This window comes from Laribacter hongkongensis DSM 14985 (assembly GCF_000423285.1).
GTDB lineage: Bacteria > Pseudomonadota > Gammaproteobacteria > Burkholderiales > Aquaspirillaceae > Laribacter > Laribacter hongkongensis.
Map to the genome: position 1 here is coordinate 56,837 of NZ_AUHR01000002.1, position 55,593 is coordinate 112,429.

General features: G+C 64.0%; 57 protein-coding genes and 1 riboswitch (2 of these 58 only partly in view). Of the genes, 32 read left to right on the plus strand and 25 right to left on the minus strand.

Annotated features, from left to right (window positions below; genetic code table 11):
- Positions 1-658: the final stretch of an L-serine ammonia-lyase gene (locus G542_RS0101780; protein WP_012697735.1), read on the plus strand. The gene continues 710 nt to the left of window position 1, outside the view; the window shows 658 of its 1,368 coding nt (coding positions 711-1,368); its start codon lies off the left edge, out of view; its stop codon occupies positions 656-658.
- Positions 659-782: 124 nt separating this feature from the next.
- Here G542_RS0101780 and G542_RS0101785 read toward each other — a convergent pair whose 3' ends face one another.
- Positions 783-2,570 (minus strand): acyl-CoA dehydrogenase C-terminal domain-containing protein, encoded by a 1,788-nt coding sequence (locus G542_RS0101785; protein ID WP_027823222.1) that lies wholly within the window; start codon positions 2,568-2,570, stop codon positions 783-785.
- A 183-nt stretch (positions 2,571-2,753) separates the two neighbouring features.
- Here G542_RS0101785 and G542_RS0101790 point away from each other — a divergent pair, with 183 nt between their 5' ends.
- From G542_RS0101790 to G542_RS15625, 3 genes are read left to right on the plus strand one after another with little or no spacing between them, the layout of a single operon-like run.
- A complete protein-coding gene (locus G542_RS0101790; RefSeq protein WP_027823223.1) occupies positions 2,754-3,314 on the plus strand; it encodes a DUF2062 domain-containing protein in 561 nt (186 codons plus the stop codon).
- Positions 3,289-3,849: an NUDIX domain-containing protein gene (locus G542_RS0101795; RefSeq protein ID WP_027823224.1), complete on the plus strand. Its 561-nt coding sequence runs from the start codon at positions 3,289-3,291 to the stop codon at positions 3,847-3,849. Before G542_RS0101790 ends, G542_RS0101795 begins: the two co-directional genes overlap by 26 nt.
- 23 nt (positions 3,850-3,872) lie before the next feature.
- Positions 3,873-4,151: a hypothetical protein gene (locus G542_RS15625; protein ID WP_012697731.1), complete on the plus strand. Its 279-nt coding sequence runs from the start codon at positions 3,873-3,875 to the stop codon at positions 4,149-4,151.
- 6 nt (positions 4,152-4,157) lie between these two features.
- Here G542_RS15625 and G542_RS17305 read toward each other — a convergent pair whose 3' ends face one another.
- The 9 genes from G542_RS17305 to cydP form a co-directional block, all read right to left on the minus strand.
- Positions 4,158-4,472 (minus strand): hypothetical protein, encoded by a 315-nt coding sequence (locus G542_RS17305; RefSeq protein WP_051189853.1) that lies wholly within the window; start codon positions 4,470-4,472, stop codon positions 4,158-4,160.
- 131 nt (positions 4,473-4,603) lie between these two features.
- Complete coding sequence (gene nrdG, locus G542_RS0101810; protein WP_027823225.1) at positions 4,604-5,083, minus strand: anaerobic ribonucleoside-triphosphate reductase-activating protein; 480 nt, start codon at positions 5,081-5,083, stop codon at positions 4,604-4,606.
- A gap of 16 nt (positions 5,084-5,099) precedes the next feature.
- A complete protein-coding gene (nrdD, locus tag G542_RS0101815) occupies positions 5,100-7,217 on the minus strand; it encodes an anaerobic ribonucleoside-triphosphate reductase (protein WP_012697728.1) in 2,118 nt (705 codons plus the stop codon).
- A 231-nt stretch (positions 7,218-7,448) separates the two neighbouring features.
- Complete coding sequence (locus G542_RS0101820; protein WP_034984843.1) at positions 7,449-7,718, minus strand: cyd operon YbgE family protein; 270 nt, start codon at positions 7,716-7,718, stop codon at positions 7,449-7,451.
- Entirely contained in the window at positions 7,711-7,845 is a 135-nt protein-coding gene (gene cydX, locus G542_RS17780; RefSeq protein ID WP_012697725.1) for a cytochrome bd-I oxidase subunit CydX, read from the minus strand. The genes G542_RS0101820 and cydX overlap by 8 nt, the downstream gene beginning before the upstream one ends.
- Positions 7,846-7,863: 18 nt before the next feature.
- Entirely contained in the window at positions 7,864-8,223 is a 360-nt protein-coding gene (locus G542_RS0101830; protein ID WP_027823227.1) for a NifB/NifX family molybdenum-iron cluster-binding protein, read from the minus strand.
- Between the two features lie 23 nt (positions 8,224-8,246).
- The gene (gene cydB, locus G542_RS0101835) at positions 8,247-9,386 is read right to left on the minus strand and encodes a cytochrome d ubiquinol oxidase subunit II (protein ID WP_027823228.1); all 1,140 of its coding nucleotides are present in this window, start codon (positions 9,384-9,386) and stop codon (positions 8,247-8,249) included.
- 9 nt (positions 9,387-9,395) lie between these two features.
- Entirely contained in the window at positions 9,396-10,952 is a 1,557-nt protein-coding gene (locus G542_RS0101840; RefSeq protein WP_012697722.1) for a cytochrome ubiquinol oxidase subunit I, read from the minus strand.
- Complete coding sequence (gene cydP / locus G542_RS0101845; protein ID WP_012697721.1) at positions 10,942-11,136, minus strand: cytochrome oxidase putative small subunit CydP; 195 nt, start codon at positions 11,134-11,136, stop codon at positions 10,942-10,944. The genes G542_RS0101840 and cydP overlap by 11 nt, the downstream gene beginning before the upstream one ends.
- Positions 11,137-11,391: 255 nt before the next feature.
- On the opposite strand from cydP, the gene G542_RS0101850 reads away from it, so the two are divergent.
- Complete coding sequence (locus tag G542_RS0101850; RefSeq protein WP_012697719.1) at positions 11,392-12,687, plus strand: sigma-54 interaction domain-containing protein; 1,296 nt, start codon at positions 11,392-11,394, stop codon at positions 12,685-12,687.
- 12 nt (positions 12,688-12,699) lie between these two features.
- Entirely contained in the window at positions 12,700-13,188 is a 489-nt protein-coding gene (locus tag G542_RS0101855) for a CYTH domain-containing protein (RefSeq protein ID WP_027823229.1), read from the plus strand.
- A gap of 344 nt (positions 13,189-13,532) precedes the next feature.
- Here G542_RS0101855 and G542_RS0101860 read toward each other — a convergent pair whose 3' ends face one another.
- From G542_RS0101860 to lgt, 3 genes are all read right to left on the minus strand, one after another.
- Positions 13,533-15,131, minus strand: a complete 1,599-nt coding sequence (locus tag G542_RS0101860) for a Na+/H+ antiporter NhaC family protein (RefSeq protein WP_027823230.1) — start codon at positions 15,129-15,131, stop codon at positions 13,533-13,535.
- A 91-nt stretch (positions 15,132-15,222) separates the two neighbouring features.
- A riboswitch (Lysine riboswitch) is annotated at positions 15,223-15,398 on the minus strand.
- Between the two features lie 127 nt (positions 15,399-15,525).
- A complete protein-coding gene (gene ccoS, locus G542_RS0101870) occupies positions 15,526-15,723 on the minus strand; it encodes a cbb3-type cytochrome oxidase assembly protein CcoS (RefSeq protein WP_012697716.1) in 198 nt (65 codons plus the stop codon).
- A gap of 14 nt (positions 15,724-15,737) precedes the next feature.
- Positions 15,738-16,601, minus strand: coding sequence for a prolipoprotein diacylglyceryl transferase (gene lgt / locus G542_RS0101875; RefSeq protein ID WP_012697715.1), 864 nt, complete (start codon positions 16,599-16,601; stop codon positions 15,738-15,740).
- Between the two features lie 80 nt (positions 16,602-16,681).
- Between lgt and ilvD the strand changes: the two genes are divergently transcribed.
- The 6 genes from ilvD to G542_RS0101905 all read left to right on the plus strand — a co-directional run bounded on the left by ilvD (position 16,682) and on the right by G542_RS0101905 (position 26,171).
- Positions 16,682-18,538, plus strand: coding sequence for a dihydroxy-acid dehydratase (gene ilvD, locus G542_RS0101880; RefSeq protein WP_027823231.1), 1,857 nt, complete (start codon positions 16,682-16,684; stop codon positions 18,536-18,538).
- Between the two features lie 183 nt (positions 18,539-18,721).
- Positions 18,722-19,453 carry a peptidylprolyl isomerase gene (locus tag G542_RS0101885; RefSeq protein WP_012697713.1) on the plus strand — a complete coding sequence of 244 codons (732 nt, stop codon included), beginning with the start codon at positions 18,722-18,724 and terminating at the stop codon, positions 19,451-19,453.
- Positions 19,454-19,777: 324 nt separating this feature from the next.
- Positions 19,778-21,232, plus strand: coding sequence for an efflux transporter outer membrane subunit (locus G542_RS0101890; protein WP_034984851.1), 1,455 nt, complete (start codon positions 19,778-19,780; stop codon positions 21,230-21,232).
- The gene (locus G542_RS0101895) at positions 21,229-22,302 is read left to right on the plus strand and encodes an HlyD family secretion protein (RefSeq protein WP_081666709.1); all 1,074 of its coding nucleotides are present in this window, start codon (positions 21,229-21,231) and stop codon (positions 22,300-22,302) included. The genes G542_RS0101890 and G542_RS0101895 overlap by 4 nt, the downstream gene beginning before the upstream one ends.
- On the plus strand, positions 22,299-25,022 hold the full coding sequence (rbbA, locus tag G542_RS0101900) for a ribosome-associated ATPase/putative transporter RbbA (RefSeq protein ID WP_027823234.1): 2,724 nt from the start codon (positions 22,299-22,301) through the stop codon (positions 25,020-25,022). Before G542_RS0101895 ends, rbbA begins: the two co-directional genes overlap by 4 nt.
- A gap of 9 nt (positions 25,023-25,031) precedes the next feature.
- Positions 25,032-26,171 carry an ABC transporter permease gene (locus G542_RS0101905; protein WP_027823235.1) on the plus strand — a complete coding sequence of 380 codons (1,140 nt, stop codon included), beginning with the start codon at positions 25,032-25,034 and terminating at the stop codon, positions 26,169-26,171.
- Between the two features lie 361 nt (positions 26,172-26,532).
- On the opposite strand, the gene pepT is transcribed toward G542_RS0101905, so the two are convergent.
- On the minus strand, positions 26,533-27,747 hold the full coding sequence (pepT, locus tag G542_RS0101910) for a peptidase T (protein ID WP_012697706.1): 1,215 nt from the start codon (positions 27,745-27,747) through the stop codon (positions 26,533-26,535).
- An 86-nt stretch (positions 27,748-27,833) separates the two neighbouring features.
- On the minus strand, positions 27,834-29,405 hold the full coding sequence (locus tag G542_RS0101915) for an AbgT family transporter (protein ID WP_012697705.1): 1,572 nt from the start codon (positions 29,403-29,405) through the stop codon (positions 27,834-27,836).
- A 357-nt stretch (positions 29,406-29,762) separates the two neighbouring features.
- Between G542_RS0101915 and msrP the strand changes: the two genes are divergently transcribed.
- The 10 genes from msrP to G542_RS0101970 all read left to right on the plus strand — a co-directional run bounded on the left by msrP (position 29,763) and on the right by G542_RS0101970 (position 38,580).
- A complete protein-coding gene (gene msrP / locus G542_RS0101920) occupies positions 29,763-30,692 on the plus strand; it encodes a protein-methionine-sulfoxide reductase catalytic subunit MsrP (RefSeq protein ID WP_027823236.1) in 930 nt (309 codons plus the stop codon).
- A complete protein-coding gene (gene msrQ, locus G542_RS0101925) occupies positions 30,683-31,318 on the plus strand; it encodes a protein-methionine-sulfoxide reductase heme-binding subunit MsrQ (protein WP_012697703.1) in 636 nt (211 codons plus the stop codon). Before msrP ends, msrQ begins: the two co-directional genes overlap by 10 nt.
- Before the next feature lie 260 nt (positions 31,319-31,578).
- Entirely contained in the window at positions 31,579-32,478 is a 900-nt protein-coding gene (locus tag G542_RS0101930; protein ID WP_012697701.1) for a DMT family transporter, read from the plus strand.
- A 75-nt stretch (positions 32,479-32,553) separates the two neighbouring features.
- The gene (locus G542_RS0101935) at positions 32,554-32,904 is read left to right on the plus strand and encodes a SpoIIAA family protein (protein WP_012697700.1); all 351 of its coding nucleotides are present in this window, start codon (positions 32,554-32,556) and stop codon (positions 32,902-32,904) included.
- A 117-nt stretch (positions 32,905-33,021) separates the two neighbouring features.
- Positions 33,022-33,243: a hypothetical protein gene (locus G542_RS0101940; protein WP_027823237.1), complete on the plus strand. Its 222-nt coding sequence runs from the start codon at positions 33,022-33,024 to the stop codon at positions 33,241-33,243.
- A gap of 78 nt (positions 33,244-33,321) precedes the next feature.
- The gene (locus G542_RS0101945; RefSeq protein WP_027823238.1) at positions 33,322-33,534 is read left to right on the plus strand and encodes a hypothetical protein; all 213 of its coding nucleotides are present in this window, start codon (positions 33,322-33,324) and stop codon (positions 33,532-33,534) included.
- A gap of 311 nt (positions 33,535-33,845) precedes the next feature.
- Entirely contained in the window at positions 33,846-36,161 is a 2,316-nt protein-coding gene (locus G542_RS0101955; protein WP_012697697.1) for a Tex family protein, read from the plus strand.
- A 40-nt stretch (positions 36,162-36,201) separates the two neighbouring features.
- A complete protein-coding gene (locus G542_RS18370) occupies positions 36,202-36,675 on the plus strand; it encodes a hypothetical protein (RefSeq protein WP_143714488.1) in 474 nt (157 codons plus the stop codon).
- 273 nt (positions 36,676-36,948) lie between these two features.
- Entirely contained in the window at positions 36,949-37,764 is an 816-nt protein-coding gene (locus G542_RS0101965) for a basic amino acid ABC transporter substrate-binding protein (RefSeq protein ID WP_012697695.1), read from the plus strand.
- A gap of 72 nt (positions 37,765-37,836) precedes the next feature.
- On the plus strand, positions 37,837-38,580 hold the full coding sequence (locus tag G542_RS0101970) for an amino acid ABC transporter permease (RefSeq protein WP_012697694.1): 744 nt from the start codon (positions 37,837-37,839) through the stop codon (positions 38,578-38,580).
- A 332-nt stretch (positions 38,581-38,912) separates the two neighbouring features.
- On the opposite strand, the gene G542_RS0101975 is transcribed toward G542_RS0101970, so the two are convergent.
- The 4 genes from G542_RS0101975 to rluD form a co-directional block, all read right to left on the minus strand.
- Positions 38,913-39,122 carry a cold-shock protein gene (locus tag G542_RS0101975; RefSeq protein ID WP_012697693.1) on the minus strand — a complete coding sequence of 70 codons (210 nt, stop codon included), beginning with the start codon at positions 39,120-39,122 and terminating at the stop codon, positions 38,913-38,915.
- A gap of 246 nt (positions 39,123-39,368) precedes the next feature.
- Positions 39,369-39,914, minus strand: coding sequence for a DUF2946 family protein (locus G542_RS0101980; protein ID WP_012697692.1), 546 nt, complete (start codon positions 39,912-39,914; stop codon positions 39,369-39,371).
- Between the two features lies 1 nt (position 39,915).
- Positions 39,916-40,647, minus strand: a complete 732-nt coding sequence (pgeF, locus tag G542_RS0101985) for a peptidoglycan editing factor PgeF (RefSeq protein ID WP_027823240.1) — start codon at positions 40,645-40,647, stop codon at positions 39,916-39,918.
- Positions 40,648-40,651: 4 nt separating this feature from the next.
- Entirely contained in the window at positions 40,652-41,701 is a 1,050-nt protein-coding gene (gene rluD / locus G542_RS0101990) for a 23S rRNA pseudouridine(1911/1915/1917) synthase RluD (RefSeq protein ID WP_012697690.1), read from the minus strand.
- Here rluD and G542_RS0101995 point away from each other — a divergent pair.
- The gene (locus G542_RS0101995; protein WP_027823241.1) at positions 41,700-42,491 is read left to right on the plus strand and encodes an outer membrane protein assembly factor BamD; all 792 of its coding nucleotides are present in this window, start codon (positions 41,700-41,702) and stop codon (positions 42,489-42,491) included. The two genes, rluD and G542_RS0101995, sit on opposite strands and share 2 nt — an antisense overlap.
- Positions 42,492-42,557: 66 nt before the next feature.
- A complete protein-coding gene (locus G542_RS0102000) occupies positions 42,558-43,298 on the plus strand; it encodes a YdcF family protein (protein WP_027823242.1) in 741 nt (246 codons plus the stop codon).
- Positions 43,299-43,310: 12 nt separating this feature from the next.
- Here G542_RS0102000 and G542_RS0102005 read toward each other — a convergent pair whose 3' ends face one another.
- The 6 genes from G542_RS0102005 to G542_RS0102030 all read right to left on the minus strand — a co-directional run bounded on the left by G542_RS0102005 (position 43,311) and on the right by G542_RS0102030 (position 47,572).
- Positions 43,311-44,153, minus strand: a complete 843-nt coding sequence (locus G542_RS0102005) for a 23S rRNA (adenine(2030)-N(6))-methyltransferase RlmJ (protein WP_012697687.1) — start codon at positions 44,151-44,153, stop codon at positions 43,311-43,313.
- A gap of 106 nt (positions 44,154-44,259) precedes the next feature.
- A complete protein-coding gene (locus G542_RS0102010; RefSeq protein ID WP_012697686.1) occupies positions 44,260-44,604 on the minus strand; it encodes a carboxymuconolactone decarboxylase family protein in 345 nt (114 codons plus the stop codon).
- Positions 44,605-44,668: 64 nt separating this feature from the next.
- On the minus strand, positions 44,669-44,974 hold the full coding sequence (locus G542_RS0102015; RefSeq protein ID WP_012697685.1) for an ArsR/SmtB family transcription factor: 306 nt from the start codon (positions 44,972-44,974) through the stop codon (positions 44,669-44,671).
- Positions 44,975-45,006: 32 nt separating this feature from the next.
- The gene (locus G542_RS0102020) at positions 45,007-45,342 is read right to left on the minus strand and encodes a rhodanese-like domain-containing protein (RefSeq protein ID WP_027823243.1); all 336 of its coding nucleotides are present in this window, start codon (positions 45,340-45,342) and stop codon (positions 45,007-45,009) included.
- A gap of 65 nt (positions 45,343-45,407) precedes the next feature.
- Positions 45,408-46,889, minus strand: a complete 1,482-nt coding sequence (locus G542_RS0102025; RefSeq protein ID WP_027823244.1) for an aldehyde dehydrogenase — start codon at positions 46,887-46,889, stop codon at positions 45,408-45,410.
- Between the two features lie 137 nt (positions 46,890-47,026).
- Positions 47,027-47,572 carry a cupin domain-containing protein gene (locus G542_RS0102030; protein ID WP_027823245.1) on the minus strand — a complete coding sequence of 182 codons (546 nt, stop codon included), beginning with the start codon at positions 47,570-47,572 and terminating at the stop codon, positions 47,027-47,029.
- Positions 47,573-47,814: 242 nt separating this feature from the next.
- On the opposite strand from G542_RS0102030, the gene ald reads away from it, so the two are divergent.
- The 8 genes from ald to G542_RS0102070 all read left to right on the plus strand — a co-directional run.
- Positions 47,815-48,963: an alanine dehydrogenase gene (gene ald / locus G542_RS0102035; protein WP_027823246.1), complete on the plus strand. Its 1,149-nt coding sequence runs from the start codon at positions 47,815-47,817 to the stop codon at positions 48,961-48,963.
- A 38-nt stretch (positions 48,964-49,001) separates the two neighbouring features.
- Complete coding sequence (locus G542_RS0102040; RefSeq protein ID WP_027823247.1) at positions 49,002-49,754, plus strand: gamma-glutamyl-gamma-aminobutyrate hydrolase family protein; 753 nt, start codon at positions 49,002-49,004, stop codon at positions 49,752-49,754.
- Between the two features lie 76 nt (positions 49,755-49,830).
- Positions 49,831-51,165, plus strand: coding sequence for a glutamine synthetase family protein (locus tag G542_RS0102045; RefSeq protein WP_027823248.1), 1,335 nt, complete (start codon positions 49,831-49,833; stop codon positions 51,163-51,165).
- Between the two features lie 23 nt (positions 51,166-51,188).
- Complete coding sequence (locus G542_RS0102050; protein WP_034984857.1) at positions 51,189-52,577, plus strand: aspartate aminotransferase family protein; 1,389 nt, start codon at positions 51,189-51,191, stop codon at positions 52,575-52,577.
- Between the two features lie 242 nt (positions 52,578-52,819).
- A complete protein-coding gene (gene motA / locus G542_RS0102055; protein ID WP_012697677.1) occupies positions 52,820-53,680 on the plus strand; it encodes a flagellar motor stator protein MotA in 861 nt (286 codons plus the stop codon).
- Between the two features lie 63 nt (positions 53,681-53,743).
- On the plus strand, positions 53,744-54,625 hold the full coding sequence (gene motB, locus G542_RS0102060; protein ID WP_012697676.1) for a flagellar motor protein MotB: 882 nt from the start codon (positions 53,744-53,746) through the stop codon (positions 54,623-54,625).
- 55 nt (positions 54,626-54,680) lie between these two features.
- The gene (locus G542_RS15635) at positions 54,681-55,349 is read left to right on the plus strand and encodes a class I SAM-dependent methyltransferase (RefSeq protein WP_162142320.1); all 669 of its coding nucleotides are present in this window, start codon (positions 54,681-54,683) and stop codon (positions 55,347-55,349) included.
- Positions 55,346-55,593, plus strand: partial view of a hypothetical protein gene (locus G542_RS0102070; protein WP_012697674.1) — the beginning only. Its footprint extends 1,087 nt past the window's final position; only the first 248 of its 1,335 coding nucleotides appear in the window; the start codon lies at positions 55,346-55,348; the stop codon falls past the right edge of the window. The genes G542_RS15635 and G542_RS0102070 overlap by 4 nt, the downstream gene beginning before the upstream one ends.

The following is a 55,593-nucleotide window of genomic DNA, read 5'->3' on the forward strand; positions in this document are numbered from 1 at the left end:
CAAGCGCCGCGCGCCGTCGATTTTCCGCAAGCTGGTCAGCCAGCAGCTGGCCGGCCGCATGGACATCATGCTGTGGCCGATGCTCTACGCCATGGCCGTGAACGAGGAAAATGCCGCCGGGGGCCGGGTGGTGACGGCACCGACCAATGGCGCTGCCGGCATCGTGCCGTCGGTGTTGCAGTATTTCCGCAATTTCAATGCGCGGGCCAGTGATGCGGCCGTGGTCGATTTTCTGGCGACGGCAGGCGCCATCGGCATGCTCTACAAGATGGGGGCATCGATTTCCGGGGCCGAGGTGGGCTGTCAGGGCGAAGTGGGCGTAGCCTGCTCGATGGCTGCCGGAGCCTATTGCGCTGCCCTGGGCGGCTCGCCGGCGCAGGTGGAAAACGCCGCCGAAATGGCGATGGAACACCACCTGGGGCTGACCTGCGATCCGGTCGGCGGGCTGGTGCAGATTCCCTGCATCGAGCGTAACGGCATTGCTGCGGAAAAGGCCATCAAGATTGCCCAGCTGGCCTTGCTGGAGGACGGGCAGCACAAGGTGTCGCTCGACACGGTGATCGCCACCATGCTGGCAACCGGGCGCGACATGCTGGCGACGTACAAGGAAACCTCGCTGGCCGGTCTGGCGGTGACGGTGAACATGACCGAGTGTTGAGCTGCTCTGGCAGGTGATGAAAAAAAGCGGGCATGGCCCGCTTTTTTGCCGGTTTGGCCGGTGACAGGCAAAAAAAGACGGCACCCGGAGGTGCCGTACCCAAATGGAGCCTGCAGGAGAAAAATCAGAATGCGAAGTGGTCGGCTTCCAGTGCCATCAGCGGCTTGGCGCCGGCCTTGAGCGTGACGATCAGCGACTGGGTTTCCGGGAACAGCTTGGCAAAGTAGAAGCGTGCGGTGGTGATCTTGGCGTTGTAGAACGCGGCTTCCGGCGAGCCTTCCATCTTCTCGGCGGCCACCTTGGCCATCCAGGCCCAGAAGTAGCCGTAGGTCAGGTGACCGATCAGGCGCAGGTAGTCGGTGGCGGCGGCACCGGCTTCGTCCTTGTTCATCATGGCGGCCATGCCGATGCCCATGGTGATTTCAGCGATCTGCTTGTTCAGCGCGTTGAGCGGCTCGACCAGTTCCTTGATCTGGGTATTGCTGGCGTTGGCTTCGCAGAACTTGTGGATCTGCTTGGTGAACTTGCGCAGCTTGGCGCCCTGGTCCATCAGCACCTTGCGACCGAGGAGGTCGATGGCCTGGATGCCGTTGGTGCCTTCATAGAGCTGGGAGATGCGGCAGTCGCGCACCAGCTGTTCCATGCCCCATTCGCGGATGAAGCCGTGCCCGCCGAAAACCTGCACGCCCATGTTGGCAGCGAGGAAACCGTTGTCGGTCATGAAGGCCTTGGCAACCGGGGTCAGCAGGGCGACGGTGTCGGCGGCGTCCTGGCGGGCAGCGTCATCGGTAGATTTTTCCTCGATGTCGAGTTGCAGGGCCAGGAAAGCGGTAAGGGCGCGGCCGGCTTCGGTGTAGGCCTTTTGCGTCATCAGCATGCGGCGCACGTCCGGGTGCACGATGATCGGATCAGCCGGCTTGTCCGGGCAGGCCGGGCCGTTGAGTGCACGCATTTGCAGGCGCTCCTTGGCGTAGGCCAGTGCACCCTGGAACGAGGCTTCGCCAATGCCCAGACCCTGCATGCCGCAGCCCAGACGGGCAGCGTTCATCATGGTGAACATGCAGGCCAGGCCCTTGTTCTTTTCACCGATCAGCCAGCCCTTGGCACCATCAAGGTTGATGACGGCGGTGGCGTTGGCCTTGATGCCCATCTTGTGTTCGAGCGCGCCGCAGGAGACCGGGTTGCGGCTGCCGTCCTCGAGGAATTTAGGCACGATGAAGAGCGAGATGCCCTTCACGTCCTTGGGCGAGTCCGGCATGCGGGCCAGCACAAGGTGGATGATGTTGTCGGAGAGGTCGTGCTCGCCGGCGGAGATGAAGATCTTGGTGCCGGTGATGCTGTAGCTGCCGTCGGCATTCGGCTCGGCCTTGGTCTTGAGGAGGCCGAGGTCGGTACCGCAGTGCGGTTCGGTCAGGCACATGGTGCCGGTCCAGCTGCCGTCTACCAGCCTGGGCAGGTAGGTGGCTTTCTGTTCGTCGGTGCCGTGGGCGTGGATGGCGGAATAGGCACCGTGCGACAGGCCCGGGTACATCGACCAGGCGACGTTGGCCGAACACTGCATTTCCATGACCGGGAAGGCGAGCGATTTGGGCATGCCCTGGCCGCCGTAGGCCGGGTCGCAATCCAGGCCGGTAAAGCCCAGTTCGCAGTATTGCTGGTAGGCTTCCTTGAAGCCGGCCGGAGTCTTGACGCTCTTGGTGGCGGCGTCATAGTGGCAGCCTTCCTCGTCAGCCGCGCGGTTGATCGGGGCGAGTTCGTTTTCGCAGAACTTGGCCGCAGCGTCCAGATAGGAGGCGAAAACATCGGCCGAGGCGTCTTCGTAGCCCGGCAGGTTCGGCAGGATGTCCTGCACGCCGATCAGTTCATTGAGGACGAAATCAAAATCACGCAGCGGGGCTTGATAGGCAGGCATCTCTCTTGTCTCCGGTGGGTTAAGCTGGGAGTGATCGGCCGGTGACATGATTGTCCCGACCTCTTTTGCCATAGGTTAAACGACCGTTTGAAATGGCGCAAGCGGATTTCAAACGAATGTTTGGATTCTGTGGCGCAAAACCGGCCCGCAGGGTTTTCCTGTTGTTTGAATGATTCAGAACATATGTCGAGAAAATGGTTCAGGCGGGTTTTGCCTTCCCACGAGTCGATCGTGCACAACCGCTGGCTGGCGTGGATGGGGCCGGCGCTGCGGCAGCCGCAGCTCTGGCAGCTGCACCGGCGCAATGTCAGCCGGGCGGTGGCGATCGGCCTGTTTTGCGGGCTGATGCCCGGACCGACACAGATGCTGTCGGCCGGTATCCTGGCGTGGCTGTTCCGCGTCAACCTGCCGGTGGCGCTGTTTACCACCCTCTACACCAACCCGTTTACCATTGTGCCGCTGTATTTGCTGGCGCTTAAATATGGCGAGCTGATTACTGGCTATCATGGCGCCGGAATGACCGAGCCGCCCGAACCGGGAGAGGCCGGTCTGGTGGCGTGGGCCCATGCACTGGGTGACTGGGCGTGGTCGCTCGGGCCGTCATTGCTGGTCGGTCTGGTGGCGCTGGCCCTGACCCTGGCGCTGGCAGGCTATGTCGTGGTTGAAGGTGTATGGCGCATGCACGTCGTGCATGCCTGGAGAAAAAGAAAGTGGCGGCATGGATCTGACCGAAAACCGGATTGACGGCGACGTGGTGTATCAGGGCGGATTTTTCGAGGTCACGCGCGACCAGGTGCGCCTGCCCGGCGGCCGGACCAGCCAGCGGGAGTTCATCCGGCATCCGGGCGCCGTTGCGGTCTTTGCCGCTTTGCCTGATGGCCGGCTGGTGTTCGAGCGGCAGTTCCGCTATCCCGCCGGGCGCGAGTTCCTGGAGATTCCGGCCGGCAAGATCGACCCGCATGAATCACCGCTGGCCACTGCCCGGCGCGAGTTGCTGGAGGAAACCGGCTACGCTGCCGCACACTGGTGGCAACTGCCGACCGGGTATCCCTGCATCGGTTACTCCGACGAACGCATCGTCTATTTTGTGGCCGAAGGGCTGGTATCCGGCGAGCGCCGGCTGGACGAAGGGGAATTCCTCGAAGTGCTGACCCTGTCTCTGGACGAAGTCCGCCGTCTTGCTGCCAGCGGCGAGCTGTGTGACGGCAAGACGCTGGCCGGACTTTACTGGTACGAGCAGTTTCTTGCCGGCCGGATTGAACGCATCGTTGCTGTCTAACCCCTAGTCCAAGAGCCTTGGTCATGAAACTGCGCTGTCCGGCCCGTATCCGCACCCGTCGCGGGGAAACCTTCTATGGCGAATGCGTGGAGCTCACCGTTGAAGGGTTGTCCGTACACAGCGAATACGTGCCGCAGTTTCGCGAAATGCTCGAAATCATCGTCATGGCCCCCGATCTGGCCGGCAAGCCGGTCGCACCCCTGCGGTTGACCACCGAGGTGATGCATTGCTGTGCCGTCGAGCCCGGTTCCCGCTTTGAAATGGCGATGACCATCGTGGCCCGCAGCCACGAGGACAGCTGATCCGGTTCAGTCGAAGGACTGCACGCCTGCCTGCGGTGCCGGAAGATCGTGCCGGCGCCGGCGAGGCTGGACACGGACGGCACAGTAGCCGTTGACCTCGTCACGCGTCCGGATGAAAAACAGCGTTGAAGCGGCGCAGAACGCTGCAAACACCCATGCCAGCAGAAACACGGTGCCGTAAGCGGTCAGGGGCGAATCAAACAGCGGCTGGCCGGCGAGCGCCGGACTGGCAGGGTCGATGACCAGGAAAATGCCCGTAGTGGCCAGACCGGCCACCCAGAACGACGTCCACAGCACGATGGCAAAGCGCGGTGACAGCATGGAGGCCTCCTGTACACATAAGGTTGTGTTTCGCGGAACTGCACTCTGTCAACGTAGCGTGGCCTGCGGCACAGGACAAGCAGGATTGTCAGACAATCTGCATGGCGTGCAACCTTGGCTGTCCGGCCGACTCATTCCGTCCGGTCCGGCGTCAGCCGGTGGATCACCTGGTTGCGGCTGCCGCGCCACACCAGCGTGGCGTCGGCCTCGTCCTGTTCGAACCGGCCGTCCACCAGCACGTCGACCAGCGCAACCACCTCGTGTTGTGCCGCGCTCAGCGTGGCCAGCGTGTAGCCGGTCCAGCACCACACGTCCTTGCCCGGACACTCGGTCCGTACCCGCTCAAGCAGCTTCCTGACCGTAGCCAGATTGGCCGGGTGCAGTGGATCCCCCCCCGAGAGCGACAACCCGCGCCGGCGGATGCGGGTGTCGTTCAGGTCGGCAATGATGCGGTCGGCCAGCGCGTCGTCAAAAGGCCGGCCGCTGTCCACCGGCCAGGTGGTGGCGTTGTAGCAGCCGGGACAGCGGTGCTCGCAGCCCGACACGAACAGGGTGGCGCGCGTGCCGGGGCCGTTGACGACATCGACCGGATAGTACTTGTGGTAATGCATGAGGACTGTTCCGCGCTTACAGGTGCTTGACGCGGCGTTTCACTTCTTCCTGCTTGCCCGAATTGAACGGACGCGCATCAGGACTGCCCAGATAGCCGCAGACGCGCCGGGTGACCGATACCCGCGAGGGCTCGCGGTTGCCGCAGGCCGGGCAGACAAAGCCCTTGCTGGTGCAGCGGAATTCGCCGGTGAAACCGCAGTCGTAGCATTCGTCGATCGGTGTGTTGGTGCCGTAGTACGGCACCTTGCGGTAGCTGTAGTCCCACACGTCTTCCAGCGCCTCGACGTTGTGGCGGATGTTCGGGTATTCGCCGTAGCAGATGAAGCCACCGCTGGCGAGCGGCGGGTAGGGCGCCTCGAAGTCGATCTTGTCGTAGGGATTGACCTTCTTTTCCACGTCAAGGTGGAAGCTGTTGGTGTAATAGCCCTTGTCGGTCACTCCGTCGACGATGCCGAAGTCGCGGGCGTCGATCTTGCAGAAGCGCGAGCACAGGTTTTCCGACGGCGTGGAATACAGGCTGAAGCCGTAGCCGGTTTCGGCCTTCCAGCGGTCGGTGGCGGCCCGCAGGCGGCTGACAATGGCGATGGCCTTGTCGCGCAGTGCGTCGCTGTCAAAAACATGAACGGCATTGCCGTACAGCGCGTTGACGGTTTCGTGCAGGCCGATGTAGCCAAGGCTGATCGAGGCACGGCCGTGCTTGAAGATGTCGCTGATCTCGTCGTCAGCCTTCAGACGCACGCCGCAGGCGCCTTCCATGTAGAGGATCGGTGCCACGCGCGCCTTTACGCCCTTGAGCCGTTCGATGCGGTAGAGTAGGGCGTCATGGGCAACGGCGAGCTTGTCGTCCAGCAATTGCCAGAACCGCGCTTCGTCACCCTGCGCTTCCAGCGCAATGCGCGGCAGGTTGAGGCTGACCACGCCAAGGTTGTTGCGGCCTTCATGCTTTTCTGCGCCGTCCTGTTCCCACTTCGACAGGAACGAGCGGCAGCCCATCGGCGTCTTGAACGAGCCGGTGACGCGCACCACTTCGTCGTAGTTGAGGATGTCCGGGTACATGCGCTTGCTGGCGCACTCCAGCGCCAGTTGCTTGATGTCGTAGTTCGGATCGCCGGCCTTGTGGTTGAGGCCGTCCCGGATGGCAAACACCAGCTTGGGAAACACCGCCGTCTTGTGGTTCTTGCCCAGACCGGCAATGCGGTTCTTCAGGATCGCACGCTGGATCATGCGGGCCTGCCAGCTTTCGCCGAGGCCAAAGCCGAAGGTCACGAACGGCGTCTGGCCGTTGGAGGTGTGCAGCGTGTTGACTTCGTATTCCAGCGACTGGAAGGCGTCAAAGCAGTCTTTCTCGGTACGCGCCATGGCGTAGCCTTCGGCGTCGGCAATGCCCCATTCGGCCGCAACGGCCAGGTGTTTGGCGTGACTGAGGGTGACATACGGCGCCAGCACTTCGTCGATGCGGTTGATGGTGGTGCCGCCGTAAATGTGGCTGGCCACCTGGGCGATGATCTGGGCAGTGACGGCTGCGGCACTGGTGATCGATTTGGGCGTGTCGATCTCGGCGTTGCCCATCTTGAAACCGTGCGTGAGCATGCCTTCGACGTCGATCAGCATGCAGTTGAACATCGGGAAGAACGGCGAATAGTCCAGGTCGTGAAAGTGCAGCTCGCCCTTCTGGTGTGCCTCGGCCACATGGCGCGGCAGCAGGTGGGTCAGCGCGTAGTGGCGGGCGACAATGCCGGCCAGCAGGTCGCGCTGGGTCGGGATCACCTTGGCGTCCTTGTTGGCGTTTTCGTTCAGCAGTGCCGTGTTACTCTGTTCCACCAGCCCGGCAATGTCCTGCGCCAGCCGTCCACGCGCCTCGCGTGCGAGGTCGCGGTCGTGGCGGTATTCGATATAGGCCCGTGCCACTTCCGGCGCCTGTGCCATCAGCAGGTCTTCCACCCGGGTCTGGATTTCGTGGATGTCGACTTCTTCGCGTCCGGCCAGTTCATCTCCGATGGTCCGCGCCAGTGCGTTTCCCAGTCCGGCATCGGCATGGGCGCAGGCCCGGCGGGCAGCATCGACAGCCTCGGCGATGCGGGTGGCGTTAAAGGGGGCGCGGCAGCCGTCGCGCTTGATGATTACGGGTTTCATGAACAGCCTCGGGAAGGGATAGAAGTCATGCTCTATCAATATGTATGATTTTCACGACTGCAAAACACAAGATGTTGTGTAATTTACCTGAGGCCACCACGGTCAGGTTTTGACCTGAGACAGGTTTGCCGTATTTGTCCTTGTCATTGGCTGGACAAAAAATCCGGGCGGCAGATACCGGGGCAAACAAAACGCCCCGCTGGGCGGGGCGTTGGTTAGGGTCGTCGGCTGTCAGGGCCAGAGCCGGATGGCGGCAACCAGCAGGGCCAGCAGCGCTGCCGGTCCGCCCAGCAGCAGGCGGATGAGGCGGTTGTGCGGCACGAAGCCCACCCCGCGGACAAAGCTGGCGCTCATGGCCCAGAACAGCAGCAGGGCTGCCGGATGATCCGCCTTGCCGTCCGGCGTGGCCAGCAAGGCCGGATAGGCCGTCAGCCCCAGCATGATGGCAATCCCGAGCAGCAGCAGCGGGCCATGCACGCGGGATGCAGCCGGTTCAGCCATGCAGGTCGGCTTCGGCATCTTGCTGGAGCGAGAGGCGGCGGTCCTCTTCATGCTCGCCCCACAAGGCATTGAGGATGGCCAGCAGCACGGCAAAGCCGATGCCCAGTACCCAGGCGAAATACCACATTCGGAATCCTTCCTTTGTTCAGTGGGCGCACTGGCACTGGCAGTCGCCGTGCGTGTCCAGGGGTTGTGCCGCCGGATTGGCAAGATAGTCCGCCAGCGCCATGTCCGGCGTCGGCTGGCCGGAGATGACCAGCCGGATGCCCGCCCTGGCCAGACGCTGGCGCAGGCAGTCACCGGCTCCGGCCGTGATCAGCACGTCAATGCCGGCCAGCGGATGGTCCGCTACCGGATCGGCCTCGTGCAGCGTGCCGGCCAGCGGCAGTTGCAGCCATTGCACCGGCAGCTGCGGCGAGTGCGTGTCATACACCACGAAATGGCGGCAACGGCCGGCGTGGGCGGTCAGGTCCCGGCGGTTCTGGCTGGTCAGGGCTATTTTCATCAGTCGTGTTTCCTTGTGCTTCATCAGTAGGCGCTGTGGCTGTTTTCCCGCACGTAGTCGGCTGTCACCTTGCCGCGCATGACGCGGTACGCCCAGCGGGTGTAGAGGATGATGATCGGCATGAAGATCAGCGTTGCCACCAGCATGATGGTCAGCGTGCGCGGGCTGGAAACGCTGTCCCACACGGTCAGGCTGGAAACCGGATCAAGCGACGAGGGCATGATGAACGGGAACATCGACACGGCCGCGGTGCCGATGATGCCGGTCAGGCCGACGGCCGAGGCCCAGAAGGCGGCAAAGCTGTGTCCGCGGCGCAGCAGCCACAGGGCCAGCCCCAGGCCGGCATAGGCTGCCAGCGGCACCAGCCAGGCCAGCGGCCAGCGCGCATAGTTGGCCATCCACGCGCCTTCCTGGATGACCACCGTCTTGGCCAGCGGGTCGGGCAGGGCGGCCGGGTCAAGGGCCGAGGTGATCACGTAGCCGGCAATGCCGTTGGCCAGCCAGACACCGGCCAGCGTAAAGCCGGCCAGGGCCAGCAGGCCGGTGGCCATGGCCCAGCGGCGGGCGCGGGCCGCGATGTCGCCTTCGGTCCGGTGTGCCAGGTAGATGGCTCCGTGGCAGGTGATCATGGCGCTGGACACCACGCCGCACAGCAGGGCAAACGGATTGAGCAGTCCCCAGAACGAGCCTTCGTAGTACGACACCAGGTTGGCATCGAAGCGGAACGGTACGCCCTGCAACAGGTTGCCGAAGGCCACGCCGAAGATCAGCGGCGGCACGAATCCGCCGACAAACAGCCCCCAGTCCCAGGTCGAGCGCCAGCGCGGATCATTGATCTTGCTGCGGTAGTCAAAGCCGACCGGCCGGAAGAACAGGGCCCAGAGTACCGCCAGCATTGCCCAGTAAAAACCGGAAAACGCCGTGGCGTACACCAGGGGCCAGGCGGCAAAGATGGCGCCGCCGCCGGTGATGAACCAGACCTGGTTGCCGTCCCAGTGCGGGCCGACGGTGTTGATGATGACGCGGCGTTCGACATCGTTCTTGCCGACCCATGGCAAGAGGGTGCCGACGCCCATGTCGTGGCCGTCCATGATGGCAAAGCCGACCAGCAGCACGCCGACCAGCAGCCACCAGACGATTTTCAGGGTGGGGTAATCGATCACGATGCGCTCCTAGTGAGAATGGGCTTCATGCTGGTAACGGCCGGTGCCGAGCGATCCCGGCCCCTGACGGGCAAAGCGCACCATCAGGAACATTTCGACCACCAGCAGCAGCGTGTAAAAGCCGACAAAACCCGCCAGCGAGCCATACAGCGATTCGACCGACAGCGTGGACACCGACAGCCGCGTGGGCAGCACACCGTAGATGGTCCACGGCTGGCGGCCGTACTCGGCCACGAACCAGCCGACCTCGCAGGCAATCCACGGCAGCGGCAGGCTCCACAACGCGGCCCGCAGCAGCCACGGCCGGTCGGCAAAGCAGCCCTTGATCGAGAACCACAGCGCTGCGCTGAACAGCAGCAGCATCCAGAAGCCCAGCCCGACCATCACGCGGAAGGTCCAGAACATCGGTGTCACGCCGGGGATGGTGTCGCGTGCAGCGGCATCGATCATGGCCGCCGTCGCCAGCGTCACGTCCGGCGTGTATTTCTTCAGCAGCAGGCCAAAACCGAGGTCGGCCTTGTGGCGTTCGAACAGCTCCCTGGCTTCGGCGTCGTTGCGGTTGGCACGCAGCCGGTCCAGCGCCTTGACGGCCTTGATGCCGGATTCGATGCGCAGGCGGTTCTTGGCCACGATCTCGTGGATGCCGGGAATCTGCTTGTCCACCGAGCGCGTGCCGATCAGGCCCATCACCCACGGAATCTCGACCGCCCAGTCGTTCTTCATCTCGGCTTCGTTCGGCCAGGCAATCAGGTTGAAGGCCGCCGGGGCCGGTTCGGTGTGCCACATGGCTTCCATGGCCGCGAGCTTGGTCTGTTGCGCCTCGCCCACGGTGTAGCCCGACTCGTCGCCCAGCACGATCACCGAACACACGCTGGCAAAGCCGAAGGCCGCCGCAATGCGGAAGCTCTTTTTGGCAAATTCGACATCACGCTTGCGCAAGAGGTACCAGCTCGATATGGACAGCACGAACATGGCGCCCGTGACATAGCCGGCCGATACCGTGTGCACGAACTTGGCCTGGGCATCCGGGTTGAACACCACGGCCCAGAAGTCGGTCAGCTCCATGCGCATGGTTTCGTAGCTGAACTCGGACCCGACCGGATTCTGCATCCAGCCGTTGGCGATCAGGATCCACAGCGCCGACAGGTTGGTGCCCACGGCCATCAGGATGGTAACCAGCAGGTGCTGGCGGCGCGAAAGCCGGTCCCAGCCAAAGAAAAAGAGGCCGATGAAGGTGGATTCCAGAAAGAAGGCCATCAGGCCTTCGATCGCCAGCGGCGCGCCGAAGATGTCGCCGACGTAGTGGGAGTAATACGCCCAGTTGGTGCCGAACTGGAATTCCAGCGTGATGCCGGTGGTGACGCCAAGGGCAAAGTTGATGCCGAAAAGCTTGCCCCAGAAACGGGTCATGTCCTTGTAGACCAGTTTGCCGGTCATCACGTAGACCGACTCCATGATCACGAGGAGCCAGACCATTCCCAGCGTCAGTGGTACGAACAAGAAGTGGTACATGGCCGTCGCGGCAAACTGCAGGCGCGACAGATCGACCACACTGTCAATTGGCATGAGGGTTCTCCTTGAATTGCAGAGGTGATCCGGCGGGCGCCGCAACGACATCGGCCATCTTGCGGCTATCCACCTCGACCCGCTGCGGGGCGATGAACAGCCACCACAGCAGGGTCAGCAAGACGAGCTTGATGACGACGACCCACACCAGTTCGCGGCGCAGTCGGCGGTCGGCAAGACGCATGGTTTTCTCCTGACAGGATCACGGTATGTTCCGGTCAGGCTGGCGCAGGACAGCCGGCAGGATGTCTTGCGCCAGGCGAACCGGAACCCGTTGGATATCAATATCCATGCCACATGACATATCCACGAAAATCATAGTCGAATCAGCCTGTTACTGACGCACATCTTCTGACAGGCGTGACGTTTTGGCTGCCACTGGCAGGAAATGGCAGTTTTTTGTCATAAAATGACAGTATTCCTGTCCTGTTCCTTGCCCATGTCTTCATCCCTGAACGTCCTTTCACGCTATCTGGATGCCCTGGCAGCTCCCCACATCCTGTGCGACCGCGACTACCGCATCTGTTTTGCCAACCGGGCCTACCGCGAACGGTTTGCCCACGGTGCCGAAATCGTCGGTCAGCCGTGTTTTGCCGTGTCGCACCACTACCGGCAGCCCTGCAATGACTGCGGCGAAAGCTGCCCGTTGCAGCGCAGCCTGCAATCGCGGCAGATGGAACGGGGCGTACACCTGCACCACTCGGCGCAGGGTGAGGAGTTCGTCGAAATCGAGCTGACCCCGGTGTTCGGCGACGACGGCCAGTGCGAATTCTTTATCGAACGCATGCAGCCCCTGCCGCTGGCGGCGGCGCGCAATGAAGGGCTGGTTGGCCGCAGCCCGGCGTTCCAGACCCTGCTGGACCGCATCGCCCGCGTGGCACCCAGTCACGCCACCGTGCTGGTGCAGGGCGAATCCGGCAGCGGCAAGGAGCTGGTCGCCCATGCCATCCACCGTGGCAGCGCCCGAGCCGGCCGGCCGTTCGTGACGGTCGACTGCACCGGCCTGCCGGAAAACCTGATCGAAAGCGAACTGTTCGGGCACGAGCGCGGCGCCTTTACCGGGGCCGTGCGTCGCCAGCAGGGCCTGGTCGAGGCAGCCGACGGCGGTACGCTGTTCCTGGACGAAATCGGTGACATGCCGCTGGCCATGCAGGCGCGGCTGCTGCGCTTCCTGGAAACCGGCACCTATCGCCACATCGGCTCGCCCGAATTGCGGCGGGCCGATGTGCGCGTCATCAGTGCCACCCACCGCAACCTGCGCGAGCGGGTAGCTGCCGGTGCCTTCCGGGCCGACCTTTATTACCGTCTGGCCTGCGTACCGCTGAGCGTGCCGCCCCTGCGCGAGCGCCGCGAGGATCTGGTCCTGCTGGCCGAAGCCCTGCTGGCACGCCAGGCCGGGCAGAGTGACAAGCACCTGTCTGCCGGTGCGCTTGACCGGCTGGCCGGCTATGACTTTCCCGGCAATGTCCGGGAGCTGCGCAACATCCTCGAGCGTGCCAGCCTGTTTGCCAGCGGCTCTGTCATCGGCCGCAGCCACGTCGACGAAGCCCTGGACGGCTGGGAACCGGCGGAGCCTGCCGGGCCGGCTGCGCCCGCCCCGGACGAGCTGGCCCGGCAGGTGCGCGAATTCAGCGGCACCCGCCGCCAGCTGGCGCAACAGTTGGGCATCAGCGAACGGACCCTGTATCGTTTGCTGAGGACGACCCGGGTTGCGGGTCAGGAGACGGACACGTAACCGGAGACGGACATGGCACAGGAAATCGAGCGCAAATTCTTGGTACGGGGCGACTTCCGGCCCTTTGTCAGCCGGCAGGAACGCATCGTGCAGGGCTATCTCAACTCCGCACCGGAGCGTTGCGTCCGCATACGCATCAAGGGCGGGCGCGGATTCATCACCGTCAAGGGCATCGGCAATGCTTCCGGCGTATCCCGCTTCGAGTGGGAGCGCGAAATTACGCTGGCCGAAGCCGAATCCCTCCTGGCGCTGTGCGAGCCCGGCGTGATCGACAAGGTCCGCCACGAGGTCCACATCGGCCGCCACGCCTTTGAAGTGGACGAGTTTGCCGGCAGCAATGCCGGACTGGTGCTGGCAGAAATCGAACTTTCCAGCGAAGACGAGGACTTTGCCCGTCCCGGCTGGCTGGGTGCCGAAGTGACCGGCGACCTGCGCTACTACAACGTGATGCTGATGAAAGAGCCATACGGCAGCTGGCCGGAACAGGCTGGCGCCGGCTGACAGGATTACCGGCCGGCTGTCCGGAGCGGTGGCGGCAGCGGGTCTGGCTGCCAGCCCGTTGCCCGGGTGGAAGGTAGGCAGTGCTGCGGACCGTGGTGTGGACGAATGCGTCATGCCGGACCGGATCATGCCGGCAGGCCGCACGTTGACAGTTCCTGGAGGGGAAATGTGGCGGTAACCGGCCTGGCAAGGGCCGGTGTAACAGGCCGCCCGGTTGATGCCGCGCCATCCGGCCTGAAACCGGGCACGCCGGCAAACCCGGTACGGGTCAGCCGCAGGCATGAAAAAGCCGGCCCTGAAGGCCGGCGGCAGAAAGGGGTGTCCGGTCAGCCGGACACCGGACATCAGGCCCGGGCGGCCTCTCCGGCCGGTGTGGCAGCCGGGCGGATGACGGCCAGGCGGTGCAGCGCCAGCAGGCTGGTGGCAAAGCAGGCCGTGCAGACCAGCAAGGACATGCCGACTGATCCCGTGGCACCGAGTACCAGATAGCCGGCCACCGAGCAGCCTGCGACAACAAGGGCGTAGGGCAGCTGGGTGGTGACGTGGTCGATGTGATGGCTGGCCGCACCGGTTGACGACAGGATGGTGGTATCGGAAATCGGCGAGCAGTGGTCGCCGAATACCGAGCCGGCCAGCACGGCCGACAGGGCCGGCAGCAGCAGGGTGGGCTCGGCGGCCATCATCAGGTCGGCACCCAGCGGCAGCATGATGCCGAAGGTGCCCCAGCTGGTGCCGGTGGAAAACGCCATCGCACCGGCCAGCAGGAACAGCACCGCCGGCAGCAGCCAGACCGGCAGGGCCAGCTGGGTCAGCGAGGCCAGATACTTGCCGGTTTCCACATCGCGGATCACCGCGGCAATCACCCATGCCAGCAGCAGGATGCGCAGGGCCGGCCACATCGAGGCAAAGCCGTGGCGCACCACCGAACCCCACACGCCGAGGCCCAGCCGCAGGCGCAGCGACAGGACGATGGCCACGGCTAGCGCGCTCAGGGCGCCGCTGACCAGCGACAGGCCGACATTGGTGTTTTCAAATGCGCCCAGCACGCTGAAGGCCTGTCCGCCGGCAGCCAGCACCTCGGCGCCGGTGGCCACCATGAAATACACCGTGGTAATGACCAGCGTGAAGATCGGCAGGACCAGATCGCGCACCTTGCCTTCGGCCACGGCGCTCAGCGACTCGGTGGCGCCGGGCGGAATGCCCTTGCCGGCGTCGTAGAGTTCACCGTCCTGGGCCGCGGCTTCATGCCGCGCCATCGGGCCGAAGTCGAGCCTGGCGGCGATCAGCACGATGACCATCAGCAGGGTGAACAGGGCGTAGAAGTTCATCGGGGCCATGGCGATGAAGGCCGAGATCGGGCTCTGGCCTTGCAGTCCGTGGGCAGCGAGGATGCCACCGATCACGGCGATGATGTAGGCACCCCACGACGATACCGGCATCAGCACGCACACCGGCGCAGCGGTGGAATCGAGCAGGTAAGCGAGCTTGGCCCGCGAGATGCGGTAGCGGTCGGTAATCGGCCGGCAGATGGTGCCGACGGCCAGGCTGTGGAAGTAGTCGTCGATGAAGAACAGGAACACCAGCATGCCGGTCATGATCTTGGCCTGGCGCTTGGTACGGATGCGCTGCTCGGCCCACAGGGCAAAGGCGCGGGTGCCGCCGGTGAGTGTCATCAGGGCGATCAGGCAGCCCAGCAGCACAAGGAACAGCAGAATGTTGATGCTGGCCCAGTTGGGCGCTCCGGCTTCCCGGAAGATGGCCATGAGCTTGAGGCCGAGATACTGCACGGTATCCAGCGGGTTGCCCCGGGTGACGAGGAGGGCGCCGATCAGGATGCCAAGGCCCAGCGACAGCAGCACGCGGCGGGTGAGAACGGCCAGCGTGACCGCGACCAGTGGCGGCAGGATGGACAGCAAAGAGTCGGAATAGTGGGTCAATTCCATGATCTCGATTCACCTATGGGTCAGGTGGAGATCTACCGAGAGGACCAGAAGACAGCAGACGCAACAAGGGTGTTGGATGAGGACTTCTCCCCCCTTCAGTAGCGCTCCATAGTTGGTTAAGGACTATGGCAGTGCCATTCCTGTTCGGAAGGGCACCAGCAGCCGGACCCGACGGTCTGGCTGCTTCGGCGCTGACTCCTTTTGGCGAAGATCGGCGGGCTCCCCCTCCTTTCGCTTACTCTTAGGCAGCGCACCTCTACTTACAGAGTCGGAACGGTCATCCTAAAGGCAAACCCATGCTCCGTGAGCATTGTTTATAACCTTTGGTTATTTGAAATGAATTTCGCCCGCTCCTGGGACAAGAGCGGGCGAATGTGCAGTAAAGACTGCCGGTTCAGGTGCGCGGTGTGGCCGGAGGCGTGGCGGCATCCGGCTGTTTTTCGGCATGGGTGCTGTCGTCATCCATCAGGATGCGGTGTCCCGGCCCTTCCAGATCGTCAAACTGCCCCGAGCGGGTAGCCCACCAGAACAGCGCACCGAAGCCGAAGGCCAGCACGATGCTCATCGGAATCAGCAGATACAGGCTTTCCATCAGTCATCCCCCGGCTAGCGCAGGAAGCGGTTGTCGGCATGCCGGCGCGACCATTGCCACAGGATGGCACCGGCAAGGATCATCGGCAGGCTCAGCCACTGCCCCATGCTGATGAGGTAGGAATGGCCGAAAATGCCTTCGTCCGGTGAGCGGAAGTATTCGCAAACGAAACGGGCGATGCCGTAACCGATCAGGAAGACGGCGGAAGCCTGTCCACGTGCCCGCGGCCGCGAGGTGAACCACCACAGCACGACAAACAGCACGATGCCTTCCAGCAGCACTTCATAGAGCTGCGACGCATGACGGGGCAGGGCACCGTACTGGGCAAACCACTGCGCGTACTGCGGGTTGCCGGCAGCCAGTTGCAGGTCTTCGCCGCGTGCCTGCGGAAACAGCATGGCCCACGGCTTGTCCGGCGCCGTGACCCGGCCCCACAGCTCACCATTGATGAAGTTGCCGAGCCGGCCCGCCGCCAGGCCCAGCGGCACCAGCGGGGCGACAAAATCAGTGACCTGCCAGAAGCTCAGGTGGTTGCGGCGCGCAAACAGCCACGAGGCGGCCAGTACGCCGAGGAAACCGCCATGGAAAGACATGCCGCCTTTCCAGACCATGAAGATTTCCAGCGGGTGATCGAGGTAGTAGCCGGGCTCGTAAAACAGCACCTGGCCCAGTCTTCCGCCCAGAATCACGCCGAGTACGCCCCAGAACAGCAGGTCGTCCAGCATCTTGGGGGTGAACACGGTGTTCCCCTTCCTGATGCGGACGTTTCCAAGCACAATGAACAAGACAAAACCCACAAGGTACATCAAGCCATACCAGCGGATCGCCATTGGCCCCAGGCTGATCGCCACCGGGTCGAACTGCGGATGAGTCAGCATTGCGTCATCTCTGCATGTGCAAAGAGGCCATTATATCCAGCGAATATCAAAAAACAGACTTTGCAAAAGGAATTCCCGCCATGCCCGCCTACCGTTCCCGTACTTCCACCCATGGCCGTAACATGGCCGGTGCCCGCGCCCTCTGGCGTGCTACCGGCATGGAAGACGGTGATTTCGGCAAACCGATCATTGCAGTGGCCAACAGCTTTACCCAGTTCGTGCCAGGCCATGTCCATCTTCACAACCTTGGTCAGCTGGTTGCCCGCGAAATCGAAAAAGCCGGCGGCATTGCCAAGGAATTCAACACCATCGCCATCGACGACGGCATCGCCATGGGCCACGGCGGCATGCTCTACAGCCTGCCCAGCCGCGACCTGATCGCCGACAGCGTCGAATACATGGTCAATGCCCACTGCGCCGACGCGCTGGTGTGCATCTCCAACTGCGACAAGATCACCCCGGGCATGCTGATGGCCGCCCTGCGCCTCAACATTCCGGTGATCTTCGTTTCCGGCGGCCCGATGGAAGCCGGCAAGGTCGACTGGGGCAACACCATCCGCAAGCTCGATCTGGTCGATGCCATGGTCGAAGCTGCCAACAGCGCCGTATCCGACGAAGACGTCAGCCGTGTCGAGCGCAGCGCTTGTCCCACCTGCGGTTCCTGCTCGGGCATGTTTACCGCCAACTCGATGAACTGCCTCACCGAAGCGCTGGGCCTCAGCCTGCCGGGCAACGGCTCGCTGGTCGCCACCCACGCCGACCGCAAGGAACTGTTCCTCGAAGCCGGCCGCACCATCGTCGACCTGGCCCGCCGCTACTACGAGGGCGACGACGCCAGCGTGCTGCCGCGCAACATCGCCACCAAGGCCGCCTTTGAAAACGCCATCAGCCTTGATGTGGCCATGGGTGGTTCCACCAACACCGTGCTGCACCTCCTGGCCGCCGCCAGCGAAGCCGGGGTGGATTTCCGGATGGCCGACATCGACCGCATCTCGCGTCGCGTGCCCTGCCTGTGCAAGGTGGCGCCGGCCACCCAGAAGTACCACATGGAGGACGTGCACCGTGCCGGCGGCATCATGGGCATCCTTGGCGAACTCGACCGCCTCGGCAAGCTCGATACCCGCGTCAGCACCGTGCATGCCGCCAGCCTCAAGGACGCGCTCGACCGCTGGGACGTGCAGCGCGCCAGCAGCGACGACATCGCCCGCGAGCGCTTCCGCGCCGCGCCGGGCGGCGTGCGCACCACCATCGCCTTCAGCCAGTCGATGCGCTACCTGGAACTCGACACCGACCGCGCCGAAGGCTGCATCCGTGACGGGGCCCATGCCTACTCGCAGGACGGTGGCCTCGCCGTGCTCTACGGCAACCTCGCCGAGCGCGGTTGCATCGTCAAGACCGCCGGGGTGGATGACTCGATCCTCAGGTTCACCGGTCGCGCCCGCATTTTCGAAAGCCAGGATGCAGCCGTTGAAAGCATTCTGGCCGATCAGGTGGTTGCCGGCGACGTGGTGGTGATCCGCTACGAAGGCCCGAAGGGCGGCCCGGGCATGCAGGAAATGCTCTATCCGACCAGCTACCTCAAGTCCAAGGGGCTCGGCAAGGCCTGCGCCCTGCTGACCGATGGCCGCTTCTCCGGCGGCACCTCGGGACTGTCGATCGGCCATGTCTCGCCCGAAGCTGCCGAGGGTGGTGCCATCGGTCTGGTGGAAGAGGGCGATACCATCGAAATCGATATCCCGAACCGCAGCATCCGCCTCGCCGTCAGCGATGACGAACTGGCCCGCCGCCGGGCCGGCATGGAAGCGCGCGGTAGCGCAGCCTGGAAGCCGCTCGATCGCCAGCGCGTGGTCAGCCCGGCCCTGCGCGCCTACGCCGCCATGACCACCAGCGCCGATACTGGCGCGGTGCGCGACGTGTCGCAGGTTGAACGCGGCTGATTCCGGCCCCTGGCAGGTCGCCAGCAAGCGCGGCAGCCCGTTCAGGGCTGCCGCCGGCTTTGCGGATGCGGCGCCTGCCGTCATACTGTGCTGCTCGCTGGCTTGATAAGCACGCAATCTTTCCTGTCTGGCCATTTTTACCGCACAGCGTGTTTTACGCGCATCTGAAGAACTGGAATCCGAATGTCTATTACCGTGAACGGCGTCGAAATCACCGAAGAAATGATCAAGGCACAGCAGGACAATTTTGCCGATGCATCCGATCCGCGTGACGCCACCATCCAGCAGCTGGTCCTGCACACCCTGCTGCTGCAAAAGGCACGCGAAGCCGGTCTGGATACCAGCGACGAAGCCGCTGCCATCAACGCCCTGCTGGAGCAGTCGATCCGTTACGAGCCGGCCACCGAAGCCACCTGCCGCGAGTTTTACGACACCTACCCCGAGCGTTTCTCGCAAGGTGAAAGCGCTGTGGCCAGCCACATCCTGTTCCCGCTGGGTGACGACGAGCTGGCCAAGGTCGTCATGCGCGGCAAGGCCGAAGGCGTGCTGGCCGAAGTGCAGGCCGAACCGTCACGCTTTGCCGACCTCGCCCGCGTGCACTCCACCTGCCCGTCCGGCCGCGAAGGCGGCAGCCTCGGCGAATTCGGCCGCGGCCAGATGGTGAAGCCGTTTGAAGACGCCGTGTTCAGTACCCCGGCCGGCGAAATCACCCCGCAACTGGTGGAAACCCAGTTCGGCTTCCACATCATCCAGGTGCAGGATCGCACCCAGGGCGGCGCGGTCGCATTTGACGACATCAAGGAACGCCTGCAGCAGTACCTGACCGACCTTGCTGCCCGCCAGGCCATGCACGAATACCTGTCCGGCCTGGTCGATGCCGCCAAAATCGAAGGCTATGCCATGCCGGGCCTGTAATACCGCCCAGACGGACAAAAACACCGGCTTCAAGCCGGTGTTTTTCATTGCCCGTATCCGTATTTGCGTTTCGGCCGCTGGCCGGGCGGAAAACCCCATCCTTATATGGAGTCGTTCCGGACCTGATCCTGCTCAATCAGGCTGCGTCATCCGGAAAAAGGCCCGGATGGCCCCATCGGCAAAACAGTCTGGCTTGCAAGGGTTTTTCTGGCCCGGACATGACTGGTACGGAGTCATTGCCCAAGGCCCGCCGTTTGAGGCAAGCAGCGACCCGCCGTATGATAGAGAAAGAAACTTGTCTGATTTAATTGGATCGGGTTTGTCATGCAGCGATTGCGCCAATCCGGAACACCGCCAGCCGGCCTGCTTTGCCTGGTCGTGTTGCTGTCAGCCGGAATGCTGGCCGGTTGTGCCGTGCCCACCGGACGGGTGACGGCAGATGCCGTGTTGCCGGTGCATTATCCTGGCGTGACCGCGGACGAAAACGCGTCGGCAGCCAGCCTTCCCTGGCAGGAGGTGTTCCGTGATCCGCACTTGCAGGCGCTGATCCGCCAGGCGCTGGCCTACAACCGCGACTTGCAGCTTGCCACCGCCCGGGTGGCCGAAGCGCGTGCGCTGTACGGCATCCAGGAGGCCGGCAGCCGTCCGGGGCTGGAACTCAACACCGCCGCTGCCCGTGGCCGTACACCGGCAGACCTGTCGATCACCCGGCAAGCGCAAGTGGCCGGTGAATACAGCGTCAACGCCGGCCTGATTGCCTACGAAATCGATTTCTGGGGGCGGGTGAAGAGCCTGCGCGAAGCAGCGCTGGCGCAATACCTGGCGACGGACGAAGCACGGCAGGCCTTTGAAACCAGCCTGATCGCGCTGGTGGCCAATACCCATCTCACCGCGCTGGAGCTGGACGAGCGCATCCGGCTGGCCCGCAAGACGCTCGCCAGCCGCGAAGAATCCTGGCGCATCATGCAAAAGCGCAGCGAAACCGGCGCCAGTTCCGATCTGGAGCTGCGCGAAGTGGAAACCCTGGTGTACGGCGCGCGCAGCGAACTGGCGCTCTTGGAACGCCAGCGCGCCCAGACCGGCGCCCTGATCCGGCAGCTGGTCGGCCATGCGCCTGTTGATGCACCACCGGCCCGGCCGCTGGATCAGCAGGAACTTACCCGCCCCCTGCCGGCGGGCCTGCCGTCCGCGCTGCTGACCAACCGCCCGGACCTTCGCGCGGCCGAGCTGCGCCTGCGGGCCAGCCAGGCCAGCATCCGCGCTGCCCGCGCCGCCTTCTTCCCCAGCATCGTGCTGACCGGCACGGCCGGCACCGCCAGCGCCGAGCTGGGCGGCCTGTTTGCCGGCGGCAGCGGCAGCTGGAATTTCATGCCGGTCCTGCGCATGCCGCTGTTTGACGGCGGGCGCACGCAGGCAAACCTGGATCTGGCCACGGCCCGCCAGCTGGTGGCGGTGGCCGAGTACGAATCCGTCATCCAGACCGCGTTTCGCGAAGTGGCCGATGCACTGGCCGCCAGCCACTGGCTTGGCGTCCAGGTGGTCGAGCAGCAATCCCGCCTGCGCGCCGAATCGGAGCGGACGCGGCTGGCCCGGCTGCGCTACGAGCGCGGCGTCAGCAGTTACCTCGACGTGCTGGACGCCGAGCGCGCGTTGTTTGTCGCCGAGCAGACGCTGGTGCAGGTGCAGCGTGCGCAGATGGCAGCCACGGTCGATCTCTACAAGGCGCTGGGCGGCGGACAGGCCGGTGCCGGCAGTGACAACAACAAGGAACAACCATGATGAAACCCGAAATCCGACGCTGGCTGGTCCGTGGTCTGGCCGTGGCCGGTGTCGTGCTGGTCGCGCTGCTGGTGTGGAAGCTGGTGTATTCCGGTGGCGAGGATGGCCGCTTTGCCCGGGGCAACGGCCGGATCGAGGCCACGGAAGTGGACGTGGCGGCCAAGAGCGGCGGCCGGGTGGCGGAAATCCTGGTCAACGAGGGGGATTTCGTGCAGGCCGGACAACTGGTGGCGCGCATGGATCAGGCCTCGCTCGCCGCGCAGCTGACCCAGGCGCAGGCGCAGCTGGCCAACGCCCGCAGCAGCCGCGAAACCATGCTGGCGCAGGTGGCGCAGCGCGAGGCCGACGTGGTGATGGCCGAGGCGGTGCTGGTGCAGCGTCGTGCCGAGCTGGACGTGTCCGGCAAGACCCACGCGCGCTCGAAAGCCCTGCTTGCCGACCGCGCCACCTCGGCCCAGCAGGTGGACGACGACGCGGCGCGCCTGCGCAACGCCGAGGCCAACGTCGCGGTGGCCAAGGCGCAGATCGCCGCTGCCCGCGCGGCCTTGCTGGCGGCCAGGGCGCAGGTGGTGCAGGCGCAGGCCGGCATCGACGCGGCCGAAGCGGTGGTCAAGCGGCTGGAAATCGACCTCGCCGACGGCGACCTGCACGCCCCGCGCGCCGGCCGCGTGCAGTACCGCATCGTGCAGCCGGGCGAGGTGATCGCCGGCGGCGGCAAGGTGGTCAGCCTGGTGGACATTGCCGATGTCTACATGACCTTTTTCCTGCCCGAGCAGGCCGCCGGCAAGGTGGGGCTGGGCAGTGACGTGCACATCGTGCTCGACGCCGCGCCGCAGTACGTGCTGCCGGCCAGGGTGTCCTACGTCGCCAGCGTGGCCCAGTTCACGCCCAAGTCGGTCGAAACGCAGGACGAGCGCCAGAAAATGGTGTTCCGCGTCAAGGCGCGACTCGACCCCGCGCTGCTGAAGAAATACGCCAAGCACGTGAAAACCGGCCTGCCGGGCATGGCCTACGTTCGGCTTGACCCGGCCGCCGCCTGGCCGGCGAAGCTGGAGGTACAGCTGCCGTGAGCGACGCCGACCGTTACGTCGTCCGGCTGCACGGTGTCAGCCACCGCTACGGCGCGACACTGGCGGCCGACGCGGTCACGCTCGACATTCCGGCCGGCTGCATGGTCGGTTTCATCGGCCCGGATGGCGTGGGCAAATCCACCTGGCTGGGCCTGATTGCCGGCGCGCGCAAGGTGCAGGAGGGGCGGGTGGAAGTGCTGGGCGGCGACATGCGCAGCGCGCGCCACCGCGAAACGGTCTGCCCGCGCATCGCCTACATGCCGCAAGGACTGGGCAAGAACCTGTACCCGACGCTGTCGGTGTTCGAAAACATCGACTTCTTCGGCCGTCTGTTCGGCCAGGGAGCCGACGAGCGCCGGCGCCGGATCGACGAACTGCTGACCGCCACCGGCATGTCGGCGTTTGCCGACCGCCCGGCGCAAAAGCTCTCCGGCGGCATGAAACAGAAGCTCGCCCTCTGCTGCGCGCTGGTGCACGACCCGGACCTGCTGATCCTCGACGAGCCGACCACCGGGGTCGACCCGCTGTCACGCCGCCAGTTCTGGGACCTGATCGCCCGCATCCGCGCCGGCCGGCCGTCCATGAGCATCCTGGTTGCCACCGCGTACATGGAAGAAGCCGGGCAGTACGACTGGCTGGTGGCGGTTGATGCCGGACGGGTACTGGCCACCGGCTCGCCGGCCGAGCTGCGCGCGCGCACCGGCTGCCCGACGCTGGAAGCGGCATTCCTGTCGCTGCTGCCGCCGGCACGGCTGGGCGACCACCACGAACTGGTGATTCCGCCGCTGACTGCCGGCGAGGTGGTGATCCACGCCCGCGCGCTGCAAATGCGCTTTGGCGACTTCGTGGCGGTGGACGACGTCAACCTTGACGTACGCCGCGGGGAAATCTTCGGCTTTCTCGGCTCCAACGGCTGCGGCAAGTCCACCACCATGAAGATGCTGACCGGCCTGCTGTCGCCCAGCCGCGGCGAGGCGCGGCTTCTGGGCGAAGTGCTCAACGCCGGCAATATCGCCACCCGCCGCCGCGTCGGCTACATGTCGCAGGCGTTTTCGCTGTACGGCGAGCTGAGCGTGCGGCGCAACCTGCTGCTGCACGCCCAGCTCTTTCACCTCAGCGAAGACGAAACACGTACACGCATCGACGAGCTGGTGGCGCGCTTCACCCTCGCCGACGTGCTCGAGCAGCGCCCGGACAGCCTGCCGCTGGGCATCCGCCAGCGCCTGCAACTGGCGGTGGCGGTGCTGCACAAGCCGGACGTGCTGATCCTGGACGAGCCGACCTCGGGGGTGGACCCGGTGGCGCGCGACCATTTCTGGGAGCTGATCATCGGCCTGTCGCGCAACGACGGGGTGACCATCTTCATCTCCACCCACTTCATGAACGAGGCGCAGCGCTGCGACCGCATCTCGCTGATGCACGCAGGCAAGATCCTCGCCAGCGACAGCCCGGCCGGCCTGATGACCAGCCGCAATGCCCTGACGCTGGAGGATGCCTTCATCGCCTATCTGGAAGAGGCCAGCGGCCAGCGGCGCGAGCCGCTCCAGCCGGTGGCGATGCCGGCTACGGTCGAGCACGCCCCGGTCCGCCCGGCGCGCTTCAGCCTGGCGCGGCTGTGGAGCTTCAGCGTGCGCGAAAGCATGGAACTCCGGCGTGACCCGGTGCGGCTGACGCTGGCGATGCTGGGCAGCATCATGCTGATGCTGGTGATGGGCTACGGCATCAACATGGACGTGGAGGGGCTGGAGTTTGCCGTGCTCGACCACGACCAGAGCGTGACCAGCCAGAACTACACGTTGCAAATCGCCGGTTCGCGTTACTTCAAGGAGCAGCCGCCGTTGCAGGGGCACGCCGACCTCGACCAGCGGCTGCAAAGCGGCAAGCTGGCGATGGCGATCGAGATTCCGCCCGGCTTTGGCCGTGACGTGGCGCGCGGCACGCCGACGCAGGTGTCGGCATGGCTTGACGGGTCGATGCCGATGCGCGCCGAGATCGCGCAGGGTTACGCCACCGGCGTGCACACGCAGACGCTGATGCAGGGCGTGGCGCAGGCGACCGGCAGCCCGCCGCGCGCACTGGCCGACGTGGAAGTGCGCTACCGCTACAACCCGAACATGCTGAGCCTGGTGGCGATGGTGCCGGTGGTGATCCCGCTGATGCTGGTGTTCATCCCGGCGATGCTGACCGCGCTGGGCGTGGTGCGCGAGAAGGAGCTGGGCTCCATCCTCAACGTCTACACCACGCCGGTGACCAAGCTGGAATTCCTGCTGGGCAAGCAGCTGCCGTACATCGGGCTGTCGATGTTCAACTTCGTGCTGATGTTCGTGCTGGCGATCACCCTGTTCCAGGTGCCGTTCAAGGGCAGCCTGCTGACGCTGGTCGCCGGTGCCCTGCTGTACGTCACCGCCACCACCGGGCTGGGCCTCTTGATGTCGGCGCTGACCAACAGCCAGGTCGCCGCGCTGGCCGGCACCGCCATCGGCACCCTGCTGCCGGCGATCCAGTTCTCCGGCATGATGAACCCGGTGTCGACGCTGGAAGGCGCCGGCGCCGTGATCGGCGCGCTGTATCCGACCACCCACTTCCTGACCCTCAGCAACGGCACCTTTTCCAAGGCACTGGGCTTTTCTGCGCTCGGCGGCTCGTTGTGGCCGCTGGCGCTGGCAGTGCCAGTGCTGACCGTGCTGGCGGTGGTGCTGCTGCGCAAGCAGGCCAAATAGGGGGACACCATGCGCTTGAACCTTGAACTGCTGCGCCACACCTGGTTTCTGGGGCTGAAGGAATTCCGCAGCCTGGCCGGCGACAAGGCGATGCTGTTCCTGATCATCTTCATGTTTACCGGCGCGGTGTATTCCGACGCCCGTTCACGCCCCGAGTCACTGTTCCGCGCAGCGGTGGCGGTGGTGGACGAAGACCAGTCGCAGCTGTCGGAGCGCATCATCGCTGCGCTGCACCCGCCGCAGTTCATCGAGCCGGAGCGCGTCAGCCTCGCCGACATGGACCGCGGCATGGATGCCGGGCTTTACACCTTCCTGATCAACATCCCGCCCGGTTTCCAGCGCGACGTGCTGGCCGGCAAGGCGCCGGCGCTGCAACTGAACGTGGACGCCACGCGCCTGAGCCAGGCGCAGACCGGCACCGGCTACATCCAGAACATCGTCAACGACGAAATCCGCACCTTCGCCCAGCGCTACCGGGCGGTCGCCACGCAGCCGGTGGAGCTGGTGACGCGGGCAATGTTCAACCCCAACCTCAGCAACAGCTGGTTTACCGCCGTGACGTCGATCATCAACAACGTCACCATGCTCGGCATCCTGCTCACCGGTGCGGCGCTGCTGCGCGAGCGCGAGCACGGCACCATCGAGCACCTGCTGGTGATGCCGGTGACGCCGCTGGAAATCATGCTGTCGAAAATCTGGTCGATGGGCGTGGTGGTGTTGCTGGCGTCGTCGTTTTCGCTGCTGGTGGTGGTCAAGGGTGTGCTGGCGGTCCAGGTGGCCGGCTCAGGCTGGCTGTTCGGATTGGCCACGCTGCTGTACCTGTTTTCTGCTGCGTCGATCGGCATTTTCATGGCAACGCTGGCCAACAGCATGCCACAGTTCGGGCTGATGTCGATCCTGGTGCTGCTGCCGCTACAGATCCTTTCGGGCTCGATGACGCCGCGCGAAAGCATGCCGGATACGATCTACTGGCTGATGTCGCTGGCGCCGACCACCCACTATGTTTCGCTGGCGCAAAGCATCCTGTTCCGCGACGCCGGGCTGGCGACCCTCTGGCCGTCCCTGCTGGCCGTGGCACTGATCGGCGCGCTGTTTTTCGTGCTGGCGCACTACCGCCTGCGCCGCACCATCGGCTCCATGCAGGGCTAGGACCGGCCGGTGCGCCGGAATGGAGGCTGTCCGGACGCGGACCGGAGCCGGCCGGAAAAGGAAGGAGCCTGCACCCGGGCGAAAAGCCGCCGCCGGAAGCCCGCCGGAACCTGCCGGATGAGTGCGGGCTTCCGGTCTTGCCTGGCCGGGCCGGCCAAGGATCTGGCGATGATGGTATTCACCGGCCGGTGAATCCTGATGGCGTTGACGCCAGGCTCCGGTGCGTCACCCCGCTGGACAGGGCTGCGAGCTGGTGTCCTGCTCCCCGGCCAGCCACCAGGCATGGCCGGGCCCCTGGTTGCCGGATGGCGTGCCTGATGCCGGCCACGCCTGGCGGTCAGCTCAAGGATGGCAGGTTGCGTCAGCCGCCGGCGGCCCGTTCGACGATGCGCCGCGTCAGCTGGTACGACTGTTCAAACGGCGTCAGCGGCAGGAACTCGTAGATCGAGTGGAAGTTGTGCGCACCGGTAAAGTAGTTCGGCGTGCACACGCCGCGCGGCGACAGGGCCGAACCATCGGTGCCGCCGCGCATCGGAATCACCTTGGGTTCGATCGCCAGATCCTGCAGGCCGGCGAAGATCAGGTCGATGGCGCGACGGTCGTCGCCCAGGGACTGGGCGATGTTGGCGTATACGTCGCTGACGCGGCAGCTGATGCCGGCGCGCGGGTGGCGGGCCTGCACCAGCGCCACCGCCTCGCCGACAAAGCGCTTGCGCGCCTCGAACGCGTCGCGGTCAAAGTCGCGGATCGCCATCTTCAGCACCGCCTTGTTCGGGTTGGCCTGCAGGTCGGTAAACCAGAAGTAGCCGTCACGCCCGGCGGTATGCTCGGGGGTATCGGTGCGGTCAAAATGCGCCATCAGGTCGGTCAGCACCCGGATCGGGTTGACCAGCACGCCCTTGGCCGACATCGGGTGCGCGGTGACGCCGGTGACGGTGATCTCCACCGAAGCGGCGTTGAAGGTTTCGTACACCACCTCGCCGCACTCGCAGCAGTCAATGGTGTAGGCAAAATCGACCGGAAAACGCGCCAGATCCATCTGCTTGGAGCCGCGCAGGCCGATTTCCTCGTCCGGCACGAACGCCACCACGATGTCGCCGTGGCGTTCCGGCAGGTTGGCCAGCAACGTCATCACGATGGCGATCGCCGCCTTGTTGTCGGCACCCAGCACGCTGCTGCCGTCGGTCACCACGATCTCGTCGCCTGCGTACGGGCGGATTTCCGGGTGCTCGGCCACGCGCAGCCAGGTGTCGGTGTCGGCGTTCAGGCAGATGTCGCTGCCGTCAAAGGCCACCACTTGCGGCCTGATGTCGGGCGAGAGGCCGACATCCACCGTATCCAGATGCGCGACAAAACCGATGCGCGGCGCATCCGGCTGCTTGCCGGGACGGCGCGCGGTCAGGATGCCGTGCGCGTCGACATGCACGTCGCACAGGCCCAGCGTGGTCAGCTCGTCTGCCAGCAGGCGGGCCAGCGTCAGCTGACCGGGAGTGGACGGGACGGTGGTGGCGCTGGCGTCGCTCTGGCTGGAGATGGCGACGTAGCGCAAAAAGCGTTCGAGCAATTGTGTTTTCATGAGAAGCAATCCGGGTCTTCAACGGCCGCCCCAAGAGGCGGCGGGAACAGCGCCCCGCCCGGTGACGGGCGGGGCGGATCAATGGCTCAGGGCTGCGGCGGGTAAACGTAGCCGCTGTCAAAACCCAGCGGGATGCCCAGGCCCCAGAACAGGTAGAGCGTCGCGGTCAGCACCACCAGCAGGCCAACGGTGTAGGGCAGCATCATCGAGCACAGCGTGCCGACGCCCGAATCCTTGCAGTACTGGCGGCAGTACATCAGGATCAGCGGGTAGAACGCGAACATCGGCGTCGAGACGTTGACCGCCGAGTCCGAGATGCGGAACGCCGCCTGCGTCAGCTCCGGCGAGATGCCCACCGCCATCAGCATCGGCACGAATACCGGCGCCAGGATCGCCCACTTGGACGACGCCGAGGTGATGATCAGGTTCAGGCAGGCGGTCAGCAGGATGATGCCGAACACGGTGAAGCCTGCCGGCATCGCCAGGTCCTTGAGGAATTCGGCGCCGGAAATGGCGATCAGCGTGCCGATGTTGGAGCGGCCGAACGAGTACAGGAACTGCGCGCAGAAAAAGCCGAACACCATGAACGAGATCAGCGAGCGGGTGATGTTTTCCATCGACGCAGTCACGTCTTTCGAGGTCTTGAACTTTTTCACCGCAAAGCCGAACACGAGGCCGGGAATGGCGAAGAACAGGAACAAGAGCGGCACGATGGCCTGCATCACCGGCGCCTTCGGGCTGGTCAGGCTGCCGTCCGGCGCGCGCCACAGCGAGTTTTCCGGTGCCAGCAGCAGCGCGAGGCCCGCGATCAGCGCCAGCATGGTCAGGCCGGCGTAGCGGAAGGCGCGGTTTTCTTCCGGCGTGATGTGGCGCAGGTTCTGGTCTTTTTCGGTATCCAGCTCGGCGTTGAGCGGCAGGCTGGCCTTCAGGCGCGGCTCGACGATACGGTCGGTGATGAACCAGCACACCGCGATCACGCCGAAGGTGCCTCCCAGGCTGACGAAGTAGTTGCACAGCACGTTGACGTCGTACGCCGGGTCGATGATGCGCGCCGCGCCCTGCGTGAAGCCCTGCATGATCGGGTCGATGGTCGAGGGGGTGTAGCTGGCGGTAAAGCCGCCGGCCAGACCGGCAAACGAGGCGGCGATGCCGGCCAGCGGGTGGCGGCCGCAGGCGTAGAACATCATCGCCGATACCGGCATCAGCACCACGTAGGCCGAATCGGATGCCATGTGGCTGACCACGCCGACGAACACCACCGCCGGCGTCAGGATCTTCTGCGGCGTGATGTTGAGCAGCTTTTTCAGCAGCACCTGCACAAAGCCGCTGCCCTCGGCGATACCGATGCCCAGCGTGGCGACGATGGTGATGCCCAGCGGCGGGAAACTGATGAAGTTCTTCACCATCAGGGTGACGAAGGTGGTCAGCTCGTCGGGCGAGAGCATGTTGACGACCTGGATCACGTCGCCGGTCAGCGGGTGGCGGTAGTCGAAGCTGACGTACGACAGCACCCACGACAGGCCCCAGCACACGAAGAGTGCGTACAGGAACAGCATGGTGATGTCGGGCAGCTTGTTGCCGACGCGCTCGATGGTGTTGAGGAATCCCGTGGACGGGCCCCCGGCCTGCGGGGGGCGGGCTTCGCTGATAGCAGTCATGGTTCTCCCTTGTGTATGGAATGCCGGCGGGGCCGGGGCAGGGCTTCGGTGCGGACACCGTGCCGTGCGTTATGGGCATCGTGACGTACGATATGACCGCTATATTAGGAATCAATGGAGTTCTGTATTTGACGCTGGTCAAGCATGTCTGGGCGCAAAACTTGTCTTTGTTAAATACTTCATAAAGCCGGCGGCTTTCCGGGTGGCTGATGTACCGGATGCGTGACTCCTCCTGCCTGATGCCAGCGGGGATCATTTGCCGATAATGATGTGCCGTCAGGATATGAGCGCACCGGGCCCGACAACCCCTGCAAGACCACCCCGGCCGGTGTGCTTGCGTGACTACGGAAAACCATCATGCTGATCCGCCTTGCCGACCCTGCCGCTCCCTTGCCCTCCGAAATCACTCCGCAGTCGCTGTACCTGGACCGCCGCCGCTTTCTGGCCGGTGGTGCTGCCGCTGCACTGGGACTGGCCATGCCGCGACTGGAGGCTGCGCCGCTCACGACCCGTCCGGGACCGTTTCCTTCGGGTGATACGCCCAACCGGCTGAGTGAAATCACCAGCTACAACAACTTTTACGAATTCGGCAGCAGCAAGACCGATCCGGCGCGTGAAGCCGGCCAACTGGTGGTCCGCCCCTGGACCCTGACGGTTGGTGGCGCTGTCGCCAAACCGCTGACACTGGATTACGACGAGCTTTTCCGCATCGGTGATCTGGAAGACCGGGTGTACCGCCTGCGCTGCGTCGAGGGCTGGAGCATGGTTGTCCCGTGGGTGGGCGTACCGCTGGCCACCCTGCTCAAGCGCGCACAACCCACTGCAGCCGGCAAGTTCGTCGAGTTCGTCACGCTGGAGCGCCCGGCGCAGATGCCCGGCCAGCGCACCAGCCTGCTGCCCTGGCCCTACCGGGAAGGGCTGCGGATCGACGAAGCCATGCATCCGCTGACACTCCTGGCCGTCGGGCTGTACGGCCAGACGCTGCCCAACCAGAACGGGGCGCCGGTGCGGCTGGTGGTGCCGTGGAAATACGGTTTCAAGAGCATCAAGTCGATCGTGTCCATCCGGCTGGTCGAGCGCGCCCCGCAGACGACCTGGAACCTGAGCGCACCCGGAGAGTACGGCTTTTTCGCCAACGTGAATCCGCAGGTCGACCATCCGCGCTGGAGCCAGGCCAACGAACGGCGCGTGGGTGAGTTCCGCCGGCGTCCGACCCTGATGTTCAACGGCTACGGCGAACAGGTAGCCGGCCTGTACCGCGGACTGGACCTGCGCAAATGGTATTGATGACGGGCTGGCGGCAGCGCCTGCCGGCCTGGGCCCCGGCCGTGGTGTTCGGCCTGTGTCTGGTTCCGGCCGGGCTGACCGGTTTTACGCTCTGGCAAGGACTGGCGGCTGATCCGGCCGATTACCTGACCCGCCAGAGCGGCTGGTGGGCGCTGGCCCTGCTGTTGCTGACCCTGCTGGTCCGCCCGCTGGCGCATCACCTGCACTGGCCGGCACTGATGCGGCTGCGCCGGCAGCTGGGACTGTGGTCGTTTGCCTGGGCCGTGGTGCACTTTGCGGTCTATCTGCTCCTCAGTGGCGGTGAATGGCCGGTAATTGCCGACGATATCCGCAAAAGCCCGTACATCGTGCTGGGCTTTGCCGCATTCCTGCTGCTGTTGCCGCTGGCGCTGACCTCTACCCGCGCGGCCATGCGCCGGCTGGGCAAAAACTGGCAGCGGCTGCACCGGCTGGTATATGCAGCTGCCATTCTGGCTGCATGGCATTTCTGGTGGCTGACCAAGTCGGACCTGCGCGAGCCGGCGCTGTTTGCCGGCGGACTGACACTGCTGCTGGCCTGGCGCATCTGGCGGTCGGTACGCAAGGCGGTGCCGCACAGGGCGGGCGACGGGCGGCAAAAGCCGTAGGTTCAAGGGTCAATCTCCTGTTACCATTGGCATGTCTGGCGCCGGAATGCATGGCAGACAGGCAGGGCAGGGTATGCGATGCATCCTGCCATGCCTGCAAGCAGCCGTACCTCGCCGGTGCCTGCACTCCTGGCTGGTCATGCGGCAGCTTCTGCCCAGGCTCCTGAGTGCTGCTTCTGGCCATTTGCCTGGCTGTCCTTTTTTGTGGACGGGGTGACGCTGTTTTCCCCGACCTTTCTTCTGCGACCTGATTGACCGTTATGCCTGCTCCCGCTCCTGCCGTTACGCCGTCCGTTTCCGTCTGGCAGCGGGTCAAGACCGGGCAGCTGGGATCTGCCTGGATGCTGGTGGCCTCGGCACTGTTCGGCTGCATGGGCGTGTGCGTCAAGTTCGGCAGCAGCGATTTTGATGCACCGGCACTGGTGTTCTGGCGCAGCGTGTTCGGCGCCGTGGTGCTGGGCAGCCTGGCGCTGCTGCGCGGCAAGCCGGTCCTGACGCCGCTGTGGACCTTGCAGGTCAAGCGCAGCCTCTTCGGCTTCTTTTCGCTGGTGGGCTATTTTTATGCGCTGACGCAGCTGTCGCTGGCTACGGCCGTTACCCTGAACTACACCTCGGCGATCTTTCTGGCGTTGCTGTCCCTCGTGTGGCTGCGCGAGCGGCTGACCCCCCGCATCCTGCTGGCGCTTTTACTGGGGCTGGCCGGCGTATCGCTGCTGCTCAAGCCGGCGGTGGGCGACGGACAGTGGCTGGCAGGGCTGGTGGGACTGAGCTCCGGCCTGACGGCTGCCTGTGCCTATCTCCAGGTGCGCGAGCTGTCGCGCATGGGCGAGCCGGAATGGCGTGTGGTGCTGTGGTTCAGCACGGTCGGCTCTGTCTGCGGGCTGGTATGGGTCTGGCTGGGGGATTCACGGGTCCTGCCGACCACGACGGCCAGCCTGTGGCCTTTGCTGGGCATGGGGCTGACCGGCATGCTGGCACAACTGGCCCTGACACGCGCCTATGCCGAAGGACGCAAGTTCGTGGTGGCGTCGCTGGCTTACTCTACGGTGATTTTCTCGGCGCTTTTTGGCGCGTGGCTGTTTGGCGACCGGCTTGGCCCCGACAGTCTGGTCGCCATTGCCGTGATCGTGGGCAGCGGCATCATTGCCAGCCGGCGTTGACGTGGCGCAACGCCGTTTTTTCAGGCTGCGCTAGGATGTGATGTAGAACAAAAGATTCCAGACAAGGAGAACCTGATGATTTCGATCCGTGAGCAGGAATACGGGCTGGACGTGGCCATCTACAACGAGTTCACGCTGGCCGACTTCAAGGACTTTGAAGTGGCCCTGCTGGATTACAAGATGCGCAAGGGGCAGCCCAACGTGCTGCTCGACCTGTCGGAAGTCATGGACTTCACCATCGACATGGCCATCGAGGAACTGCGTTTCGTCCGGGCGCACCAGCACGATTTCGGCCGGGTGGCCGTGGTGGTGAAGGATGGCTGGATGAAGCTCGCCACCCATATTGCCGACCTGCTGGCCAATACCGAAACCGCCCACTTTGAAGACGGTGATGCGGCGCGTGCCTGGTTGCACGACATGATCTGATCCGGCCCGGTGCCGGGAGCACGACAGCACCGCCCGCTACCCGGGCGGTGTTTTTTTCACCGGCCGCAGTGTCTTGCGGCCGGTCATGACGCCGCAAGGCGCATCAAGGGGACTCCGATGGATTACAGCTCGATCAAGGAAATCTCGCCAGCCCAGCTGGAAACCGCCATTGTCGAGGCGCTGGAAAAGCTGGTCGGCAAGCCCTGCGACGTGCAGATCAACGTACTGGAATTTGTCGAAGAGGAAGACCTGCCGGACAACGAGGCGTTGCAGTTTGCCGTGCATGCCGTCTTTTTCGACTGGCCGGTGACCCGGCGCGCCGAGGACTTCATGCTCTGAGGACGCCGTCGTGGCGCCACCCGGCAGGATATTAGGGTAAGCTAACATACCTTTTTCCATTGAGTGTGAGTGCCTGACATGACGCGTAGCGAATCCCTGTCGCTGGCTGCCTCCTTGCTGGGTGGCGCCCTGACTTCTTCCGATCTGGCCCGCCAGACCGATGCCCAGCTGGCCGACCGGCTGTTTGCCCTGGCCGAGGCCATTGAGCGCCGGGCGGCGCGTGCCGCTGGCAATCCGGCCACTTCCAGGTCATCGGTCAAGCTGGGCGGGCTGCTGTCGGCCATTCACTGACCATTGTTACTGGCGCGGCAGCTGCCGTTGCATCCGGTCACATCCGGTGCGGTGGCCGTCGGGCTGCCGGTCATGACGATCTGCATGGCTGGTGAGCCGTACCGGGCCGGATGCTGAACGGTGCCGGTCCGGCTTGCTGTACGGCTCCGGACTGCGGGCGGGCTTCGACCCTGACGGGATTGCCATGCAACGCGCACGCCGGACCGCGAAGGCGGGCGCTGCTTCGTGGTGGCCTGGTTCCGGTTCCTTGCGCTGACGTTGCCCGGCGGGCTCTGCTAAAGTCCCGCCTTTCGCACGATTCCCGATTCACCATGTTGAAACCGATTGCCGAGCGCATTGCCGAGGAACTCAAGGTCCGCACCAGCCAGGTGGCAGCCACCGTGGAGCTGCTGGACGGCGGAGCAACCGTGCCGTTTGTGGCCCGTTACCGCAAGGAGGCCACCGGCGGGCTGGATGACACCCAGCTGCGCCAGCTGGACGAGCGTCTGCGCTATCTGCGCGAGCTGGACGAGCGGCGCGACAGCATTCTCAGATCCATCACCGAGCAGGGGAAGCTGACCGGTGAACTGGAAGCGGCATTGTATGCTGCAACCGACAAGACCCGGCTGGAAGACCTGTATCTGCCCTACAAGCCCAAACGGCGTACCCGCGCGCAGATCGCCCGCGAAGCCGGGCTGGAGCCGCTGGCAGAAAGCCTGCTGGCCCGGCCGGAGCAGGAGCCCGAGCAGGCGGCAGCGGCTTTTGTCGATGCCGGCAAGGGCGTGGCTGATATCAAGGCCGCCCTTGACGGGGCACGGGCCATCCTGATCGAGCGTTTTGCCGAAGATGCCGGCCTGCTGGGACGGCTGCGCGACAAGCTGTGGCTGGAGGGCGAGCTGGTCGCCAAAGTGGTGCCGGGCAAGGAAACTGCCGGTGCCAAGTTTTCCGACTACTTTGATCATCGCGAGCCGGTCCGGTCCATCCCGTCACACCGGGCGCTGGCCTTGCTGCGCGGTCGCAACGAAGAAGTACTGACGCTGGCACTGGCCTGGCAGCCCGAGGACGTGCCGCTGACCCAGCGCAGCGAGTACGAAGCCATCATTGCCACCCAGGTGGGCGTGCGCGACGGTGGCCGGCCGGCCGACAAATGGCTGCTGGATACCGTGCGGCTGACCTGGCGCGCCAAGATTTTCCTGTCGCTGGAACTCGAGGCCATGAACCGCATGCGCGAGTCCGGCGAGGAAGAGGCGATCCGCGTGTTCGCGCGCAACCTGCATGACCTGCTGCTGGCTGCCCCGGCCGGTCCTCGCGCCACGCTCGGCCTGGACCCCGGCCTGCGTACCGGCGTGAAAGTGGCCGTGGTGGATGCAACCGGCAAGCTGCTCGATACCGCGACCATCTACCCGCACGAGCCGCGCCGGGACTGGGACCGCTCCATTGCCGTGCTGGCTGCGCTGTGCGCGAAGCACCGGGTGGAACTGGTGGCGATCGGCAACGGGACGGCCAGCCGGGAAACCGACCGGCTGGCTGCCGAACTGATGCAAAAGCATCCGCAGCTGGGCCTGACCAGAATCGTGGTCAGCGAAGCCGGGGCTTCGGTGTATTCCGCCAGCGAACTGGCTGCCCGCGAGTTTCCCGAACTGGACGTATCGCTGCGTGGCGCGGTGTCGATTGCCCGGCGCTTGCAGGATCCGCTGGCCGAGCTGGTCAAGATCGATCCCAAGTCGATCGGGGTCGGCCAATACCAGCATGACGTGAACCAGAGCCATCTGGCGCGTTCGCTGGACGCCGTGGTCGAGGATTGCGTCAACGCGGTGGGGGTGGACGTGAATACCGCGTCGGCAGCGCTGTTGACCCGGGTTTCCGGTCTCAATGCCACGCTGGCGGCCAATATCGTCAGCTACCGCGATGCCCATGGTGCGTTCGGCAGCCGCAAGCAGTTGCTGGAAGTGCCGCGTCTGGGTGACAAGACCTTTGAACAGGCTGCCGGCTTTTTGCGCATCATGAACGGCCTGAATCCGCTGGATGCCTCGGCCGTGCACCCGGAAGCCTACCCGGTGGTCGAGCGCATCGTGTCGCGTACCGGGCGTGATGTGAAGGCCCTGATCGGCGACAGCAGTTTCCTGAAAACCATCAAGCCGTCCGAACTGACGGATGAACGGTTCGGCCTGCCGACGGTGATGGACATCCTGCGCGAGCTGGACAAGCCGGGGCGTGACCCGCGACCGGAGTTCAAGACGGCTGCATTTGCCGACGGCGTGGAGGACATCAAGGACCTGCAAGCGGGCATGCTGCTGGAGGGCGTGGTGACCAACGTGGCCAATTTTGGTGCATTTGTGGACATCGGTGTGCACCAGGACGGGCTGGTGCACATTTCCGCACTGTCAAAATCCTTCGTGGATGACCCGCGCAAGGTGGTCAAGGCGGGTGATGTGGTCAAGGTCAAGGTGGTGGAAGTGGACCTCGGCCGGCGCCGGATTGCCCTGACCATGCGGCTGGATGATCCGCTGGACGGCAGTGGATCGTCGGCATCGCGGCGCAGCGCCGGAGCAGGAGGGGAGCGCCGCTCGTCCGGTGGCGGGCGACGTGAAGAGCGTGCCGGTGGCGGGGCCATGGCCGAAGCATTTGCCCGTCTGAAACGCGGCTGATTGTTACGCCAGACAAAAAAACGCGCATTTCCTTTCGGAGATGCGCGTTTTTTTACATTTCATGACTGGACAATCAAAAGCCGGAGAGGCTTATTTTTTCTGCCTTGCGGCTGGTTTGCCGGCCGGAGACTTTTTAACTTTGTTGGTTTTGGCTTGCGTGCGTTTGGCTTTGCCGGCTGGCTGGGCGACCGGTTTTTTTGGGGAGGCTGCTTTGGCTTTGCGAGTGGATTTCAGCGCTGTGGCCTGTTTCTTGCTGGTACGCGCCGAGGTGGTCTTGCGGGTGACTGCGGGCTTGCCAGCCTTGTTGCTGCGCGCGGTGACGGCCTTGCCGGAGCGGACAGACTGCCTGGCGGATCTGGCGTTGGAGGTACGGGGCTTTTTCTGTACGCCGGCCTTTTTGGCCTGCCTGTTCTTTGCGGCCGGGCGTGAGGCCGTATTGCGCTTTTCGGCTTTGGGCGCCGGTGCTGGAGCCGGGCGAGCGGACCGGGCGGGCTTGGTATGTGCCGGCATGTAATCACCCGGCAATGGCAGGTCTTCGGCGTAGGCAAACGGGCTACTCGCCATCAAGGACAGACTGATCAGGCCTGTGGCGATAAATCCCTTTAAATCAATGGTTTTTAGGATGTTTTGCATAAAATTGAATATTGGGCAGAAATTAATCCCGGAACTTTATTTATTTGTGCTTATTGAGAAATGAGCGAACTGGCAGTTATATTAGCACGCTTGAGATAGCCTGTTTTGCACTGGGTGGATCTCGTTTCATAGCGAAATCAGTGGAGGAATTCACATGCAGTTGTCACGTAGAAACTTGGTGCTGTCGGCTATCCTGTCGGCAGTGGTTCTGGCTGGTTGCGGCAAGAAAGAAGCCGCTCCCGAGGCAGCTGCAGCCGCTCCGGAAGCACCGGCCGTGAAGGAATATGTGGTCGGTACGGATGCGGCTTATGCTCCGTTCGAGTACGAAAACGACAAAAAGGAAGTCGAAGGCTTCGATATTGACGTCTTGTCGGCTGCGGCTGAAAAAGGCGGCTTTAAGGTCAAGTTCATCAATACGCCGTGGGAAGGCATTTTCGCCAGCCTTGGCAATGGCGACCGCGACATCGTCGTGTCGTCCGTGACTATCACAGACGAGCGCAAGCAGACCATGGATTTCTCCGAGCCGTATTTCGAGGCCCGCCAGCTGATCGTGGTCAGCAAGAATGACGCCGCTGGCATCAAGAAGTTTGCCGACCTGAAGGGCAAGAAAGTTGCCGTCCAGACCGGTACGACCGGCGATGAAGTCACCCAGAAACTGCTGGGAAAGAGCAGCCCGGACATCAAGCGTTTTGAAAGCACTCCGCTGGCCCTGAAGGAGCTGGAAAACGGTGGTGTGGACGCTGTGGTGGCCGATAACGGCGTGGTGGTGAACTACCTCTCCAATAATGGTGACAAGGGTCTGGTGTCGGTTGAAGATACCGAAAGCTTTGCACCGGAGTACTATGGCATTGCCGTGAAGAAGGGCAACCAGGCCTTGCAGGAGCAGATCAACAAGGGGCTGGCAGCCATCAAGGCTGATGGTACCTACGACCAGATCTACGCCAAGTGGTTTGGTGCCAAGCAGCAGTAAGTCTGGCAACTCGCGTGATGCCTGTCTGCGGACGGGCATCACTTTGGAATATCCGGGAGAAGAGGGAGTAGTATGGACTTCCGGTTTTCGATGATCGTTGAATACGCCCCGTTGTTTATCGACGGCGTAAAAATGACACTGGGCATTACGGTGATTGCCGTGGTGCTGGGAACCCTGATCGGCCTTTTCATGGGGATGGCCCGGCTGGCCGATGCACGCCACGGCATGGGCAAATATCTTCTGCGCTATTGCGTCAAATGGCCGGCTACAGCGTATGTGACCTTCTTTCGCGGTACACCGCTCTTTGTGCAGATCCTGCTGGTGCACTTCGCACTGATGCCGACCCTGGTTCATCCGGTTGACGGTATCCTGATCAGCGGTGATCTGGCGCGGGAAATCCGCCAGAACTATGGCGCATTCTTTTCCGGCCTGCTGGCCCTGACCCTGAACGCCGGTGCCTATATCACCGAGATTTTCCGGGCCGGCATCCTGTCGATCGACAAGGGGCAGATGGAAGCTGCCCGTTCGCTGGGAATGAGTTATGGCCAGGCGATGAGGTTCGTTGTGGTGCCGCAGGCATTCCGCCGCATGCTGCCGCCGCTTGGCAACGAAGCCATCATGCTGCTCAAGGACAGCTCGCTGGTATCGGCCATTGGCCTTGCAGAACTGGCTTTTGCTGCCCGGACCGTGGCAGGCGTGTACTCGCGCTACTGGGAGCCGTACCTGACCATCTCGTTCATGTATCTGGCCCTGACCATGCTGATGGCGTGGGGGATCGCAGCGCTGGAAAAACGCTATCGCGTGGCCTCGCACTGACGCGGTGGCTGACTGCTGCGGTTGCCTGACTGACGCTGCCTTGTTTCAAGGCAGCGTTTTTTATTGGCTTTTTGCTGGTAGGGCGTGCATGTCCTGAGCCGGATTGATCTTGATCGCCGCATTGCGGCTCTGGCAGGGGCCGCGGCGTGTGTGGATTTCCGGCCGCGAGAAGAAAGGCCAGGCCTGCTTGTTGCGAAAATGTCAGGCAGGTTGCCTGCGAAGCCTTGGAAGCGGGGAGAGCCAAGTAACCAGCCGAAACGGCGGACCCAGGAAGGCGGACGCAAAAAAGCCGCAGCCTTCTTGCTGCGGCTTTATGCTGCCAGGAAAGCGGATCAGGCTTTCTGGATGTTGGCAGCTGCTACGCCTTTCGGACCCATCTTGGTCTCGAAAGTCACGCGTTCGCCTTCGGCCAGGGTACGGAAGCCCTTGGTTTGGATTTCGGTGAAGTGAGCGAAGAGATCATCGCCGCCTGCGTCGGGAGAAATGAATCCGAAACCCTTGGTTTCGTTGAACCATTTTACCGTGCCGGTCTGAGTCGTCATGAGTCGGAAGTCCTGAACAATCACACAATCTGGCAGGCGTGCCTGTTACCGGAAAACGGTAGGAAAAGCTGGCGCCTGCCGCTTCGCAGCCCAAATGGGGAACCGAATCAAGCGTGCGACGAGTGCGACTGAAACTTGCTTCCCTGCGAGAGGGGAGAAGACAGAAACAGACTGGAAGACCTGCTTGAAACGCTGCGACGCGATAGTAACCTGCCCGTGCGGACAGCGGCAATACCGATCTGGGCATCAGGGGTATGGCTGGCGCAGAAACCCGCATTGCATGGGAATGGCCTCCTGGGACACGGTCTGCAAGGGCAGGCAAAAGCGCCCGGCCCGCAATTGCCAGCCGGGGCCGGGACCATGTTCCCAGTCGGCATCGGTCGCCAGTCGGCCTTGCGCATTGATGAAGGAAACCGCAGCCAGATCGGCTCCGTCCAGCAAGGCTGCATGGGCAGTGGCGGCCAGCAGGTAGCAATCGCCGTCAGGTGTCAGGAACGCTTGCCGTGGCTGGAAATCTGCCGGAGTGCCGGTACTAACGCGTCCGTCCGGCATCAGCCTGCAGGTCAGAGGGGCGGTTGCCAGACTGACGAATACCCGCTGCGGCCCGTTCTGGAAAAACCAGGCGCCGCGTTCGTCCGGCTGGTAATTGCGCAGGATGAATTCCAGCGTGGCTGCGTGCTCCAGCCGTTCACCCCGGATCAGCCAGCGGCCCCGGCCATCGCGCGCCAGCCAGCCATAGACATCGGGTACGTCCGGCCATCTGGCCATGGCTTGCTGCACGATGGCATCCATGTCAGTCGGCCAGCCAGATCAGCGATGCCATCCGCCCGGTGCGACCGTCACGGCGGTAGGAAAAATAACGCTCACGCTCGGTCACGGTACAGGCATCGCCGCCATGCACTTCGGTGACACCGCAGGCATTCAGGCGCTGGCGTGCCAGCAGGTAGATGTCCGCCAGATACTTGCCGTCCGGAATGGCGGCAAAGGCGCTGGCTGCCGTCGGGTCATGTGCCATGAAGGCTGCCCGGACTTCCGGCCCGACCTCGAACGCATCCGGTCCGATGGCCGCTCCGAGCCACGCCAGAATGTCACTGGCCGGCACGGCCATCCGGGCAATGGTGGCTTCGATGATGCCGTTGCACAGCCCGCGCCAGCCGGCATGGGCGGCGGCCACGACACTGCCGGACCGGTCGGTCAGCAGCACGGGCAGGCAGTCTGCCGTCATGACGGCGCATACCACGCCAGGCTGGCGCGTGAAGCCGGCATCGGCATCGGGAGGGACGTCCGGTGCGTCTGCACAGGCTTCCTGCACTCCGATGCCGTGAACCTGGTTCAGCCAGAATGGTTCGGCAGGCAGACAGGCCCGCAGGCGGGCCCGGTTTTCGGCGACGGCAGCCGGATCGTCACCCACATGCTGGCCCAGGTTCAGGCTGGCGTAGGGCGCCAGGCTGACACCGCCGTCGCGGGTCGTGATCAGGGTGCGGACGCGGGCAGGAGCCGGCCAGCCGGCAGTCAGGTTCTGCATGGCGTTACTCCTGCGTGTAAATGATTTCCCAGCCGGTCAGGTCGTCCTCTTCATCATCATCCCAGTCATCCGGCTGCTGGGCGTCGCGCATGACCGACAGCAGGTACTGCATGTCCTGCGGCAGACGGGTTTTCCAGCCGACCGGCTTTTTGCTTTCCGGATGGATCAGCGCCAGTTTGGCGGCGTGCAGTGCCTGCCGGCCAAAGTCGTTGATGGCCTCCCGGACTTCCGGTGAGGCCGGCAGCCGCGGGTTGCCATAGAGCGGATCACCGGCCAGCGGGCAGCCGATACTGGCCATGTGCACGCGGATCTGGTGGGTGCGGCCGGTTTCCAGCCGGCACTCGACCAGCGTGTGGTGCTCGAACATTTCCAGCGGCCGCACATGCGTGATGGCCGGTTTGCCGCCAAAGGCCACCACGGCCATCTTCACCCGGGTCTTGGGGTCGCGGCCGATGGCCTTGTCGATGGTGATGTCACCGGCCACGTTGCCGCAGGCGATGGCCCGGTAATGGCGTTTGACCGTACGGGCCTGCAACTGCCTGATGAGGTCGAGCTGGGCGGCCACGGTCTTGGCCACCACCATGAGGCCGCTGGTGTCCTTGTCAAGGCGGTGCACGATGCCGGCGCGCGGGACGTGGGCCAGTTCCGGCACCCGGTACAGCAAGCCGTTGAGCAGGGTGCCGGACCAGTTGCCGTTGCCCGGGTGTGTGACCAGCCCGGCCGGCTTGTTGACGACGAGGATCTGCCGGTCTTCGTAGATCACCGGAATTTCGATGTCTTCCGGGGCAAAGGCCATTTCGTCCAGCGACAGCTGTTCGTCCACCTCGACCTGCTGGCCGAGAACGGTCTTGCTGCGCGGTACGGTGACCGTGCTGCCGTCCACGCGCACGTGGCCGTCCTTGATCCACTGGGTCAGCCGGCTGCGCGACTGGTCGGGCATCAGGGCCGCCAGTGCGGCATCCAGCCGGTCGCCGGCCAATGTATCGGGAATCGTGAGGACACGGGTGTCAACGATATCGTTATAATCGTCGAACTTTGCTACGGATTCGGTCATGAAAAAAATCGCGGTAATGATGCTGATGGCGGCTTGGCTTGCCGGGTGTTCGACCACCTCCGAGCCAGCGGACGAGACGCGCGGCTGGACGGTCGAAAAACTCTATTCCGAGGCGCGCGACGAGCTGAATAGTGGAAATTATACGCGGGCGATCAAGCTCTACGAAACGCTCGAAGCGCGTTATCCGTATGGCCGTTATGCCCAGCAGGCGCAGATGGACCTCGCCTACGCGCACTTCAAGGACCAGGAACCGGCCTTGTCGCTGGCCGCTGCCGACCGCTTCATCAAGCTGCACCCGGCGCACCCGAACGTTGACTACGTTTACTACCTCAAGGGACTGGTCAACTACAACGAAGACGGCGGCATCCTGTCCAAATACACCGGTCAGGACCGGGCCGAGCGTGATCCAAAGGCCGCGCGCGAGGCCTTTACCTCTTTCCGTGATCTGGTCGTGCGCTTCCCGGACAGCAAGTATGCCCCGGATGCCCGGGTGAAAATGCAGAACCTCGTCGACGGCCTGGCCGAACACGAACTCTTTGTTGCGCGCTATTACATGCGCCGCAGCGCCTATCTGGCAGCCGCAAACCGTGCCCAGGGCATGATCAAGGAATTCCCGGATTCGCCGTTTGTCGAAGAATCCTTCGCCATCATGGTGACGGCCTACGACAAGCTCGGCAAAACCACCCTGCGCGACGATACCCGCCGGGTGCTGGAAACCAACTTCCCCAACAGCGTCTACCTGAAAAAGCCGTGGCAGCCGCGTGACGTGCCGTGGTACCAGTTCTGGTAATCCGCAGACTGCCATCCCTGCTGACGCGCCCGCCGGTCGGGCGCGTTGTCGTATCCGGAGACCCGCATGCCTGACTCCTGGCGCGTACTGGCCAGTCGCCTGCTGGACAGCCTGATCCTGCCGCCGGGCGGCATCGTGCTGCTGCTGCTGCTGGTCTGGCTGATGTGGTGGCGCTGGCCGCGTCTGGCGCATCGCGGACTGGCGGCGGCGGCCCTGCTGCTGGCCGTCCTGTCCCTGCCGGTGACGGCGGGCTGGCTCAACCGGACGCTGGAGGCGCATGTGGCCGTCCTGCCGCCGGATGCCCGCTTCGACGCCATCGTGGTCCTGGGGGGCGGCAAACGGCCGCAGGCCGTCGAGTTCGGCGGGGATACCGTCAGTACCGACACCCTGCTGCGCCTGCGTTATGCCGCCAGACTGGCCCGGCAGTCGGGCAAGCCCGTGCTGGTGACCGGCGGGGCACCGCTGGGTGGCCCGCCGGAAGCGGTCCTGATGGCAGCTGCGCTGGCCGAGTGGCAGGTGTCTGCGCGCTGGGTCGAGTCCGCCTCGCTGACCACGGCGGACAATGCCCGGCTCAGTGCCGGCCTGTTGCGGCAGGCCGGCGTGCAGCGCATCGCCCTGGTCAGTCAGGCATGGCATTTGCCACGGGCCATCCGGGCTTTTGAACGCCAAGGACTGACGGTGTTGCCGGCGCCGACCGCGTTTACCCGCCACGAAGAACAGGGCTGGCTGGCCTGGTTGCCCCGCGCGAGTGCCTTGCAGGAAAGCCGGCGCGCCTTGCGCGAATGGCTGGGGCTGCTGTTGACCTGAGCGTTGCCGCTTTCAGTTGATGTGCCAGTCCAGCCGGTAGCCGGCGCCGGCATCGCGTCCCAGCGCCTTCACCAGCCACGGCATCAGCGACTTGAGCGTGTCCGGCAGCGTCCACGGCGGGTTGATGATGAACATGCCGCTGCCTGCCATGCCAAAGCCGTCGCGGGCCGGTGTTTCAACGTGCAGGCTGACGTCCAGCCAGTTCGGTGCCAGACGGCGCAGGGCTTGCGGCAAGGCCTTGGCCTCTGCGCGTTGCAGGCAGGGATACCACACGGCGTACAGGCCGGCCGGAAAGCGTTGCAGGGCAGCGGCCAGCGCCGTTTCGACCTTGTGGTAGTCGCGCTTGTCCTCGTAGGGCGGATCGATCAGCACCAGGGCCCGGCGCGGCGGAGGCGGCAGCACCGACTTCAGTCCGGCAAACCCGTCGGCCAGCGTGACCTGGGCCCGGCGACCGGCGTCGGAGAAATTTTCCGTCAGGATGTTGCCATCGGTCGGATGCAGCTCGAACAGGCGCAGCTTGTCGTCCCGGCGGATGGCCCGGGCTGCGACAAACGGTGAGCCGGGGTAGAAGCGCAGTTCGCCGTCCGGATTCAGGCCGCGCACCAGCTCAACATAGCGAGCCAGCGGTTCGGGCAGGTCGTCGCGCTGCCACAGCGGACCGATGCCGGTGTTGAATTCGGCATTCTTGCTGGCATAGCCTTCGTCCAGCCGGTAGCAGCCGGCTCCGGCGTGCGTGTCGATGTACCAGTAAGGCTTGTCCTTCTGGTTCAGGTAATCGAGCAGCAGCAGCTCGACCGTGTGTTTGAGGACGTCGGCGTGGTTGCCGGCATGAAAGGCGTGGCGGTAAGAAAGCATCGGCCGGTTTCCGGGCAAAGGCGAACGGGCTGCCGTGGGCAGCCCGTTGCGGTGAATCAGGTTGGACGCGAGCTTACCGTGAGCCGGCTCAGCGCGCCAGCCGGCATCAGGCCGAGAACTCCTCGAAAGCCTTGAGTGCGTGGGTCGAGTACATCAGCGACGGACCGCCGCCCATGTAGACCGCAACGGCCAGCACTTCCTCGATTTCGGCGCGGGTGGCGCCCAGCTGGACCAGAGCCTTGACATGAAAACCGATGCAGTCATCGCAGCGGCCGGCCACGGCGATGCCGAGCGCGACAAATTCCTTGGCTTTCTTGTCCAGCACGCCAGGCTTGTTGGCTGCCTGGGCCAGCTGGCCGAAAGCCGTCATTACGTCGGACTGGCTCTGGCGCAGCTGGGCCAGCTCGCCGGATACGGTCTGGGTCAGTTCCTTGTAGGATCCGATAGCCATTATTGATTCTCCTTAATTAGAAAAAAACGAAATAAAGGGCGTGAAAAAGCGGAAATTCCGGTGCTCAGGCCGGGCAGAACATGCGCCGTAGCAATTGCAGCAGGTCGATGACATCCACGCTGGCCAGCCGGTAGTACACCATCTGTGCTTCCTTGCGCGAAGTAATCAGCCCTTCTTCGCGCAGCACGGCCAGATGCTGTGAAAAAGCCGACTGGCTCAGGCTGGAGTCCTGCCACAGTTCGCCGGCACTGGTTTCACCGTCAAGCAGCCGGCAGAGGATAAGAAGCCGCGCCTCATGGCCCAGGGCCTTGAGGAAGCGTGTGGCATCTGCTGCATGGGGAGCCAGTACCGAACTCAGGTTGTTTTTCATTTTACTAATTTAGCTGAAAACGAAATAATGGGTCAAGGCCTGGTCGCGGATTTCTGCTTCAGCTCTTCATAGCCTCCGGCATTGGTGACCCGGGTGTAGCCCATGCCGAGCAGGGTCTGCCGCGCGGCTTCCGAGCGCCGGCCACTGCGGCAGTACAGGGTAATCGGCGTGTCCTTGTCCGGTGCCAGCCGGACGATGTCGCGGGCAATCCGGTCAACCGGCGCGAGCGCGGCGCCGGGCAGGTGACCGGCTTCGTATTCGGCGGGGGTGCGGACGTCGATCAGCAGCGGCTGGCCGGCGGCGAGGGCTGATGTGACCGGTGCCAGCAGCAGGCTCAGGGCGGCAAGGGCGGGTAACAGGCGTTTCATGAGGGTATCTCCAGAAGCAGGCTGCAACAGTATGACTCCGGACGGACGTGCCGGGTTGCAGGGCGTCAGGGTTTGATCAGGGTGGTTTTGAGTTCGGTGTACTTGTCGAGGGCGTGCAGTGATTTGTCCCGCCCGTTGCCCGACTGCCGGAAGCCGCCAAACGGCAGGTTCATGTCACCGCCTTCGTCATAGCAGTTGACCCAGACCGTGCCGGCGCGCAAGGCGCGGGACACCCGGTGGGCGCTGGACAGGCTGCTGGTCCAGACGGCGGCGGCCAGGCCGTAGATGCTGTCGTTGGCGATGCGGATGGCGTCGTCCGGATCGTCAAAACCGATCAGCGTCAGTACCGGGCCGAAGATTTCCTCACGCTCGATGCGGCAGCCTGGAGTGGCCAGAAAGGCTGTCGGATTGACATACCAGCCGCCGGGCACCGGGCTGGCAACATCGCCGCCGAACAGCAGGCTGGCTTCGCGGCGTCCGCTGTCGAGATAGTCCTGCACTTTCCGGAACTGCTGCTCGTCGACGATGGCGCCCATGCGCGTGGCCGGGTCAAGCGGATCGCCCGGCAACCAGCGGCCGGCGGCTGTGCGGACAGCGTCGATCAGCGCGTCCTTCAGGCTGTTGTGGACCAGCACCCGGCTGCCGGCCGAGCACATTTCGCCCTGGTTGAAGAAGATGCCACCGGCAACGGCACGGGCCGCCTGCTCAAGGTCCGGGCAGTCCGCGAGGATCAGCTGCGGTGATTTGCCGCCCAGCTCCAGCCAGGTGCGCTTGAGGTTGCTGGCTGCGGCGTAGCCGGCAATCTGCCGCCCGACGGCGGTCGAGCCGGTGAAGGCCACGCAGTCGACGTCCATGTGTGCGGCCAGCAGGCGGCCGGTGTCACCCGCCCCCGGCAGCACCTGCAACACGCCGTCCGGCAGGCCGGCTTCGGCCGCCAGCGCGGCCAGCCGGATGGCGGTGAGCGGCGATTTTTCGCTGGGCTTGAGGATGACGCTGTTGCCGGCAGCCAGTGCCGGGGCGATTTTCCATGACGCCATCAGCAGCGGGAAATTCCACGGCACGATGGCGGCCACCACGCCGACCGGCTCGCGGGTGACCAGTCCCAGCAGGGACGGGTCGAGCGGTGCCACTTCGCCGCTCCATTTGTCGACGGCTTCGGCGTACCAGGCAAACGTGTAGGCACTGCCGGCCATGTCGACCGCCAGGGCATCGCTGACGGGCTTGCCCATGTCGAGGGTTTCCAGCAGGGCCAGTTCTTCGGCGTGCTGCTCGATCAGGCCGGCCAGCCGCAGCAGCCGTGCCTTGCGCTCGCGGGGCGGCAAACCGGCCCAGTCTCCCCGCTCGAAAGCCTGCCGGGCTGCCTGTACGGCAGCGTCCACGTCGGCAGCACCACACCAGGCGACCTTACCCAGCAAGCGACCGTCCACGGGGGAGAGGCAATCGAAGGTGCGGCCATCGCGGGCATGGCAATACCGGCCGGCGACAAAGGCGCGGGTTTCCGGTTGCAGGCGGGCGGCACGGGCGTGCCAGTCGGTCAGGGTGGTCATCTTCGTGTCTCCTGTGCTGTGTGGCTGCGCCTGCATTCTGTGGCGGGCGGCATGGGAAAGCGTGCTGGTGGTGTTCGGGTTCCGGAAATGTGCCGTCTGGTTTTCCTGCGGATCGTGCCCGGGCCGGCTGACGGCTCTTACAGGGTCGGCGGCGTGCTGGCGCTGACAATCTGCGCCTCTTCGCGGCCGACATTGCGAAAGCGGTGCGGTTCCCGCGAGTCGAAGTAATAGGCATCGCCGGCGCGCAGGACCTGGATATTGCTGCCGACCGTGACTTCCACTTCACCGCGGATCACCAGTCCACCTTCCTGTCCGTCGTGTTGCAGCATGTCCGGGCCAGTGTCGGCTCCGGCTGCGTAGTGCTCGGACAGCAGGGTCATGTCGCGGCGCGGGTGGGCCGCGCCGACCAGCCACAGCTGCATGGTGTCGGTGCCAAGGTTGTGCAGTTCGCCGGCCCGGTAGAACACCTGCTTGTGGCGCGGCTCCACCTCAAAGGTGAAAAAGTCGCCCAGTGTCATGGGCAGCCCTTCCAGCACCTTCTTGAGCGAGCTGATCGACGGGCTGACCCGGTTCTGCTCGATCAGCGAGATCGTGCCGTTGGTCACGCCGGCCCGTTTGGCCAGCTCCCGTTGCGACAGGCCGAATTTTTCCCGCACCACCCTCAGCCGCAGTCCGACGTCCATCCTGTTGTATCCCTGTTGGTCATGCCCGCCACAAGACCGGCTGGCATGTTGATGATTTTAGACAAAAGCATGTCGTCATTTTGACATGGAGCAAAGGTTTGTTGCATGGCAGCAAGCAAGTTGCCGATTTATAAAGAGATTGTATGAAAAAAGCGGGCGGCAGTCCGGGCGGTCATTGTGTATTTTGTTAAACAGGTGTCCTGACAATCTGGTGCAGTTTTTACCCTGTGGAGATTCCGCAAATGCGTATCGGCGTACCGAAGGAAATCAAGATCCACGAGTACCGGGTCGGCCTGCTGCCCTCCGGCGTGCGGGAGCTGACCGCCCAGGGCCACGAGGTCCTGGTGCAGCGGCAGGCCGGAGCCGGCATCGGCTATGACGATGCAGCCTATGTCGCTGCCGGCGCCAGGCTGGCTGATTCGGCCGCAGAGGTGTTTGCCGGAGCCGACATGATCGTCAAGGTCAAGGAACCACAGCCGGTGGAATGCCGTCTGCTGCGCCCCGGGCAAGTGCTGTTTACCTACCTGCACCTGGCGCCGGATCCCGGACAGGCGCGCCTGCTGCTGGAGTCCGGTGCCATTGCCATTGCCTACGAAACGGTGACCGATGCCCACGGCGGCCTGCCGCTGCTGGCGCCGATGAGCGAAGTGGCCGGACGCATGGCGGTGCAGGCCGGCGCCCATTGCCTGGAAAAGGCGCAGGGCGGACGCGGGGTACTGCTGGGCGGCGTACCCGGTGTGGCACCGGCACGGGTGCTGGTGCTGGGGGGCGGCGTGGTCGGTTTCAATGCCGCACGCATGGCAGCCGGACTGGGGGCCGTGGTGACGGTGGTCGACAAGTCGCTGGCCCGGCTCAAGGAAATCGATACGCTGACCAGTGGCCGCATCCATACCTTGGCGTCCAACACCCAGCACATCGAGGACGAGCTGCGCTGTGCCGATCTGGTGATCGGTGCCGTGCTGGTGCCGGGAGCTGCGGCACCAAAACTGGTACACCGCAGCCAGCTGGCGCTGATGAAGCCGGGGGCCGTACTGGTGGACGTGGCGATTGATCAGGGCGGCTGCTTTGAAACCAGCCGGCCCACCACGCATGAGGAACCGGCTTATGTGGTGGACGGCATCGTGCACTACTGCGTGGCCAACATGCCGGGGGCCGTGGCACGCACGGCAACCGAAGCCCTGACCCAGGTCACGCTGCCTTATGTGCTGACACTCGCCGGTCAGGGCGTGGTGACGGCGCTGGAGCGCGACGCGCATCTGCGTGCCGGACTGAACATCTGCCGTGGACAGGTGACGTGTGCAGCGGTGGCCGAAGCCCTGGGTTATCCGCTGCTGCCGGCCGAAGAGGCGCTGGCAGCACTGGCCGACCAGCCGGCAGTACCGGCAAACTGACAGGGTTATTGACCAGACCGGATCTGAAGGAGTCGTACATGCGTCCCGTGATTGCCATTCCCTGTGACCGTCGCATGCTGGGGCAGTATCCCCATCAGGTGGTGGGCGAGAAGTACATCCTGGGAGTGACCGATGGTGCCGGCGGCATGCCGTGGCTGGTACCGGCGCTGGGGGAGCCTGCGTGGCTGGATGATCTCCTCGACCGGGTGGACGGCGTGCTGCTGACCGGCAGTCCGTCCAATGTCGAACCGCATCACTACCTGGGAGAACCCAGTCGGCCCGGCACCCTGCATGACCCGGAGCGTGACGCCACCAACCTGCCGCTGATTCCGAAACTCATCGAACGCGGCATTCCGCTGCTGGGTATCTGCCGTGGTTTTCAGGAAATCAACGTCGCGCTGGGTGGCGAGCTGTACCAGCACGTACAGGAGCAGCCGGGGAAGATGGATCACCGAGCACCGCCCGACGGGACACCCGAAGAGCAGTATGCACCGGCGCACCAGGCAGAGGCGGTGGCCGGTGGCTGGCTGGCCGGATTGCTGGGGCAGGAGCGGTTCATGGTCAATTCGGTGCACCAGCAGGGCGTGAAACGGCTGGCTCCTAGGCTGGTGGCCGAGGCCCGGGCCGAAGACGGGCTGATCGAAGCTTTCCGGGTTGAGGATGCACCGGCATTTGCCTTTGCCGTGCAGTGGCACCCGGAATGGCGCTGTACCGGAAATCCGGTATCGATGGCGATACTGGGTGCGTTCGGCGAGGCCTGCCGGGCGCGCATGCTGTCCCGTTCCGTTTAGGGAACGGCGACAGGGAAGGAGACGGTGCGACACGTATCGCACCGCCCTTCGCAGGGCCTGCACGAGAGAGGGAAGCATGAGCAACGACATCAGCAGCTGGCTGAGGGAACACCGCATCACCGAGGTGGAGTGCATCGTGCCGGACATGACCGGCGTGGCGCGCGGCAAGATCATCCCCAAGGACAAGTTCCTGAGCGAGCCCGACATGCGGTTGCCGGAGGCGGTGCTGATCCAGACCGTGACCGGCGACTATCCGGCAGACAACTATCTCGACCTGACCGATCCGGACATGCTGCTGCGGCCGGACCCGGCCAGCATCCGCTTCGTGCCGTGGGCGACCGATCCGACGGCCCAGCTGATCTATGACTGCTTCCGTTCTGACGGTACCCCCGTGGAAACCTCGCCACGGGCCGTGCTGCGCCGGGTGCTGGACCTCTACACCGAGCGCGGCTGGGTGCCGGTGCTGGCGCCGGAAATGGAGTTCTACCTGCTGTCACCCAACCCGAATCCGGACATTCCCGTCCAGCCGCCGGTCGGGCGGGCCGGACGCGCCGAATTCGGCAGGCGCTCCTATTCCATTGATGCAGTCAATGAATTTGACCCGGTATTCGAGGACATCTACGACTACTGCCACGCCCAGCAGCTGGAGGTGGATACGCTGGTGCACGAGATCGGCACGGCGCAGATGGAGATCAATTTCGGTCATGGCAATCCGATCGATCTGGCCGACCAGGTGTTCCTGTTCAAGCGCACCGTGCGCGAGGCGGCCTTGCGGCACCAGATGTACGCCACGTTCATGGCCAAGCCGATGGAAAGCGAGCCCGGCAGCGCCATGCACATGCACCAGAGCGTGGTATCGCACCAGGACGGGCACAACCTGTTTTCTGCCGCGGACGGATCGGCCACTCCGGCATTTTTCCATTTCATCGGCGGCTTGCAGCGTTACCTGCCGCATGTCATGCCGTTTTTTGCGCCGTACGTGAACAGTTACCGGCGGCTGACGCCGTATACCGCTGCGCCGACCAATGTCGAGTGGGGGTATGACAACCGCACGGTGGGGCTGCGTGTGCCGCATTCCGGGCCGGCGGCCCGCCGGATCGAAAACCGGGTACCCGGCGTGGACTGCAATCCGTACATCGCCATGGCCGCTTCGCTGGCCTGCGGTTATCTGGGCATGGTGGATGCCATCGAGCCGCGTGCTCCGCTGAGTTCCAATGCCTACGACCGGCCGTCGGAGTTTCCGCATGGCACCGAGGATGCGCTGGACCGGTTGCGGCAATGCCGGCCGGTGGCCGAAGTCCTGGGGCCGCGCTTTGTCGAGATGTACATCGCCATGAAAGAGCGCGAATTTGCCGAGTATTTCCGGGTGATCAGCCCGTGGGAGCGCAAGTATCTGTTGCTGCACGTCTAGGTTTTTGTCCGGAGTTTCCGATCATGACTGCCGATCCGCGCCGTACCGAGCATTACCGCGAGCTGGATGCCGCCCATCATCTGCATCCCTTTTCCGACATGGAGGCACTGAACCGGCAGGGCAGCCGGGTGATGGTCAGGGGGGAGGGCATTCATGTCTGGGATTCGGACGGCGTGCGGCTGATCGACGGCATGGCCGGGTTGTGGTGTGTCAACCTGGGCTATGGCCGGCGTGACCTGGCCGAGGCGGCGTATGCACAGCTGTGCGAGCTGCCGTACTACAACACTTTCTTCAAGACCACCCATCCACGGGTGGCCGAGCTGTCTGCCCTGGTGGCCGAGGTAGCGCCGCCCGGCTTCAGTCATGTGTTCTATACCAATTCCGGCTCGGAGGCGGTCGACACCATGATGCGCATGGTGCGCCATTACTGGGCCCTGAAGGGGCAGCCGCAGAAGAAGGTGCTGATCGGGCGCTGGAATGGTTACCACGGCTCGACCCTCGGTGGTGCGAGTCTGGGGGGCATGCCGGCAATGCATGCGCAGGGTGACCTGCCGGTGGCCGATGTCGTGCATGTTGAGCAGCCGTGGTTCCTGAAGCATGGTCTGGACGGTGAAACAGAAGAGGCGTTCGGCCTGCGGGCTGCGCGCTGGGTCGAGGAAAAAATCCTCGAAACCGGAGCCGACCGGGTGGCGGCCTTTGTGGGGGAGCCGATCCAGGGGGCCGGTGGCGTCATCATTCCGCCAGCCAGCTACTGGCCGGAAGTCGAGCGCATCTGCCGCCGTCATGACGTATTGCTGGTGGCCGACGAGGTGATCTGCGGTTTCGGCCGCACGGGGGAGTGGTTCGGGCACCAGCTGTACGGCATCCGGCCGGATCTCTTTACCGTGGCCAAGGGCTTGTCGTCAGGGTATCTGCCGATCGGCGGCGTGGTGGTGGGCGATGAAGTGGCGCAGGTGATCAAGGCCGGCGGGGATTTCAACCACGGGTTTACCTATTCCGGCCATCCGGCATGTGCAGCCGTGGCTGCGGCCAATGTACGGGCCTTGCGCGACGAGGGCGTGGTGGAGCGGGTCCGGCAGGATACCGGACCGTACATGCAGCAACGCTGGCGCGAGGCGTTCGGAGGATTTGCCCATCTGGCGGACATTCGCGGTGTCGGGCTGATCCAGGGGTTTACCTGGGTGCAGGACAAGGAATTGCGACGGCTGTTTCCGAACTGGGGCGAAGTGGGGCTGCTGTGCCGGGACGTGTTTTTCCGGCACAACCTGATCATGCGTGCCTGTGGCGACCACATGGTGGCTGCCCCTCCGCTTGTCATCAATCGTGATGAAGTGGATGCCATGCTGGAAGTTGCGGTGCAGTGCGTGGCCGAAACGGAGTCGGTATTACGGGAACGCGGGCTGATTGACTGAATTTTCTGCCGTGCCCGGACAACATTAGCCGGGCAACATATTTTTGGGGCAGGGCGGCTCTGGTAATATCCGAGCCGCCTTATTCGTGTTCTGGCCGGCGGCGGGGTGTTTGTGACAAAAGTCCGTATCGGGAAATCCGACAAATTCCGCAGGTTTTCCGCCGTCTGGCCGATATAGCGCAAGTGTTTGTCCATCCGGTGCGCCGGGTGGGGCTTTCCTCTCGAAATCAACGGGATTTCTGCATGTTTGTCATCATCGGCTACATCCTCGTACTCGGTAGCGTGATCGGCGGTTTCATGATGGCTGGCGGGCACGTTGCTGCCCTGCTTCAACCTAATGAACTGGTGATCATTTTCGGCGCAGGTACCGGGGCTTTTCTGGCCGCCAACGGTGGAGCGCCCTTGCGCGCCACCATGAAGGCCCTGCCGCAGCTCTTCAAGGGCGACAAATACAACAAGGCGCTCTACATGGAGCTGTTTGCCCTGTTGTTTGAAGTGCTGACCAAGGTGCGCAAGGAAGGCCTGATGTCGATCGAGGCCGATGTCGATGCTCCGCAGGAAAGCCCGATCTTTTCCAAGTATCCGGTCATTGTTAACGACCATCACGTGATCGACTTCATCTGCGATTACCTGCGCCTGATGGTGGGGGGCAACCTCAATCCGTTCGAGATCGAAAACCTGATGGATATCGAAATCGAAACCCACCACCACGAAGGTTCGGTACCGGTCGGGGCACTGGCCAAGATGGCCGACGGGCTGCCGGCATTCGGTATCGTGGCGGCCGTGATGGGGGTAGTGCACACCATGGAATCGGTCGGCATTCCTCCTGCCGAACTCGGCAAGCTGATTGCCGCAGCACTGGTCGGTACTTTCCTCGGTATCCTGCTGTCGTACGGTTTCATTGCTCCGTTGTCCAACCGGCTGGAATACAAGGTCAACGACGTGACCCGCGTGCTGACCACCATCAAGGTGACGCTGCTGGCTTCGCTCAACGGCTACGCTCCGCAGGTAGCTGTCGAATTCGGCCGCAAGGCGCTGTACGGAGCGGATCGTCCGGGCTTCCTCGAGCTGGAAGAGCACGTCAAGAGTGCCAAGAACCGCTGATTTTTGCCTGACTGACGGACAGGCCGGTAATTCTGCCTGTCCGCCTTTTTGCAGGGAGGCCGCATGGCCGACGAGTCCCAACGTCCGATAATTGTCAAACGCATCAAGAAAGGTCACGGAGGCCATCACGGCGGCGCGTGGAAGATCGCTTATGCCGACTTCGTGACCGCCATGATGGCGTTCTTCCTGCTGATGTGGCTGCTGTCCTCTGTTTCCCAGGGCACGCTGGCAGGGATTTCAGAGTACTTCAAGACCCCCCTGAAAGTAGCGCTGTCCGGCGGTGACGGATCGGGTGATGCCACCAGCGCGATCAAGGGCGGCGGGCAGGACCTGACCCGTTCTGCGGGCCAGGTCAAGCGTACTTACATGAACGAAGAGCGGCAACGCGAGCGGCAGGTCCTGTCGAAACTGCAGCAGCGCATCTCGATGGCGATCGAATCCAATCCGGTGCTGCGCAAGTACAAGAACCAGCTGTTGCTGGAAATGACGCCCGAGGGCCTGAAAGTCCAGATCGTCGACGAAAAGAACCGGCCGATGTTCGATTCGGGTAGCGCCAACCTGCTGCCGCATACCAAGGACATCCTGCATGAGTTGGGCAAGATGTTTAATGACGTGCCCAATCGCCTGTCGGTTTCCGGCCATACCGATGCCACACCTTATGCCGGTGGCGAACGTGGCTATTCCAACTGGGACCTGTCAGCCGACCGGGCCAACGCCGCCCGCCGCGAACTGCTGGCTGGCGGCATGCAGGACCAGAAAATCCTGCGCGTGGTCGGCCTGGGGTCGGCCAATCCCTTGGACAAGCAGAACGCGGTCAATCCGATCAACCGCCGGATAGCAATCGTGGTGCTGAACAAACAAAGCGAAGAGCAGATCCTGGGTGAACATCCACCGGAAGGAACCACTGCCAATGGCGAACCCGACACCGCAGCGGCCAACCGCTAGATCCGGCAGGTTGCGCCCGGCGCGGCACCTGTGGTCGCTGCCGCTCTCCCTCGTCATGACAATGGCGATTTCGCAGGGCTTGCTGCTGGCACCGGTATGGCTGGCCATGCCGATGACCCTGGGGCTGGCGTTGATACTGGGTGCGCGTGGCTGGCTGCTTTTCGTGTATGCCGGTTTCTGGCCGGCGCTGGTAGGACTGCTGTCGCTGGATGTGCCGGGCTGGTGGTTTGGTGCCGCCGCCTTGTTGCTGTTTGCCCTGTCGCGCCATGCCATTGGCGAGCGTGTACCGCTGTTCCTGTCCAGCAAGGCTGCCGTAGCCCGGTTGGCAGCCGAACTGCCGGCCGGTGCGCGGGTGGCAGACATGGGATGCGGCATCGGCAGTGTTGTCGTGCCGCTGGCACGACTGCGGCCGGACTTGCATGTCACCGGGGTTGAAGGCTCTTGGCTGACCTGGCTGATTGCCAGGTTGCGGGCCGCCAATTCTTCTGCCTGCATCCGCTACGGCGACATCTGGCGTCAGGACTGGCAGGCGTTTGACGTGATCTATGTCTATCTGTCGCCCGTTCCCATGCCGCGGGTCTGGCAGAAATTCCAGACCGAGGCGGCTCCCGGCGCCTGGCTGGTCAGCAATACCTTTGGCATCGACGGTGTACCCCCGGTCCGGCAGGCCGGGCTGGACGACGTCATGCAATCGCAACTGCAGTATTGGATATCCGCACGATGAATCGACGCGAGCTAGAACATTTCGCCGGCAAAACCTGGCCCGTCATGGGATTTACGGTCCAGCGACTGTTTGCCTTTTCCGAAGCAGACCGCGAACGGCTCAATGCATCCGATCTGGCCAATGCCGTTTTGCATGATCCCTTGCTGGTATTCCAGCTGATGCGTGCGGTCGGGCAGATCGAACGGGGGCGCAAGCTGTCGGACACCCTGTGCGTGGAACATGCACTGATGCTGATCGGGGTGGA

Bases quoted from the DNA above. Each gene is read 5' to 3' on its own strand.
- G542_RS0101785 (WP_027823222.1), bottom strand. From the start codon at position 2,570: ATGCCTGCCTATCAAGCCCCGCTGCGTGATTTTGATTTCGTCCTCAAT.
- G542_RS0101790 (WP_027823223.1), top strand. From the start codon at position 2,754: ATGTCGAGAAAATGGTTCAGGCGGGTTTTGCCTTCCCACGAGTCGATC.
- G542_RS0101795 (WP_027823224.1), top strand. From the start codon at position 3,289: ATGGATCTGACCGAAAACCGGATTGACGGCGACGTGGTGTATCAGGGC.
- G542_RS15625 (WP_012697731.1), top strand. From the start codon at position 3,873: ATGAAACTGCGCTGTCCGGCCCGTATCCGCACCCGTCGCGGGGAAACC.
- G542_RS17305 (WP_051189853.1), bottom strand. From the start codon at position 4,472: ATGCTGTCACCGCGCTTTGCCATCGTGCTGTGGACGTCGTTCTGGGTG.
- nrdG (WP_027823225.1), bottom strand. From the start codon at position 5,083: ATGCATTACCACAAGTACTATCCGGTCGATGTCGTCAACGGCCCCGGC.
- nrdD (WP_012697728.1), bottom strand. From the start codon at position 7,217: ATGAAACCCGTAATCATCAAGCGCGACGGCTGCCGCGCCCCCTTTAAC.
- G542_RS0101820 (WP_034984843.1), bottom strand. From the start codon at position 7,718: ATGGCTGAACCGGCTGCATCCCGCGTGCATGGCCCGCTGCTGCTGCTC.
- cydX (WP_012697725.1), bottom strand. From the start codon at position 7,845: ATGTGGTATTTCGCCTGGGTACTGGGCATCGGCTTTGCCGTGCTGCTG.
- G542_RS0101830 (WP_027823227.1), bottom strand. From the start codon at position 8,223: ATGAAAATAGCCCTGACCAGCCAGAACCGCCGGGACCTGACCGCCCAC.
- G542_RS0101840 (WP_012697722.1), bottom strand. From the start codon at position 10,952: ATGCCAATTGACAGTGTGGTCGATCTGTCGCGCCTGCAGTTTGCCGCG.
- cydP (WP_012697721.1), bottom strand. From the start codon at position 11,136: ATGCGTCTTGCCGACCGCCGACTGCGCCGCGAACTGGTGTGGGTCGTC.
- G542_RS0101850 (WP_012697719.1), top strand. From the start codon at position 11,392: ATGTCTTCATCCCTGAACGTCCTTTCACGCTATCTGGATGCCCTGGCA.
- G542_RS0101855 (WP_027823229.1), top strand. From the start codon at position 12,700: ATGGCACAGGAAATCGAGCGCAAATTCTTGGTACGGGGCGACTTCCGG.
- G542_RS0101860 (WP_027823230.1), bottom strand. From the start codon at position 15,131: ATGGAATTGACCCACTATTCCGACTCTTTGCTGTCCATCCTGCCGCCA.
- ccoS (WP_012697716.1), bottom strand. From the start codon at position 15,723: ATGGAAAGCCTGTATCTGCTGATTCCGATGAGCATCGTGCTGGCCTTC.
- lgt (WP_012697715.1), bottom strand. From the start codon at position 16,601: ATGCTGACTCATCCGCAGTTCGACCCGGTGGCGATCAGCCTGGGGCCA.
- ilvD (WP_027823231.1), top strand. From the start codon at position 16,682: ATGCCCGCCTACCGTTCCCGTACTTCCACCCATGGCCGTAACATGGCC.
- G542_RS0101885 (WP_012697713.1), top strand. From the start codon at position 18,722: ATGTCTATTACCGTGAACGGCGTCGAAATCACCGAAGAAATGATCAAG.
- G542_RS0101890 (WP_034984851.1), top strand. From the start codon at position 19,778: ATGCAGCGATTGCGCCAATCCGGAACACCGCCAGCCGGCCTGCTTTGC.
- G542_RS0101895 (WP_081666709.1), top strand. From the start codon at position 21,229: ATGATGAAACCCGAAATCCGACGCTGGCTGGTCCGTGGTCTGGCCGTG.
- G542_RS0101905 (WP_027823235.1), top strand. From the start codon at position 25,032: ATGCGCTTGAACCTTGAACTGCTGCGCCACACCTGGTTTCTGGGGCTG.
- pepT (WP_012697706.1), bottom strand. From the start codon at position 27,747: ATGAAAACACAATTGCTCGAACGCTTTTTGCGCTACGTCGCCATCTCC.
- G542_RS0101915 (WP_012697705.1), bottom strand. From the start codon at position 29,405: ATGACTGCTATCAGCGAAGCCCGCCCCCCGCAGGCCGGGGGCCCGTCC.
- msrP (WP_027823236.1), top strand. From the start codon at position 29,763: ATGCTGATCCGCCTTGCCGACCCTGCCGCTCCCTTGCCCTCCGAAATC.
- msrQ (WP_012697703.1), top strand. From the start codon at position 30,683: ATGGTATTGATGACGGGCTGGCGGCAGCGCCTGCCGGCCTGGGCCCCG.
- G542_RS0101930 (WP_012697701.1), top strand. From the start codon at position 31,579: ATGCCTGCTCCCGCTCCTGCCGTTACGCCGTCCGTTTCCGTCTGGCAG.
- G542_RS0101935 (WP_012697700.1), top strand. From the start codon at position 32,554: ATGATTTCGATCCGTGAGCAGGAATACGGGCTGGACGTGGCCATCTAC.
- G542_RS0101940 (WP_027823237.1), top strand. From the start codon at position 33,022: ATGGATTACAGCTCGATCAAGGAAATCTCGCCAGCCCAGCTGGAAACC.
- G542_RS0101945 (WP_027823238.1), top strand. From the start codon at position 33,322: ATGACGCGTAGCGAATCCCTGTCGCTGGCTGCCTCCTTGCTGGGTGGC.
- G542_RS0101955 (WP_012697697.1), top strand. From the start codon at position 33,846: ATGTTGAAACCGATTGCCGAGCGCATTGCCGAGGAACTCAAGGTCCGC.
- G542_RS18370 (WP_143714488.1), top strand. From the start codon at position 36,202: ATGCGCGTTTTTTTACATTTCATGACTGGACAATCAAAAGCCGGAGAG.
- G542_RS0101965 (WP_012697695.1), top strand. From the start codon at position 36,949: ATGCAGTTGTCACGTAGAAACTTGGTGCTGTCGGCTATCCTGTCGGCA.
- G542_RS0101970 (WP_012697694.1), top strand. From the start codon at position 37,837: ATGGACTTCCGGTTTTCGATGATCGTTGAATACGCCCCGTTGTTTATC.
- G542_RS0101975 (WP_012697693.1), bottom strand. From the start codon at position 39,122: ATGACGACTCAGACCGGCACGGTAAAATGGTTCAACGAAACCAAGGGT.
- G542_RS0101980 (WP_012697692.1), bottom strand. From the start codon at position 39,914: ATGGATGCCATCGTGCAGCAAGCCATGGCCAGATGGCCGGACGTACCC.
- pgeF (WP_027823240.1), bottom strand. From the start codon at position 40,647: ATGCAGAACCTGACTGCCGGCTGGCCGGCTCCTGCCCGCGTCCGCACC.
- G542_RS0101995 (WP_027823241.1), top strand. From the start codon at position 41,700: ATGAAAAAAATCGCGGTAATGATGCTGATGGCGGCTTGGCTTGCCGGG.
- rluD (WP_012697690.1), bottom strand. From the start codon at position 41,701: ATGACCGAATCCGTAGCAAAGTTCGACGATTATAACGATATCGTTGAC.
- G542_RS0102000 (WP_027823242.1), top strand. From the start codon at position 42,558: ATGCCTGACTCCTGGCGCGTACTGGCCAGTCGCCTGCTGGACAGCCTG.
- G542_RS0102005 (WP_012697687.1), bottom strand. From the start codon at position 44,153: ATGCTTTCTTACCGCCACGCCTTTCATGCCGGCAACCACGCCGACGTC.
- G542_RS0102010 (WP_012697686.1), bottom strand. From the start codon at position 44,604: ATGGCTATCGGATCCTACAAGGAACTGACCCAGACCGTATCCGGCGAG.
- G542_RS0102015 (WP_012697685.1), bottom strand. From the start codon at position 44,974: ATGAAAAACAACCTGAGTTCGGTACTGGCTCCCCATGCAGCAGATGCC.
- G542_RS0102020 (WP_027823243.1), bottom strand. From the start codon at position 45,342: ATGAAACGCCTGTTACCCGCCCTTGCCGCCCTGAGCCTGCTGCTGGCA.
- G542_RS0102025 (WP_027823244.1), bottom strand. From the start codon at position 46,889: ATGACCACCCTGACCGACTGGCACGCCCGTGCCGCCCGCCTGCAACCG.
- G542_RS0102030 (WP_027823245.1), bottom strand. From the start codon at position 47,572: ATGGACGTCGGACTGCGGCTGAGGGTGGTGCGGGAAAAATTCGGCCTG.
- ald (WP_027823246.1), top strand. From the start codon at position 47,815: ATGCGTATCGGCGTACCGAAGGAAATCAAGATCCACGAGTACCGGGTC.
- G542_RS0102040 (WP_027823247.1), top strand. From the start codon at position 49,002: ATGCGTCCCGTGATTGCCATTCCCTGTGACCGTCGCATGCTGGGGCAG.
- G542_RS0102045 (WP_027823248.1), top strand. From the start codon at position 49,831: ATGAGCAACGACATCAGCAGCTGGCTGAGGGAACACCGCATCACCGAG.
- G542_RS0102050 (WP_034984857.1), top strand. From the start codon at position 51,189: ATGACTGCCGATCCGCGCCGTACCGAGCATTACCGCGAGCTGGATGCC.
- motA (WP_012697677.1), top strand. From the start codon at position 52,820: ATGTTTGTCATCATCGGCTACATCCTCGTACTCGGTAGCGTGATCGGC.
- motB (WP_012697676.1), top strand. From the start codon at position 53,744: ATGGCCGACGAGTCCCAACGTCCGATAATTGTCAAACGCATCAAGAAA.
- G542_RS15635 (WP_162142320.1), top strand. From the start codon at position 54,681: ATGACAATGGCGATTTCGCAGGGCTTGCTGCTGGCACCGGTATGGCTG.